A 57,671-nucleotide genomic window follows, 5' to 3' on the forward strand; every position below is an offset into this window, starting at 1 on the left:
GCAATTTTTGCGAGGTCTTCCACGTGATCTAGATGAATCGGCAGTTATGGACGGCTGCAATTCCTTCAAAATATTGACGCATATTTTATTGCCGTTGAGCAAGCCGGCGGTCGTGTCCGCTGCTGTATTCCAGTTTATCTGGACCTGGAACGATTTCTTCAACTCTCTGATTTTTATTAACAGTGTCAAAAAATATCCAGTGTCCCTTGGTTTGCGCATGTCGCTGGATACCTCTTCGATTTCGAACTGGGATCAGGTAATGGCTATGTCGGTTGTCTCCATTATTCCATGTTTGGTGGTGTTCTTTATGGCACAGCGTTATTTTGTGGAAGGTATTGCAACAACGGGTATTAAAGGATAACCCGCAACGGAGGGAACACAATGAATCATCACTCACCTGTATTTGTGGCAGCCTCGGTATACGGTACGCTGGCAGAGCGGCGTGGACAAGCTTATATTGCCGCCATGGCGGCGCGCTCCGGGGCAGCGGGTTTTGAAATTCGGCGGGAGCTGCTTGAGGGAGATGAGCCGCCGTATGAAGAATTGCGGGCCGCCGTTCAGGGCGGCGGTCTGCGCACCGCCTATTCCGTTCCCGTGGAGCTGTGGGGAAGCGACGGAAGCCTGAACCGCGAACAACTGCTTCGTGCATTGGAGGAAGGCAGGAAGCTGGGGGCAGAAATTCTGAAAACAACCTTGGGTGGCTATCGCCGTAGCTTGTCCGATCTGTCTGCACTGCGCGTCTGCTTGGAGGAGGCTGGGTACATGAAGCTGCCCATACAACTGACCGTAGAGAACGACCAGAGCGAGCATGGAGGACGTCCCGCTGAGCTGAAGTCCTTCCTGGATGCTTGCGCGGAGCTTCATATTCCGGTTCGAATGACCTTTGATGTTGGCAACTGGTTATGGCTCGGCGAGGATATTGTAGCGGCAGCGCAATTGCTCATGCCTTATATCGTATATGTTCATTTCAAGTGGTCGGCAACCTGCGACGGTGTTATGGCGGCTGCCCCGCTGCCCGCAGATGCCGATGCCCGCTGGAGAGACGTGTTGTCCTGCTTCTCCGCGGAGTTGCCGCGGGTAATTGAATTTCCGATAGCCGCGGAGGACCTGGAGCAGGCGACCCGCTATTACGTGGAGCTGTTGTCACAAGCCTAGATAATGAGAGGAGACGACCAATCATGTCGGTGCAGAATTATATCATCAAAAATGAACGGATCAGGAATGTATTTTTGGAGCTGAAGCAAAGCGGGAAATTCAATGGTCAGCAACGCCTGAATTTCTCATGGAGCAATTGGGGCTTTGGCTTAGAATCGCTGGAGGATACGGCGAAACGGTTACAGAAGGCCGGTATACGCTATATCGAGCTGCATGGTAATCATTACGGTGGCGATCTAGGCTACAAGGTAAAGGAAACGCTAGCGGTGCTGGATGAACATGATATCAAGGTGTCCGGTGTCTGCGGCATGTTCTCAGTGGACAATGATTTATCCAGCAACCGTGCCGTTCATCGACAGGCGGCGATTGATTACCTGAAGCGGGAAATCGAGTTTACCGAAGCGGTTGGAGGAAGCTATTTGCTCGTTGTACCGGGGGCTGTCGGACGTGCGGCCAGATATGACGATATGGAGTTTGATCGCAGCGTCGAGACGCTGCGCCTGGTGGCCGATTTATTCGTCAAGCATGGCGTGAAAGCGGCTATTGAGCCAATTCGCTCTGCGGAGGTTAGCTTCGTCCATTCGATCGCGGACGCCCAGAAATATATTCGCACTGTAGACCATCCCGGCATCAGACATATTAATGCCGATATCTATCATATGCAGGCGGAGGAAGCCCATATCGGAGAATCGCTGCTGGCTGCGGGTGAGCAACTCGTCAATCTCCATCTGGCGGACAGCAATCGCTGCGCACTTGGAGAGGGTTCGCTTGATCTGGATACCGTCATTATGGCGCTGTATGTGCTTGGCTACAATCGGGAGGGACGCTTCGTAACGCCGGAGCCGCTTGGTCCCGGAGGAGATCCCTATCCGGCAATGTACGGCAAGCCGGACAAGGCATTGCTGGATCACATGGTGATACAATCGGCAGCTTATTTCCGTGAGCGTGAGGAAGCGCTTCTGAGCCAGCCCGGACATAGCTAGGGCAAAGCCCCATAGGCGGCATTTAACGATAGGGAGTGAATCGAATGACACAGCAACTTTTTTTGCCATCATTGCTTATACCGGAAATCTATCATCCCGTTATGAATGACAAGGGACATACGGCAGGTCTGATCGAGGAGTTGGGCTCGGAGGGCTTCTACCGCTCCTTCGAAATTTGCGATGGCTTTGATGCGGAGGATCGGGGACGGATTCGGACGGCGGCACAGGCTAACGGACTTGTTATTACACAATGGTTGACGTTCTTTATTTACCGCCACAATCTGGATGTGTCTTCGCTGGACTCCTCCTTGCGGCTGGAGACGGTGCGACGGATCAAGGAAAATCTGTACCTGGCCGCTGAATGTGGCGCATCCAACGTTGCGTTTATCCCTGGCCCCGACCCGGGTATCGAGCGGCGCAAGGAAGGCTTCGAAGCCTTCTATGAGAGCTTGTGCGCCATTTGTGAGGAAGCAGCTTCGTACAATCTGACGATATTGGTGGAGCCGCTGGATCGGGATGCCCACAAGAAACGGCTTGTAGGCCCTACAGAGGACGCGGTTGCACTCCTGTCCATGGTGAGACAGCAATATCTCAATGTGGGTATCGCTTTTGATACTGCTCATGCGGCGCTAAACGGTGAAAATATCGAGCAGGCTATTGCTCTGGCTGGATCATGCTTGGAACAAATTCATTTCTCCAATGCCATTCTGGACAAGGAAAGCGAAGGATATGGCGATCATCATATGCCGATTGGCCTGCCAGGGTTTCTGACAACGGAAAAAATGGCTTCTATCCTGAGGGCGGTCGGACAGCCGAATGACCCGGAAGGGAAGGGAGTGCGCATTGCCATGGAAGTCAGAAGCAATGAACAAAGCGATATAGAGCAGAATGCCAGATCAGCCAGAACGATTCTGGAATCTGCGATTCAGATGGCAGGTAAGGAATCGGTATAACCGTTAGAGGCTTTCTCTCTAATCTTGTTCAAAATTACTCTCTTCTATTTGCGTTGTTTCGCAAATAGAAGAGAGTTTTTTGCATTTTGTGAGAGGACAAGTTGTCTAAGCGTTCAAGTTCATACCGCTTGTGACTTATTTCCCATGCCTTGTACAGAGATGCTGTATTTTAAACAGTTCAATTCAGAAGCGGAGATTCAGCAAGAGGTGGAAGATTACATTTACTATTACAACTACCAGTGCCTTGAAGTCACACTTAAACAACGCGCACCGATTGAATATCAATGCACGTTGACTGCTTAGCTTATTTAATCTGTCTGCTTGACGGAGGTATGACCAGAGAGTTTTTTAATTTTCAACCAATTAAACGCTCGTCACATGCTCCTCGCAATCGAGAGAACAGAAGCCGTGATGAGTCTCCTCACAGTCCGGGCATACAATATGCTGACGGTGGCAAGTATCATCCGCGCAGTTAATATACGTTTCCGCTGGAGCTTCGCAGTGATAGCATTTTCCGACGACGACAGCTTCATCTGTGCGGTTAATGGTCACCGAAATCCGCTCATCAAACACATAGCATTTGCCATCGAAAAGCCTGCCTTGAACTTCCTCATCCTTTCCGTAGGTGACAATGCCTCCATCAAGCTGATAAACATCCTTGAAGCCTTCGCTTAGCATGACGCCAGTCAGCTTCTCACAGCGGATACCGCCTGTGCAGTAAGTGATGATCGGCTTGTCCTTCATGTCCGCCATATTTTCGCGAAGCCATTCCGGAAATTCCTTGAAGGTTTTAAGATCAGGTCTAATAGCATTGCGGAAATGTCCAAGATCGTATTCGTAATCGCTGCGGCCGTCCAGCACAATAACATCTTCTCTTAGCAGATAGTCGTGGAACTCTTTGGGAGATAGATGTGTGCCAGTTAGCGTATTGGGATCAAGAGGCTTGTCGTAGCGAAGCGTAACGAGCTCTTTTTTGTAACGGACGAACATTTTTGGAAAAGCATGCGCATCGGCTTCATCGATTTTAATGACGATATCAGCAAATAACGGATTGGCGCGCAGGTCGCGCATATATTGCTCGGTTTGCTCAACCGTTCCCGATACGGTGCCGTTAATACCCTCGTCCGCAATAAGAATGCGGCCTCTTAAGTTTAACTCCTTGCAGTAAGCCAAATGCTCGGCCGCGAATTGCTCCGCATCCGGAATTGCAACAAATTTATAATACAGTAAAACCTGATAGTTGGAAGGGTTGTTCATTGCCAGATTCCTTTCTGTAACGAAGTTGAGAACATTATATATTGTAATAGACATAAGAGATGTTCACAACACCAACGGGGCGTATTATTTCGCTTTGGGGCTATCAATTTTAAATCCAAACGAGTTATTTTCTGCTATTTGATCACTTTACGACCTGCATCAATTGAACCTTTTTATCGGTTATCGCTTTGGCATAGGGTTAAACGAAGGTCGCGTTTATTATTTGACTTAATTATAGCTTAGTTATAAGATATATTTAAGGTAGCTGGAGTGTATGGAGAGGATGTTGTACGAAATGGACAGTTTGAAGCTTGAGTATTACGGCAAGCTGTTTCAAAGCTTCGAGATACTGGAGCGAAAATGGATGAAGGATTGGAATCAGAACAATCAAGTAGGGCTTTCCAAAAGCCATATTCGAATTCTCGGAATATTGCATGATAAAGGTCCGCAAAGACCCTCTAAGCTCGCGGATGATCTGAACATAACGACAGGCGGCATAACCCTGCTTACTAAAAAGATGCTTGATGATGGTTATATCATCCGCTCAGAGAGCCATCGCGACCGCAGAGTCGTGCAATTGGAAATTAGCGAAGCAGGCAAGGCTATTTTGTCCACCGCCCAAGAAGAAATTAATCGGCTCATGGAAAATATGTTTAATAAGATGACGTTGGAAGAAATGCAGACAATGGCTGTTCTTTTGAACAAGCTGCTATAACTATTAAAAAAGGAGTGCATATGCAATGAGCGCAGGTTGGACTAAAGACAGCATGACAGATGTGTCAGGGCAAGTCGTCATCGTTACAGGTGCGAATAGCGGATTAGGCTTTGAAACAGCAGCAGCTCTAGCGGAAAGAAAGGCTAAGGTTGTGCTTGCGGTTCGAAATATGGAGAAGGGACGAGAGGCGGCTGGCAAAATAAAGTCGGCCTATCCGGGGGCACATGTGGCACCGATGCAGCTTGATCTTGGTGATTTGAATAGCGTTAGAGCGTTCGCTGCGGATTTTATAAATCAATATGAGGCCTTGTCTATTCTTATTAATAATGCAGGCATTATGATTCCTCCGCATCGCTTGACCAAGGATGGCTTCGAATCACAGTTTGGCGGTAATCATTTGGGCCATTTTGCGCTGACGGGATTGCTCTTGCCAAAGCTTAAGGCTGCTCCAAATGCGAGAGTAGTTACAGTTAGCAGTATAGCTGCCCATAACGCGGCTATTGACTTCAACAATTTAGACGGAGCCAAAGGATACAGCGCCATTAAATTTTATGGGCAAAGCAAGCTGGCTAATCTCATGTTTGCGAGGGAGCTACACAACAGGCTGAATTCCAACCATATAGATGTGGCAAGCGTCGCTTGTCATCCGGGAATATCGAATACTAATTTGTTTTCCTTTGGTTCAGGAAAGCAAGCCAATGCATTCATGCGAATGCTTACCGGCCTATTAAGTCAGCCCGCACATATGGGGGCACTGCCGACGTTGTATGCTGCAACAGCACCGACCATTAAGGGCGGGGAGTATATTGGCCCTGATGGCAGAGGTGGCAGAAAGGGTTACCCGAAGAGTGCCGAAATTATTAATAAATTATACGATGCTGAAATTTCGAACCGGCTATGGAATATTTCTGAAAGCTTAACGGGCGTTTCTTATAAGTTCGACTAGCGCGTATAGACAAAGCAAAATCAGGCTGTTGAGGACTTTAGATGGATTTGTAGAACTTTGTAGGAATTTGGAGGACTGAGGAGCCGCTATATTTGCTTTTCAGCGGATTTGCGGTGCTAAGCGGACAGGAGAGCCGTTAAGGCACGCAATTACTTATCCAAATAAGGATTTGTCATGCGATAGCGTCTCCTGAGTCCGCATCCCCGGTCATATCCTGATATTTACTTGAAATAGCTGCCCCTGAGTCCGCGGAGACTGGCAAGCGATATAAGAAAACCCTTCTGTGTGCAAGATACCGCAGCCAGAAGGGATTTTTATAATATTTGCTATGAGACGAGCTTACTTTGGATATTGCAATGGGATGAAATTATTGAATATGCCCGCAGCCGTGATCTTCTCAGATTTACTGATTTCGGTTGTGCATACGTTCAAAAATACATAGCTTTGGCAAGTGCTGACCTTATCAATAATCGTTGTGCCAAGCAGGTCCACGCCAAGATTGATAATAAGGCTATCGCTTTCCTCTTTGATGTGTCCTTTCAGCCATTCGGCATATTGCTGCTTGCTAGGAACCGTTACAGCAGCTATTACAAGTAAGAATAGAACGATGATAACCGTATATTTTTTCATAACCAACCTTCCTTTATGTACATAATCATATTTCTGAATCACTAGCAGCTTGCCAAGCTGCTTTAAGCCAACAGATGCCTCAAATAAATGAATTGGAATATGTTAGTCTGTATATAGGCATTATAGCTAGTTCGCAGCATAAGAGGAATACATTTTTGACAGAACAAGACAAGATGGAATGGGAGTAGCATATGACTTTTATAGAAAAATGGCTGCACATCATTAGAAGTTGCAGCTTCGATAACACATACAAAATGGCATGGGCAAAAGCAATTACAGAAATAGCAGTAGAATATGAAGAACAGTCAAAAATGGAAGCGTCGAGGCATGTGGAAGTTCAATTAAGAGAAATTGCAAAGAAGGTACTGCGCTATTATTTTGAACAAACGATGTTTTTTAATCTTCAACAAAGCTCGAATCCAGTAAAGCCACCTGTTATGGTCAGCACTTCTAAAACGCTTATAGCGGCTTATCAGGCTCAATCAGGTACAATGAAGCCTATAAAATGGTTCAGATCGAAAATCGAATCCGTATGCAGCAAAGAGTATGAGAAAGCAGTTCGTGAAATTGTACGAGCACTAAAAACAGATGTAAGTTATCGTTTTTTGCGGGTTGAAGGTAAAGAAGTGGAAGGTGTCTACAAGTATGAGCAAAAAGCAGATAGCTTGTTCATTCAAAAAGAAAACTTGCTTGCATTAAAACAAAACCGATTAGTTGTTGTCGATGCTATTAACTATCGTTGGACGCAAATGCTAGAGAATTTTAATCACTCACCTAGGTTATCGAAAAAATTACGAATTATAGATGATGACGAGGTAAGTCGAAGGTCGTTAGGTAAGTTTGCATCCTATCTTTTCGTTGAAAATCCTGATTCTCATTGCTTCATATGTAACTTGAAAATTGAAGATGAAACGCCATCTATAGATCATGTTATTCCATGGTCCTATCTATATTCCGATGATTTATGGAATCTTGTGTTTGCCCATCAATCATGTAACAGCAGTAAATCAAATGTAGTGCCCAATGAGATGATGATTCAGCGGCTTGAGGAGAGGAATAAAACCCTGTTTCAACTTTTAGAGGAATTAGGAAAGCTTGATAAACATGTTTCAGAACTGGAATTTGCTATTGACAGTAATCTTGTCCGCAAGTTTTGGATTGCTTGTCAGGGCTAATTAATATGGGTGAGGGGAAGACGAGGGTGAAAACATACAACAAGCTTGTACGGGATAAAATACCTCAAATCATTGTTTTTCAGGTGCGAATGTGCAGCTGCGTAAAGTCTTCAACACATTCGCACCTTAAGAAAAGATAAAGATATACTTATCATTTAACTTTCATCATTTTGTTTGCTTTGCCAGCCATTCCATAAGAGTGACAGCTTTACCGTCCACCTTCACAGGTTTGCCATTATAGTCCTTGGACACTTCATTGTTCAGTACATAAATCCAGGACCAGTGGCCATTGTATTCATATGGACTATTGTTTCCATTACCTTTGACATACTGGCCGCTCAAATCGAGCACGGTATCAAAATAAGAATAATGCACATTAGAAGCACCGGCAGCAACGAGCCTCTTATAAGTAGGCGTAGTGTTTTTTGAGGTATCTACCGTTTGATCTGCCCCAGCAGCAGTAAACCAAATCGGAGTATTTTTAAGCTTGGCGATGTCTTTGTTCGTTAGCCATGAGTCTGAGTAGGCCTCTGCCGACGGATAAGCCGCTGCAAAATAATTAGGATTCGCAAGAAGCATATTCAGGGTCATAAATCCGCCGTTTGAGCAGCCGCCAATATAAATGCGCTTCGGATCAATATTCGCCTTATTGTCTTTAACATATTGCTTGATTAACGCCGTCAAGGCACCTGTATACATGCTGCCGCCATCCTGCGTATATTGCCCGGTTCCGTTATTCATCCAGAAGGTAGGCGTTTGAGGGACAAGGACGGCTGCTTTGCCAAAAAGCTTCTGTATAGAGTCTTCAACCAATGCGGTTACCCGGTTTCCCAATAAAGCGACCCGAGGATCGGTTCCCCCTTCGCCAGCGCCGTGCAGCCAAATGATGAGCGGGAGCTTCTTCTCGTCGGAATCAGGCAAATAGGAGGCATAGGTTAGCGCGATATCGCCATGCTTAGCGTCTTTATAATTGAATTTCCCTGTAATATCAAATTTGTCGACAGCCTCTTCCAATACCGTATGCGGAGTTTCCTTCGTCGTCGTCAAATCATTAATGGCGTTTCCTGCATTATCCTTGAGCACTTTCTGCTGTATGATTGTATATTGAAGATCCACATATTGATTCGTAAAGGTTTGCAGATCAAAGCTAAACGTGCTTGCCGTTGCAAGATCAGGATGAACGCTCATCTCAAGGGTAATGTACCGGCCGGTTTGCTGATCCAGCTTATTGCCTGACTCGTCGGAAAGGTAGGTGTTCGTTATTTTTCTGCTGCTGCTATCGAAGGCGTCATAGGAGCTTTGGGTTTCGAAGTTGAACATCGGATAATTGCGCTCTACGAGTACCTTGAAGCTGTCGGCAGCCAGCGAGCTTCCTTGAATCGTGCTCCCGGTGTTCAGGACGATTTTATGTACGCTTGGCCCCCAGTCAAAGCCCTTCACAATTAGAGAGTAGGAAGGCTGTACAGCTTTAGAATCAGAATTGTTTGCGCTTACATTTGAAAGCGCAAAGCTAGTTGAGGTAACCGCCAAAACAAGCAGGCTCGATAATAATCCTTTGTTCATCTTCATGATCATGCTCCTCCATTTCAATTTGCAGCTTTATGTAAGCGTATCACTTCAACCAAAAAATGACAACTTATATTGATGTACAAAGCGCCGCCCTCCATTTCCCTAAAAATATTTCCACAAAAATTCATATCCATTTAAGGTTGCTTGTCTATAATAGGAAATGTTCACATAAATATGGGACAGGAATGAGAGGTTACCATTATGAAAAAGACATTAGCGGCAAGTATGCTGATGATCAGTATTATGTTCAGCAGCACATTGGCGTCAGGCGCAGCAGCATCGGACAACTTAAATCGACTACAAGGCAACCCAAGCTCAATCGAGAGCGCACAACCAGATGGAGCGGACCAGTCTGCTTCCAAATAGGCGAGCACACCTTAACGATTGCAAAATAGCCAAAAAAGACTGATGAGCCGTCATCAGTCTTTTTTGTACGTATTTCGCATTTATACAGGTGTCGCACACAGGAGCCGCTTGTCGCTAGCCCCTTCCTAATCCCCGCGAGACAGATGAATATAAAAGCTCGTTGATTCGCCAACCGTACTTTTTGCGTAAATTTTCCCCTTATGCTGCTCGATAATGGATTTGGCAATCGCCAAACCAAGTCCGTAGCCGCCTTGCTTGCGCGCTCTGGAGGAATCGGTTCGGTAAAAGCGGTCAAATATGCGGGGCAGATGCTCAGCGGCAATTCCTTCACCGGTGTTGGTGACCGTAAGCACAACATCGTTTTGCTGCTTCTGGAGCGACAGCGTAACCTTCCCCTTGGCGCTTGTGTATTTGACCGCATTGTCCAGCAAAATCATGACGACTTGCTTGAGCTGCTCACTGCTGCCCTGCACCATTAAATCTGGTTCTATCTCATAATCCAGAGACACATTTTTTTCAAATATGACAGCTTCCATTGTTAAAATAATATTTTCAACCGCTTCACTCATATTGAGCTTTCTGTAGATCATGCCTGTTCGGGTATCATCCATTTCCGTTAAATACAGCAGGTCATTGGTCAGCTTCGTCATTCTTTCTGTTTCTGATTTGATGTAGTGCAGCCACTTCGCCTGATTGTGAATGGTATCTTCACTATTGGAAAGCAGCACATCTGTATTCGTGTTAATGATCGTAAGCGGTGTTTTCATTTCATGTGAGGCATCGGCGATAAATTGCTTCTGTTTATCGAAGGCTTCCTTCACGGGTCTGATCGACTGGTTTGCGAAGAAGCGGCTGGTGAAAAACAAGATGATCAGCATCGCGAGCCCAACGAAAGAAAACGTATAAATTAAATTGGTCAAAATCTCCTGCTGGGCGGTGACGTCAAGGAAGACCAGGCTATAGCCTTCATTGGTCTGCTGCTTGATAAAAGCCCAGTGGCTCCCATCCAAATTGAACTGTCCGGTGTTTTTATTTTCCTTAGACGCCTCCTGCACCGCAGCGATGCAAAATGCCTCGTCAACTGTAAATGGAGAGTTCGTGCTGGTAATATTCCAATCGGCATCCGTTTTCAACATAAAGGCAACCGAACGCTCCGGCCGTGAATCTTCATTATCCGTAGGCCCGCTATCTATGGGGCCACTATCTATAGCCCCATTTATAGGCGGAGAAGTAGAATCTCCCTTGTGCCTGCCGGAGGGGGAAGAATCAGAACCGCCAAAGGGCTTCTGATAAAAATCGGCTACGCGGTGAATCTCGTCGTTAATATCCGCCTTCACATTCCGGTACGTAATAACGTAGATAGAGGCGAAGGCGATCAGCATAACGACCGAAATAATGACCAGGTTAACGATAAGAAACCGATTTCTGAGCTTTGTGAACATTAGGCAGTCACCTCTAATACATACCCTACGTTACGAATCGTATTAATGCGTACCGTCGAATGCAGAAACGTAAACTTTTTCCTCAAAAAAGAGATGTATACCTCCACATTGTTGTGCTCCGCCTCGGAGTCAAAGCCCCATAGCTTCTCAATAATCAGCTCCTTGGAGGTAATCGCCTGCTTTCTGACGATCAGCAGCTCCAATAGGGCACTTTCCTTCAAATTGAGCTTTATTTCATTACCTTTAACGGAAAGCTTCAAATTCGTCGTGTTTAATTCAATATCTCCGAACTTTAACGCATCCTCCGGCACGACCTCGCCTTTGCGCCTTAGTGCAGCCCGTATACGGGCAAGCAGCTCCTCTGATGAAAAAGGCTTGGCAATATAGTCATCGGCTCCATGGTCAAGTCCGGCCACCATGTCGGTAATTTCCCCTTTTGCAGTAAGCAGAATGACAGGGGTAGATATGCCCTCTTTCCGCAGCTGGGTAAGCACGCTAATTCCATCCATCTCCGGCATCATAATATCAAGCAGCAGCAAATCATAGATGCCGCTTCGCGCGTAGTCGAGCCCGGAAACGCCATCATGGACGGCGTCAACGGCGTAATTATGCTTCTTTAATATTTGACTCAAAGCTTCAGCTAAATGAAGCTCATCTTCTACAATTAAAATTCTCATGGACAGTCATCCTTTATATAGAGGTTGTGAATATAGAGAAAGAACAATGAAATGATAGGCTTTCCTATATTTTTAATAAGGCCATTATACCAAGATTACCTTTAGTCAACCTTAATGTTTGCTGCGGTTCTTTTCATGCAGCGCAGTTTTATCCGCACCCTTCTTTTAAAATATTGTAAATTCATTTAAGTTTCGTTAAAGGTTTGGGAACTAAGATACGAATATAGCAAGCGACAACAAGACGCAAACCACAAACGAGATCGCCAAGAACATAACATACATAACCAAATAGAAAGGATTTGAACGATATGGCTATTGAGGTTTTCAACCGATATGAAAACAAATATTTGCTCGACAGTGCGGCCTACCGCCATTTCTACCTTCAACTGCTGGAATATATGGAGTTGGATGATTACAACAAGCAGCATGAATTTTACTCCATTACGAACCTGTATTATGACACCGAGCATGATGCCTTGATTCGCAACAGCTTGTCCAAGCCGAAATATAAGGAAAAGCTGCGCCTGAGGGCTTACGGTACGCCTAAAGAGGACGCGAAGGTTTATCTGGAAATTAAGAAAAAGGTGTTTGGGCTTGTTAATAAAAGAAGAACGGGACTGAAGCTGAACGAAGCCTATGAATTTGTCCGTACTGGACTTCAGCCAGAGCTGCAAGGGTACATGAACAAGCAGGTGTTGCAGGAAATTACCTATTTTCTACAGCAATATGAATTGCAGCCTAAATTATATTTAGGCTATGACCGCAAGGCGCTGTTCAGCAAAGAGAATCGCGACCTCCGCATTACCTTCGATACGAATATTAATTGCCGGCGATATGATCTGAGGCTTGAGAGCGGCAATTATGGCGAACCGCTGCTGGAGCCTGGACAATGGCTCATGGAAGTGAAGGCAGAGAAGACGATCCCAATGTGGCTGTCGAGAATGCTGTCTGAGCATCAGTTGTACCGCACAAGCTTTTCGAAATACGGCAATGAATATAAAAAAATGCTGAAAAACAGCAAGCTAGAAATGGAGAGTGTCCTTTATGCTTGATTCCTTATTTTCCACAACGCTCACGACAGAAAATTTGACCTTTAGCTCAGCCGTTATCACGATTTTGTTAGCCCTTGTTCTTGGGGGAATGATCAGCTACACCTATATGAAAACGAATCCGAATGGCTACTCGCAAAGCTTTACACTGACGATGGTGCTGCTGCCCGTCATAGTCGCTATTATCATTTTGCTTATCGGCAGCAACATTGCCAGGGCGTTCAGCCTTGCAGGAGCCTTCTCCATTATCCGGTTTAGAAGTGCGCCGGGCGACCCTAAAGACATCACCTTTGTATTATTCACTATGGCAGCAGGGCTTGCCTGCGGAGTCGGTTCATTCGGTTACGCGGTATTGTTCACGATTATCCTTTGTGTACTGATGGTTATTCTTAACCGCGTGAAATTTGGGGTAAGAAAGACGCTGCAAAAAGTGCTTAAAGTCACGATCCCGGAAAATCTCGGGTATGAAGAAGCATTTGCTGAGGTGTTTGCTGAGTTCAAAGTGGGCTACACGCTTAGCAAAATTCGGACGACTGAGCTAGGCAGCTTATATGAGCTGGTTTACACCGTTACTATTGATGAGCAGACGAACCAGAAGGAATTTATGGATGCTATTCGTTGCAGAAACGGAAATCTGGACATTTCATTAACGATGAGTCCAACTGCGAATGACTATTAAAAAATATTATAAAACCGAACCTGAGAGGATGATTCATATGAAAAAGAATAAATTTCGTGAGCTACTAAGTGCTTTGCTCATTTGCTCGGTCGTATTGTCGGCTTGCAGCACCTCATCGCAAGCATCAACAACAGCATCTGCGGTGACTACATCGGCTACTACCGCAGCAGCGGCGGCGAGTTCTCAAAGCAGTGAGACCACTGCTGCTGCCTTGCCAGCAAATGTTGCCGTATCGGACGTAGTGACGTTTGACGAGGCAGACAAGGCTGTAGAGTGGAGCGCCAAGACGTCGACGACGATCAAGCTGAATGGAACAAGCGCAACCGTTACTGGCTCAGGAGCAAAAGCTTCGGGCGGCTCCGTAACTATTTCCGCAGCTGGCACTTATGTTCTGAGCGGCAAGCTTAGCGACGGGCAGGTTATCATAGATGTTCAGGACAAAGGGGACGTTCATCTTGTGCTGAATGGCGTTGATATTCATGATAACGATAGCGCTGGAATCTACATCAAGGAAGCGGGCAATGTTGTCATGACGCTGGAGGAGGGTACAGAAAATTCAGTATCCGATGGTGAAACCTACGTATTCGCAGATGGTGAAACGGATGAGCCAAGCGCGGCTATTTTCAGCAAAGCAGATCTGGTGATTAATGGTACAGGCAAGCTGACGGTAGCGGCAAGCTACAATGATGGCATTACAAGCAAAGACGATTTGAAAATCGTCTCGGGAACCATCGACATTACGGCAGCGGATGACGGTATTGTCGGTAAGGATATGGTTGCGATAGCGGATGGCACAGTGACGATTAAAGTCGAAGGAGACGGCATTAAATCGACGAATGACACCGATGAGGGGCGTGGATTTATTGCCATTGCGGATGGCACATTTACGATTGAAGCTGGCAATGATGGCATTCAAGCTGAAACAGCGCTAATTGTGGATGGCGGCACCTTTAATCTCTTAACAGGTGGAGGCAGTGTGAACGGTGAGGTGAAGCAGGAGGAAGGACCAGGCGGAATGGGCATGCAACGAGGAGGAATGAATGCCACTTCGGCAACAGGCACGTCAACTGACGCTGGGGAGACAGCAACAGCGACAACTGAAACGGAAACGCCGAGCACGAAAGGTCTGAAGGCAGGCGGCGATGTGACCGTGAATGGAGGCACCTTTGACATTGACTCCGCAGACGATGCCCTGCACAGCAACAGCAATGTGACGGTAACAGGAGGCGAGCTGGAAATCGCGACTGGCGATGATGGCATTCACGCTGATGCTCTAGTTACCATTACGGGTGGAAGCATTAATATTACGAAAAGCTATGAAGGCATTGAAGGGGCGAATATTACAATCTCTGGCGGCGAAGCGCATGTGGTTGCTTCCGATGACGGCATTAACGTAGCGGGCGGCAGTGATGAGACGACAGCAGGTGGCCGAGCTGATCAGTTCAGCGTATCCTCAAGCAATCTGCTTACGATTAGCGGTGGGTATGTAAGTGTGGATGCAGCAGGCGATGGACTTGATTCGAACGGCTCGATTACGATGACGGGTGGCACGGTTATTGTGAACGGCCCAACGATGAACGGCAATGGTGCATTGGACTACGACGGCACCTTTAACATTAGCGGAGGAACGCTGGTGGCAGCAGGAAGCTCGGGAATGGCTCAGGCCACGACGGATACGTCAAGCCAATTCACCATTAGCATGACGTATTCCCAAACTCAGCAAGCTGGTACGCTCGTCCATTTGCAGGATAGCGAAGGCAACACGATTATGACCTTTGCGCCTTCGAAAAACTATCAATCTGTAGTGATTAGCTCACCTGAGCTTGCGAAGGGCGCTTCTTACACCCTCTACACAGGTGGAAGCTCGGCCGGCACGGATGCAGATGGCATGTATACTGATGGCGACTATACAGGCGGAACGAAAGTGACCGATTTTGAAATATCAAGCAGCGTCACTTGGTTGAATGAATCTGGCGTAACGACTGCCAGCAGCGGAGGCGGCTTTGGCGGTAGAGGCGGTGGTGGAAGACCCCAAGGCGGAGGCAGATAACCTCTAAATATACTAAAAAAATGCCCTTTCGGACATCCTATCCGAAGGGGCATTTTTGCCGTTATTCGCCTTTTCTCAAACGCTTTCATTTACGGAAAGGAGCGTTAAGTGGGAGGGAGGCAGAGCCTTTTTGGGATGGAATTGCAATGAAATCCGAATGATCTAAGAATCGTCATTATAAACGTTCGTTTTAAATCATTGACAAACAAGGAAGCAATTGATTAAAATGAGTTTCTAAAAATAATGCATCAGTGGGCAGTATAATAAGACTAAGGGAGGCTAGTGATTAGCGATGGAACAATTTTTTCGCTTGAAAGAGCATGGTACGAACATTCGTACGGAAATTATGGCAGGACTAACGACCTTCATGACGATGGCGTACATACTGGCTGTTAATCCGATTGTGCTCACACCAGCCGGATTTGACTGGGGAGCCGTGTTTTTGGCTACAGCGCTGTCAGCAGGTATTTTTACGATTGCGATGGGACTGTTCGTTAATTTCCCCGTAGCTCTCGCGCCCGGAATGGGACTCAATGCGTATTTCGCAGCTACGGTTATTTCTTCACAGGCGACTGGAAAGCCGATTTCCATCGCAATGGGACTTACAGCGGTATTTATTTCGGGTATTATCTTTATCATTTTGACCGTAACTCAAATTCGGCAAATGCTCATTACAGCTGTGCCGGACAGCCTTAAGCATGCGATCACCGTCGGTATCGGCTTGTTTATCGCGATTATCGGCCTTAAGGGCAGCGGCATTATGACGATTGCCGTATCCAGCTTCACAGATATTAAGCAGGGCGCTTATACCGACGTATCGGGATCGGAGACGGTCATTCATCTTGGCAGCCTGCACAATGGCACAGTAGCGCTTACGGTTATTGCCCTGTTCATTATCGGAATTATGATGGTGCTTCGCATTCCTGGCGCGATTTTGTGGGGTATTTTGCTCACGACGGCTGTTGCGATTGTAATTGGTCAAGTAAACATCAGCGAGACGCTTAGCGGACAAACATGGGTGCCTGATTTTTCAAAAATGAATTTGTTCCACTTTGATTTCCCTGGCGTGCTGGAAGTGGGCCTCGTGACCGTCATTTTGACGTTTACGTTCGTCGAGCTGTTCGATACGTTCGGAACGCTCGTCGGCACAGCGAACCGCGCTGGCTATATGAAAGATCCGGTAGAAGGCAAGAAGCGCATCGGTAAAGCGATGTTCGTGGATGCTATCGGCGTTAGCGGCGGGGCTATGCTCGGAACGAGCACAGTGACAGCTTATGTGGAAAGCTCCTCAGGCATCGCGCAGGGCGGACGTACAGGGCTAACTTCGGTTACGACGGGTATTTGCTTCCTGCTCGCGGTATTCCTGTCGCCGCTCGTTGCACTCGTGCCGCCAGCAGCTACGAATGCTGCTCTCATTATCGTCGGCGTGCTGATGATGCAGTCGATTAAGGAAATTGATTTTACGGATATGGTTTATGCGATTCCGTCCTTCCTGACGCTCGCTCTGATGCCATTTACGTACAATATCGCAAACGGCATTTCGTTCGGTATCGTATCGTATGTTGTATTGGCCTCGGTTGCTAACCTGTCTGGCAAAGCGAAAGAGAAATACCAAATTCACTGGCTCATGTGGATACTCGCGGTGCTCGTCATTTGTCGCTACGTATTTATGGGCGGCGAATAATAACGAAAAGCGTTCAACCTGCTCGTGCAGCAGGGTTGAACGCTTTTTTTTGCGATTATAAAGGCTAGAGAAATGCGCACGAGCCATTATTTGAAAAAGAGGAAGTTCGTTGGCAGCTTGCGAAGCTGGCGATCAGAAGGACTATTAATGACGCTGCCGTTCCAGATCAGCGACGAGGAGCCGCCGCCATCGAGATTAAAGCCATTAACGGCGCCGTAGCGCTTAAGTAAAATTTGCAGTTCCTCAAGCGTCGCGCCGGAGCTGCCATTCTCGTTATAGCCATCGGCGACGAGAAGGAGCAGTTGATTGTCCTTGTAGCTTGCGATGACCGTGCGCGGTGCGCGTTTCGGGCTGTTTTTCCACTTGTCGGGAATCGGCATGGCGGCACCATTTTGCAGCAGGACAGGCACGAATGAAGCGCCAAATTTCATATGCTCGCTGTCGAGCTGCGCCTTGCTGGTAAATTTTCCGCCTACGAGCTTGTTATCCTCATTCAAGCCGACAAAAAATAAATCGGCAAACGATGGCTCAAAGCCATTCACATATTCGCCGTCAATCATCGTCGTGCTCAGCGGGTAGCGAACGCCCTGAGCGTCTGCGAAGCCTCCGGCATTGATGCCGATATACGCGCCGAAACGCTTCACTGCTGCGAGCGTCGTCTCGGCACCGCCATATTTGTCGCCGCCGAGCGCCATTTTCATCGCATCGTCTGATTTCAGCTCGATTTTCACCGCGTAGCTTTGAAAGTTTTGCGTCTTGATACGGAAGAGCTGGGCGCGAAGCTTGTCCGTATTAACGGAAGCCGACGGTGCTCCAAGCTTGCTCGTAATGAGCTGGTCGTAAATATCAAGCGGAATGCGGGCTTGGGCGGCTGCGGTGCTGGCGATTTGCTTCATCTCTGCATTTGTTCGGTTATACAGCGCGATTTCCTTCTTTATCAACTTTCCTGTCGCCTCGGCTGTTGTTCGAGCCTGCTCCAGTCCCGCCGCTGTCTTCGAGGTGAAGGCTGCTGGCTCCTGCCGCTGTGCTTCGGCATCGTGAACGGGAAAAGCAGCTGTAGACAGCTCAACGACCACCTCCGACAGCAGCAGCCAAAGCAGCATGCCGAGAAAAGGGGTACACGCGAGCAGCATCGTCCTATTCAGTGCTTTTACGGATACATTCATTTCAACACATCCAAATTCTTTTGCAGTTCGTTCAGCTTCTTCTTCACTTCATTAAGCTGGGTATAAAGCTTGTTGCTGTTGTCGGTCTTGGAATCGGCATTGTCCTTCGTAAAGGTCAGCAGCTCATTCAAGGCATCCACCTTCGCATCAAGCTGGGCCAGCTCCTCCTTATAGGAGGCTTCCAGCTTGTCCATCCGCTGGGTGTAGTCCTGCTGCATCGCCGCGATCTGCGCCGACGTCTGGCGCTCCAGATCAGCGGCGACGCTGCGCTGGATCTTGTCGCTATACCATTTGGCGCCCATGACACCGCCGGAAATTAAAATGATCCAGACGATGACGAATACGAAAAAAGCGCGATTGCTACGTTTGCGCCGCCGCAGCGGCTCATGGTGGCTGGAAAGCTCAGCATCTTGCAAGTTGCTCATATTTTAACGTTCACCTCATTTTGAAAGTCTTATTGTGTGCTGCAACGAGGCTGAACGAACTGCAATTGTAACCTGACTTATACGGCTATAGTATTGGACGGGAAAAAAGCCATTTTGTTGCGCGTGTCACTACATTGTAACAAAGAATAGGGCGCAGGTGTTGATGTCCTTTTGCGGAGGCTGGCAGTTGAGGTATAATAAGGGTCAGGCGATTGTATAGCAGCAGCGGCTGCAGCAAGCCTGTAAAGGAGGCTGTATAGACATGTCAGTTGAGTTGAACGAAAACCAGAATGAGTCACCATCCTATGAAAAGGCGATATTCGCCGGGGGCTGCTTCTGGTGCATGGTTTCTCCATTCGAGGAGATGCCCGGCATTATTGAGGTAGTATCGGGCTATACAGGCGGCCATGTGCCCAATCCAACCTATGAGCAGGTCTGCTCGGAGACGACAGGCCATACCGAAGCGGTGCAAATTACATTTGATCCGGCGATTTTTCCCTATGAGAAGCTGCTTGAGGTTTTCTGGCAGCAGATCGACCCGACAGATCTGGCTGGCCAGTTCGCGGATCGCGGCAACTCGTATCGTCCCGGCATCTTTTATTATAGCGAGGAACAACGGGAGAAGGCGGAAGCCTCGAAGAAGGCGCTTGCTGCAAGCGGCCGGTTCGATAAGCCCATTGTAACGCCGATTGAACCGGCCGAGCCTTTTTATTTGGCGGAGGATTATCACCAGGGCTTCTATCGTTCCAATCCGCAGCGCTACAAATCTTACCGCAAAGGCTCTGGACGCGAGGATTTTCTCGCACACCATTGGCAATATAAGAAGAGTCTGAGTGAGCTGAAGGAACGTCTGACGCCGATTCAGTTCGAAGTAACACAAAACAGCGGTACCGAGCGGGCATTTACCGGTGAATACTGGGATCACAAGGAAGAAGGCATCTATGTAGATATCGTATCGGGAGAGCCGCTCTTCAGCTCGCGCGATAAATTCGATTCAGGCTGCGGCTGGCCTAGCTTTACGAAGCCGATTCAGGAATCGAAAGTTACGGAGCACCGCGATATTAGTCATTTTATGATCCGTACGGAAGTTCGCAGCAAGGCGGCTGATTCGCATCTGGGGCATGTTTTTAATGACGGCCCGGGACCAAACGGCTTGCGCTACTGCATTAATTCGGCAGCTCTTCGTTTTATTCCAAAGGATCAACTTGAGGCAGAGGGCTACAAGGAATATGCTTATATGCTGTAATTTAGTAACATGTGGTGCTCGTTATTAGGAAAGGAAATGAGCCTGGCAAATAATTGCTAGGCTCATTTTATATTCTCATATTATCATTAAGTTAGTTGTTATAAATTTCCAATTTTCGATTACGTATTTGGATAACATGATCACACAGTTGATCAATGTCATCTTGATTATGGCTTGTGAGAATAATAGTCTTTCCTTCTTGCTTGAAATGGAGCGTAATTGGCGAGTATTTTTTTCGCTATCGCTATTAAGGGCATTAAATGGTTCATCCAAAAGTGAATAATTTGTTTCCGCTGATTCAGGCCAAAAATAAACATGAAAATAAAAATGAAAGGCATTTCCAAGTTAGAAATTCATCAATAGGCTTTTTTAAATAGTTCATGTCATACTGTCTACTTTCGAAGTATTTCGCTTAACATATAACATTAATGCTATAAGCGTAGCAACAAGAATTGCAAATGGCACAATCGCAGTCCATATAGGATCTTGAGAACGGTCAAATGGGAAAATTAAATAATTAAGTCGGTAAGATTCCAACCCTAAAGCTGCAAGTGCATAACTAGAGATTACATAAAAAATGAAGGGGAGAGATAAAGCGAGAAAACGATTTCTAACAAGTAAGACCAAATAGAAACCAATTGCTGAATGTAAAGCTGCATTCAATCCTACCCAGAATGAGTAATGGAAACCGTATGTGAAAGTTCCGAATTTTAAAAGCTGTGTAAACGTACGACGAGTATAGGTTTCTGCTGCTAATGTATCTTTTATCAAACCATAACCTTCGGGGTCATACTTAGCAATCCCCAGATGTGGTTCAATGTAAAAAGCAAAAAGAAATAAAATGAAAATCAAAACAAAAAAGAATGAAAAAGTAAGAATGGAATTGGCCGTTAATTTAATGAATAACGTTTTGCTTATCTGTCTACGCATACGGGTATAGGTCAGAAAGCGATTCTTAACTTCTCCCGAAAAAGAAGCTACAAAATTAAAATAGCTAGGATGGGGAAATAATAGGAAGTCTACCATCAACCATGAATGTAAAATAGTCTAATGAGTCTCTCATCTCATAATTTTGGCTCCTTAAGACAACGAGAGAAACTAGAGCAATGATTATTAAAAAGAATAACAATAGAAACAATGGAGTCAATTTACTTCTGATTTCTTGAGCTAATTCTTTAATCATTCTTTACATCCTTTCATATTTCCTACATTTGTCCTACAACTCTCATCAATATCTTAAAATTAGGAAAATATAAATTTATATAATTAAATATAAACACAAGGATAAAACAAGGTTTACACTATGTTTAATTTAATACATAATAATGTACTTAAATGTAAAATATAATTCATTTGAATTAGCTAATGTTAAAAAGGGTGGTATTGATAGGAAGTCTGACTGCTGCTCTGATATTACTTGCGGTGTTACAATGGCAGGGACTTCTTACGAGGGTTATGAATTGAAATTTACTAGTAATAATGTTCATAATTGTTAAGTTGTAACTGGATCACAAACGAAGGTAACATCAGGTGCATTAGCAGGCTTGAAAATGGACTCTACTGGTGGAGCATCTTTAGATGTATGCACTGAATCTGCTGATAGAAGGAGGTCTAGTCCAAGCATCAACGGAGGGAGCACCGTAAGGGGGGCCACTGAGTCCATTATGATCTAATGTTGTCTTAGACGAATTAGACAAAGAACTGGAAAAGAGGAAACTTCGCTTCATGAGATATGCCGATGTCTGTAACATCTACGTGAAAACGTGTAAGGCAGGACAACGGGTGATGAAATCTATTACCGTATTCATCGAGGTGCGTCTGAAATTGAAGGTCAACCGAGAGAAGAGTGCGGTAAATCGCCTATGGAAACGAAAATTTCTAGGGTTCACCTTCAGTGTTTGGGATAAGAAGAACCTTCGCGTAAAGATCGCAAAACCATCTTTAGAGCGAGTGAAAGCAAAGATCAAAGCGATCCCAAACGAGAACAAATGGCTCGTCAATAATTAGTCCGTCTTCGATCTCCCTTATTGGCAGCCCGAGCCTATTGACAAATCGCTTCACCTTTCCGGTGAAACTATTAAAAACGATGAGCACTCCAACACCTCCATGTCATGCATTACACAAGCGCAACGGTAAGTTTCAATTTAGAATAGAAAGCAAGAATATTCAAGCTATTGACTATAATAATACCCCAACACTCAAGATGTTAGGGTAGTGGTTAAAATTCCTCTAAGTGTTCGTGTCAGCGATTTTCTCCAAGTCAATCGGAGTCGGATCTTCGTTGGCTCGCATTGGATCAAGTGTGAAAAAGCTGGATTTTGTTGAGCTGCAGTTGCCCCCCAGATGCTCAATTATGTTACGTTGCGATTATGAAAAACTTTGTTCTTGCAATTTCTATAGCGGAGCATCTCTGAAAAAGCTACTCCATCTAAATGTAAAAAAATGTTAACAAAATTGATGAAATGTGATATGTTATTAGTGAGGAGGTATATTATCCAAAAGAACCAAAAATTAGAAAATGTTACTTCATAGAGTATCCAGACGCCTAACGCAATATACTATATGGAGGTAATTATGAAAAAGTTTGCTTCTATTGTATTCACCTTAATGTTTCTCTTTTCCAGTGTTTCTGTCGCAAGTGCGCAAGAAGAAGCTAGTTCACAGCAAGATCTGATTAATTTACTTAATAAGTATGGTTTCGAAGCTATCCAAGACAGGTCGATTATTGCAACGGCGAATGAATTACTAAAGATAAGCAACCTTGAAGAATTGGAAATCCAACTTAAAGAATTTAAAAAATCCATTCAGATCGCAAAGTCTAATACTGAAGAGGAAATCCTTATTCCTGTAAGCCAACAAAGTAAATTGAACTCATTTAGCAATCTGGCTGCTATAACTTATAATAATTCTCGCGTGAATACATGGTGGTGTCCGGGTAATCCTGGATGGGGAGGCACTGCAATAACTATTACTTGCAATATTGCTTATAATTATAGTTATTCTTACGCTAACGGAAATCCCTACTTTACAAGTGCCTCCGATTTTACCTCTTACTTAGGCGGCATACACCTATATACGTGGGTCGGGACTAATCACTCATATAATTTTACTACTACAAATAACCCTGGCGACACGATTAAGATTAAAGCAATGGGCTATTATCTATTAGGTTTTACTTGGAACAACATACCTATTGGAGCTACGTTGAATGATGAATGGAATGCTAGTTTGCGTCTCTATTAAAAAGCTAAGACGATCACACCTCGATTTGAGGTGTGATCGTCTTTTATAGTTACCAATACCTAATGTAAATCATGTAGAGTGTGATTTGATTCGGTTCCTCATTTTAGTTAATACAATGAGGAAAAAGTAGGTGACTAACACACATAATGCATAGATATCTAATCTAAATGACGTTAAAGTAAAGAAATTTTTAAAAATGAGAATGTTGTAAGCGGGAGCCTCTAAACCATGATACGTAATAAAATTAAATGGAAACCCCAGTTTAAATACTCGATACCCATCTTGATAAAGCTGGCTCCAAAAAATTGAAGAAAGCGGGAAAATACAACTCCACAAAAATAGCTTGTTTTTGTTCAATTACCTTCCCTCCTTACATTTTTATGAAATTGTAACATAAAAGGGGTCTGAGTGGAATGTGATGAGCAATATTTGGACGGAGCGCAATAAAATCCCTCATTTCTTCAGCAGCTCGAGCAAGGAGTCGTTCACTAAGCGCTCATGCCGTTTCTGCTTCTATTAATATTGTATTCATGGTCTTCACCTCACATTGTCACTTCAATAAAGTCGAAATTCACAAGCTGATTGGCAAGAGCGATGATGAAACCGGGCTGGCCCATCTTCGGCTCCAGCGGCTTGGATGGCGACTTCGGACCTTCGTGGCCTTCGATCATTAGTATAAGCGCATCGACCATTTGTGAATTGATTCCGTCGCCGAATTGGCGCACCGCCGTGGCAGCGGCAATCGGATGCAGATACTTCATGTCATCCGGCAGCGAGTTAAGTGAGATATCCTGGAATAAGATCGCACACAGAATCATGTCACGGAATGGACCGCCAGTGCCTTCCTTGGCGAGCAGCATGTTCACGACTTTGAACACTTTTTTTATATAGGTCACGAGCTCCCCATCTTGATAAAAGGATTCCGGCACATTGCCGATGACGTTCTCAGCGAATACCGTGATGTCTGGGCTGATGATCAGCTCCAGTTCCGGACGAAATGTTAAGAGTGTTTCATTGACTTCGCTCATTGCGAATAAAGAAATTCAATCAATATCTGACAGAGTGATGTGGTTATTACTCCCTAACGGATACGAAAAGCGTATGCCAAGAGTTGGATGAATGGACAAGAAGAAGACTTCGGATGTGTGTTTGGAAGCAATGGGTCATCTCTTGGTCTAAGAAGTCTAGCGGACAGATACAACCAATTGCGGAATAGGACATGAACCGGCCGTATACCGAACGGTACGTAAGGTGGTGTGAGAGGTCGGGGGCTAGGCGCCCCCTCCTACTCGATTGACCTTTTCGCACTTCATTCGCTTGATCTCGTTAAGCTGCTCCATGAGGTTTGCGTTCTGCTGGCAGTAACTTTTTGGTTCGATCCCATTTATCGTCGCGTAGCAGCTACATATCATTTGATTGCATTCTTTCATAAATGGTAAACTACCATATATAATATGATTTTTTTGTACAAAGCTTAATTTGAGGATTGGGGGAATGGACATGCAAGTAGAAGAGGCTATACGGGGAAGACGTTCAATCGGAAGGGTCAAGCAGGACAAGGTTGATCGCCGGCTCATCGAAAAGCTGCTGGAGGCGGCCAGTTGGGCGCCGAGTCACCATAATACGCAGCCATGGAAATTTATCGTCATGACAGGAGAGGGACGCGCCAAGCTGGGCGAAGGGTATGCGCGTGTTGCGCTTGCTTCGCTTGAGACTGGCATCGGAACCGCTTTGGAGGATCGTCTGGCGAAGGAGCGTTCCAAAGCTTATCGCGCACCTGTCGTCATTGGCGTCGTATGCTCGCCAGCAGAGGACCCGCGTGCTGTCTATGCAGAAGAGCTGGCGGCGGCGCAGGCCGCTGTGCAAAACCTGCTGCTCGCTGCCCATGCGAATGGGCTGGGCGCCATCTGGCGCTCAGGCGAGCCCATGTACCATCCGCTGATGAAGGATACATTTGGTCTTGATGCGGAGGAGCAGTTTGTTGCCCTTATTTATCTCGGATATCCAGATATGCAGCCGCTGGAGGCGAAGCGGACATCCATTTCTGACAAAACGCTGTGGCTGGAGGGGTAAAGCCCCGCCATTACTTTGAGCAAAATGTGTTATCTTATCTACCAGAACCAGAATAGTTGAAGATGAAGCCTTCCTGAACCGCATTAGCATGCGGGTAGGGGAGGTTTTTTGATATAGATTAAGACATGCCTTAGTGCTCCCTAAGCAAAGAAAAAAACGATAAAAAGTCGTGAAAATGGCAGTAATAGGTCGTCCAAGCGGCGGCATCTCGTGGGTAGGAGAGACTACAATGAAGAAAAACAGTGGATAAGCAGTCAGGTGAATATACATCAGTGTAGTCACTACCCTTTAAGAGGAGGAACTAAATATGCTATTTTCAAATCCTATATTAAGCGGTTTTTATCCTGATCCGAGTGTGTGCCGTGTGGGGGACGATTATTACTTGGTAACGAGCTCATTTGAATATTTTCCGGGCGTCCCGATTTTTCATAGCACGGATTTGGTCATTTGGCGGCAAATCGGGCACTGCCTGACGAGAGAAAGTCAAGATTGGATGGGAAAAATCAGGTGATTTTTCGTTTCCGGATCGGAAGCCTTTGGAAAATGGAGCACTCGGCGGATTATAGCGACTCTATAATTAGACTCGGCATAGAAGCTAATGAGACGCATTATACGTTCAGCTACTCGCGACCAGACGGGCATACGCATGTATTAGGAACGGGAGAATGTGCCATGTTATCCAAAGAGGTAGCCGGCGGCTTTACAGGTGTATATGCCGGACTTTATGCAACGGGAAATGGGAAATTCAATACATCGCCAGCCTATTTCGACTGGTTCAAATATGAAATCGAGGCATAGCAGGAAGCGTATGGAAGCTGGGAGGAATTTTCGACAAGCATTTCGACAAATTTCCCGATAAAGATTGATCTTCCTTCCTAGAGCATGCTAAGTTTCATGATAATGGCGCAGCCGTTTTGCCTATTATCTAAGTAGTCGCCAAAGGACAGGGGGCTTTGTGGATGAACAGTCGTTTGAACATTTTATCGTGGAGCTCAATCCGAACGAGATTGATCACCAGCGTTTTACTATTTACACTGCCGCTCATTGTGTTGCTTCTATATAACAGCTTTTATTCGATTGATGTCGTGCGCAATCAAGTGGCCAGCTCAAACCGAAATATGATGACCTTGTATATGGATCAGATCGATCAGAGCCTTGAGGATGTAGATCAATACGTGAATAGCATCGCCGCTGTTGATCCGGATTTGCTGGTAATGGGCACGACAAGGCAGCCGGACGAATATTATATGGCGAAAATCAGCCTGTCCAACAAGCTGTCGCAGGCGCTGGCGATTTATAAAAGCATGGATGCTTTTTTCGTATATTCGGATCAGGAGAAGGAATTAATGCTTAGTCCGCAGGTGAGCAGACCTTTTGGGGAGCGGGAGAAAATGCGGGGGTTTTTGAATCAGCTCATGCTCGACAAGGACAGTAATGGAAGACTGCTGCATACCGCCGATTGGAAAATTACGCAGTTGGATAATCAATTTTATATTTATCATATCGTGGAATCGGGCGGCAGCTATATTGGTGCCTGGGTTAATGCCAATCGCTTAATTGGCGGGCTGGGATTGATTGATTTAGGTGAGAAGGGGCAGTCGCTGTTGACGACGAGCGATGGAATCCCGCTAACGACGTCTAGTCTATTTCAGGAGCTTGGCATTGAGCTTAATCACAGCTTGGCTAATTATTATATAACCGGGGATCAAACCCGGTTTCTTGTCGTCGGATCTCCCTCGCTTCGGGGGGATTTTAATCTGGTAGCCGTTATACCGGATGAAAAAATACTTGAAAATCTCCCTTATTTGCGTAGCCTGATTACCTTTGTAGCTCTAGGCTCGCTCATCATTTTACCGCTCGGACTGCTGATGCTGCGCCGAGAAATATTGCTCCCGCTGAACCGGATTTTGGCGGCGATGAAGCGGATACGTGAAGGCAATCTGGACGTTCGGATCAAGGCGGCTCCTAGCGCCGAGGAATTTCAGTTAGTTAACGAAACGTTTAATACGATGATGGCGGATATTCAGCAGCTGCGTATTGATGTATACGAGGAGCAGCTTAGTAAGCAAAAAGTGGAATTGCAGCATTTGCAGTTGCAAATCAATCCTCATTTTTTCATGAATTCCCTGAATATGATGTACAGCCTTGCTCAGGTGCGCAATTATGAGCTGATTCAAGAGCTGACGCTGTGTCTGGTGGGCTACTTCCGCTATATGTTCCGCAGCAACCTCAGCTTCGTTACGTTGAAGCAGGAGCTGGATCATGTAAGCAATTATATCCGCATTCAGGAGCTGCGTTACCCGGACAGCCTGACAAGCAGCATGGAGGCGCCTGATTATATGATGAACGCCAGTCTGCCGCCGCTCATTATTCAGTCCCTAGTTGAAAATGCTGTCAAATACGCTGTAACGCTGGATGAAGCGGTGCATATTCATATTCGTATAGAGCTTCTGGACACAACGGATGAACCGAAAATGCGAATGATCGTTCAGGACACGGGTAAAGGCTTTAATGAAGAGGTATTGAAGGAGCTTCAGGAGGGCCGAAAATTCATAAGGGAGCAAGGCGGGCAGGTTGGCATTTGGAACATTTGCGAGCGGCTGCGGCTGCTCTATGAAGGCCGAGCACAAATATCATTCGCCAATGCGCACGGCGGAGGGGCGATTGTTGAAATTATTTTGCCGATGAATGCGGAAACGGAACATAGCTAGCGAAGGGGGAGTTTACATGTATTCGGTACTCATTGTCGATGATGAGGTGCATGCGGTCAAGGCGATTGAATCGGCCATCGATTGGGACAAGCTTCAAGTAAGCGAAGTGTATACCGCCTATAATATCCGCCAAGCGAAGGAAATATTTGACCAGCAGGGCATTGATCTAATGCTGTGCGATATTGAAATGCCGCAGGGCAGCGGATTGGAGCTGCTGGAGTGGGTGCGTGAGAAATATCCGAAGACGGAGTCGGTGTTTCTGACCTGTCACGCGGACTTTGAATTCGCGAAGCAGGCGATGAAGCTCGGCAGCCTCGATTATATACTCAAGCCGATTCCCTATGCGGAGCTTGAGAAGGTGATTGTCAAAGCGACCGACAAAATTAATAAGGAGAGCGAGCTCGTCCAGTTCAGCGAATACGGACAATATTGGTTTAAGCAGCAGCCGATTTTGACGGAGCGGTTTTGGCTGGATATTCTGAACCAGACGATACCCACTTATGAAACCGCCATTAAAGAAGCGGCTAATGAGCGATATTTGCCTTATATGGAGCATTTGCGGCATTTGCCGATTCTGATCTCGGTTCAGCGCTGGCGCAAGAAGCTGTCGGTGCGCGATGAGAAAATTATGGAAATTGCCCTGCGCAATGCGGCAGAGGAGACGATTTTGAACCATGGCGCCAGCGGACATTTGGTGCAATGGGAAAAGGACAAGCTCGTTGCGCTGCTGCCGATGGAGAGCAATGAAGAGCCGGAGCTTGCCGCTTTGCGAGATGCCTGCTCCTTGTTTATTTCGGCCTCCAATGCCTACTTCTATTGCGATCTATCCTGTTACATTGGCGAGCCTGTGCCTAGCTACCAGCTGTCGGCGATGGCAAGGCGTCTAAGCGGCCTCGACCAGAACAATGTAGCGCTTAGTAATATCGTCTTGCATACTAGCGGCAGGTCGAGCCTGACGCCAGAGATGAAGCTGCCCGATTTAAGCCTGTGGGCGGTGCTGTTGAAGGAAGGCTCCAAGGACAAGCTGCTAGCGGCTATCGACGAGCACCTTAAGGAATGCATTCGGCTGGGAACGCTTGATGCGAAGCGGCTGCATACGTTCCACCAGGATTTTCTGCAAATGATGTATTATATGCTTCAGTTGAAGGGCATTGGGGCTCATCAATTGTTTGGCGATGACGAGTCTATTGAGCTGTCGGGACGGGCGAGCCGTTCGGTGACGGATATGTATGCTTGGATCGACCATATTGTGACCAAAGCGGCAGATTATGCGAGGTCGGTTGAAGAGACGCAGACGGTAGTCGAACGAGTCATTGCTTATATTAAGCTGAATCAGAGCAAGGAAATTACGCGCGAGGAGTTGGCGAACCATGTGTTCCTGAACCCGGACTATTTAACGCGTATTTTTAAAAAGAAAACGGGCTTGTCCATTTCCGATTATTTGCTCAACGAGCGTTTGCTTGCGGCGAAGGAGCTGCTGATGAAGACAGATATGCCGGTCAGCGCGATAGCGGTTCACGTAGGCTATGCGAACTTCTCGCATTTTTCAAGGATGTTTAAGAAGTATGCAGGCCTCAATCCGTTGGAATTCAGGCAAAACTATGAGCTTGAGCAGCAAGGTCGTTGAATTGGTCGGAAAACGCTTACCAAAAAGTCGTTTGCGGGGCAGTAGCAGGTATAGGGATTCTCTACAATGAGGATAGATTCACTCGCTTCAGGCGAGCAGAATCTCGATACTAAAGAGCATCGGGGGAATTACGAATGAGAAGGATAACAACGATGATTAGCTTGGTCCTCATCCTTGGCTTGGTGCTGAGCGCATGTGGCGGGGGCAACACGGGCAGCAATGGAGAAGCGGGCGCAGGCACAGCAGGCGCTACAAACGCAGGGGGCAATACAGATGCAGCGGCAGAGCTTACGGTGGCTTACGTAACGTTTGGCAATACGCCTACTGACCTGCAAGCGGTACAGGACGAGCTGAACAAGCTGACTAAAGAAAAAATTAATGCAACGGTGAAGCTGCTTCCAATCGGTATTGGCGCATGGAATCAGCAAATGAACCTCATGCTTACGAGCAATGAGAAGCTCGATCTCATTGTAACGGGCAGCAGCGCAACGTTTGGTTATGCACCGCAAGTGGCGAAGGGACAGCTGCTTCCGCTTGATGATCTGCTGGAGCAGTACGGACAGGGCATTAAATCGGCAGTTGGAGAGGATTTTATTAAAGCGAGCAGCATTGGCGGCAAAATATATGCTGTGCCCTCGATTCGCGATTTGGCGGTCAATTATGGCGTGCTGATCCGCAAGGATCTGGCTGATAAATACGGTATCGACGCTTCCAAGATTAACTCGCTGGACGCATTGGAAGGCATGATGAAGACGCTGAAAGAGAACGAGCCGAACATGGCCGCTATATCTCCGGGATCGGCTGGGCAATCCATTGCTGATTACCTGCAAAAGCTTGATAAATTAGGAGATGGCTACGGTGTTCTGCTTAACAATGGACAGAATGATTTAAAAGTCGTCAACTACTTCGAAACGCCAGAATATGCGGAGCTGCTTAAACGCATTCGCGGCTGGTATCAAGCGGGTTATATTTTGAAGGATGCAGCGACGAACAAGGAAGGCATCGCGGATTTGATTAAAGCAGGGCGTACAGCTGCGTATGTGGCGAACCTTAAGCCGGGCATCGAGATGCAGGAATCGCGTATTGTAGGTACGACCATCGTAAAAGGTGAAATCACGGCTCCGGTCGCCAAAACAGAAACGGTAACTAACATTATGTGGGGCATTCCGCGCAATGCGACGAGTCCTGAAGCCTCCATGAAGTTTCTGAACCTGATGTACAGCGACAAGGATGTTATTAACATGCTGGACTGGGGCATTGAAGGCAAGCATTATGTAAAAACGGATAAAGAAAACATCATTAAATATGCGGATGGCGTAGATGCCAACAATAGCGGCTACAACCCGAATACAGGCTGGTTGTTCGGTAATCAGTTCATGTCCTACTCCTTTGAAGGGGACAACCCGGATATTTGGAAAGAAACGGATGAATTCAATAAAAACGCAACGAAATCCAAAGCACTAGGCTTTACCTTCGATTCTGCGTCAGTGAAGACGGAATTTGCTTCGGTAACGAATGTTGTGAATCAATACAAGCTCGGTCTGGAAACAGGCACACTTGATCCGGAGAAAACACTGCCCGACTTTATCTCCAAGCTGAAGGCAGCGGGCATCGACAAAATCATTGCAGAAAAACAGAAGCAGCTTGATGCATGGGCGGCAGCGAAATAAAACAGTATAGCAGACTGCTGCTACAGAGCAGGCTGACGTAACGACAGCAACCGCCAATCCTCCTCGTGTGGGTTGGCGGTTGTTTGTATTTTTATGATGGCGCATGAGTAACGGGCTGGCGGTATATCCCCTGCCTTAGTCTTCGATTTCCAGACCGATCCCGAGCTCCCGAGCTTTTTGCACCCAATAGTCAGCTGTTGCAATATCAAAGACGGCCATTCCCATGGGGCAAAATAAAACAGGCTCAGCCGGATCGAAGCCAGCAAGCGCGCTTCGGCAAACGACATCGGCAAGCGAGCGGGTACCCTCTTTTACCAGCCCCCGCTCCTTATGCAGCAGCTCAATATCGGTATTTTCTCGGCATACCTCATCCCAGTCATCGACGACGATGGCGGTTACGCCGTTCAAGGCAGAGGAGGCATAGTCGCGCAGCGAGACGTCCAGCAGCAGGCTGCCCGGAAGCGGAGGCAGATGAATGTAGCGCCTGTCGCTTACCGTACAAGTAATAATGACGTTGCAGCGGCTGTACAACTGCTCCCAACTGTCTGCCACCTTCGTTCGTCCAAGCAATTCGACCTTTTTACGAGCGCCGATAGCATCGGTTGCGGCATCGGCAGTAGTATCGGTTGCGGTATCGGTTGCGACAGCTGCGGAGAGGTCGCTAGCCTCCAGCTCAACACCGCGAATATCATAAACATACGCTTCATCAATTGTTTCTCCGAACAACTGCGCGCACATGTCGTAATGCAGCTGTCCAACCGGGCCGAAGCCGATAATGCCCAGCCTTATGCGATGCGTACTGCTTGAATGCTGAACGCTGCGCGCATGTAAATAATGGCGAAGCAGCACGGCGCTAACCGCAGCTGTCCGTGCCGCGCTTGGCAGCGATGCATGGACAATCGCATAAGGCTTGCCTGTATCTGCATCATTCAGCACCAGCAGGCTGTGCGCTCTGGGCAGCCCGATTTGGAGGTTGCCGGGAAAGCTGGCAATCCATTTGATGCCTGCTGTGTGCATGCTGCCGCCTACATAGGCGGGCATAGCGATGATTCGGTTTGCCGCCTTGTTTGCCGCTTTGCCGCCGTATCGCAAATAAGGCTTTACCGGCTGGGCATAATCTCCGCTGTCCATCACATGCACCGCATTTTCAATGCGATCCGCCAGCTCCTGCCAATGGAGTCCAACGGCATGAATATGTTTTTCACCAAGGTAAATCACGCGCGTTCTCCTTCCCAACGGAGAAATTGCTGCTGCACCCAAGCATCATTGTAGACGGTGTCCATGTAACGCTCGCCGCGGTCATGCAAAATAACAGCACAGACAGAACTATCGGGCAGCTCATGCATCATCGACTGAAGGGCAAAAATAACGGCGCCGGACGATGGCCCGGCCAAAATCGCCTCTTGCTTCACCAGCATTCGGCAGCCTGCAACCATATCGGCATCGTTAACCTTTATCGCATAATCCATAAAGCGGCTTTGGCCGAATGGAGGAACGATGCCAGCCCCAAGGCCGGGAAACAGCCTGCTTCCGCTGACTCCGCCCAAAATAATGCTGCCCGCCGCATCAACCGCTACGATTTTCGTATCCAGCTTATGGTCGCGGGCATACAGCGCACAGCCGAGCATCGTGCCGCAGGTGCTGATACCGCCAATGACATAATCTACACGGCCAAGTGCGGCCGTGATTTCCTGCATGGTGCCTTCATAATGCGACAAGTAATTATGTTCATTGTTGTATTGATTCGGCCAGTAGCTGCCCGGAATGTCAGAAAGCAGCTGTTGAACGCGGTTCAGCCTGGCAGGCAGAAACTCGCCTGTATCCGGGTCTGGCTCCTCAACGAGCTCAATGTCGGCACCGTAAGCGCGCATAATGCGGATGTTTTGCTGCGTCGTTCTAGGGTCTACGACGCTAATAAACCGCATGCCGAGATAGGAGCAGATCGCAGCGAGGCTGATGGCCATATTGCCCGAGCTGGATTCAATGATGACAGAGCCGGGCCCGATGCGTCCCTGCTCCAACGCCGCAGTAATGATGCGGGCGGCGGAGCGATCCTTCGCGCTGCCATTCGGGTTAAGCATTTCCAGCTTGGCATGAACGGTTATGCCGCGATCATTCGCAAACAGCTTTGACAGCTGAACGAGCGGCGTCTGACCGATACAAGAAAGCCAATCTATTCCCATGGGCGATTAGCGCCTCCTAAAAATAAAGTTTTTTCGATTTGACCGCTCCCCGCTCGAGCGTCTCATCCTCCGCTGCGCGCGTCACCACGATGCCGGAAAGCATGCGACCCCGAATCATTTGGCCAATCGCTTCGATTTTTTGCTCAATGGCTTGCTGTATAACGGCAAGTCCGTCATCGTCCAATCTTTTGCTGCGAATGTGAATAGACAGCTTATTATGCTGCAGCCGGACGCGCAGCTCAGCGTCGCTGACGAATTGCTGGACGACGCTTTCGATGTCGTAGAGGCTTATTTTTTCCCCGTGCTTCAGGTCGGCTCCAATCCGTTTCGAGATACAGCTGAACGTTTGCCTTACCTGTCCATCAATGATGAGCGTGCCGAAATCCCTAACCACGTCGTAGGTGACATAACGCACGGCGGGAAACAGGGTACGCTTGAATGACGTAAGCACAAGCACGGCCTCATTGTCCTCCAGCGCATCGAAGCTTACATCTATTTCGTCAGCGCGGAGCGCTTCGGCATGGATGCCGTCATCTAGGACATAAACGCTATGCTCATGAGAGTAGGAAGCAATGGCGCCAATCTCGATGGAGCCGTAGGTGTCGAGAATATCATGAGTGCTGATGCCGAACCGCGCAGCCATGTTCGCCTGCCAGGCTGGCGGAGCAATTTCCCCGACTATAATTATTTTCTGTATGCCGAAGGCCCGCGGATCTGGAGCAGCGAAAGCAATGGCATCGAGAATAGAAGGCATCGTATACAGCAGCTGCGGGCGAAAAGCGGCGAGGCGCTGGATATGCTCCTCTATTGGCAGGGCGAAGGAAAGCGAGTCTGCTTGGAAGCCAAGCTGCTGAAAAATCGTAATGGCTGTGCTAGCCGCATGTCCTGTTCCCATATCGGCCAGCGCCCTTGTAACAACGGCTGGGCCCCTTGCCAGCCACTCTCGGAAGCAAGCCGCCTTGCTGGCGATGTATTGCTCATCATCCTCCGGCGAATAATAAATCGCTTTGCGTATGCCGGAGGATGTTCCCGACGTACGGTACACGGAAAGCCTGGCCTCTGTCCGCAGCTCCTGTGTGAAATAATGCTGCTCCAACCTGTCCGCGGTCATAAGCGGCAGCTCTGGCAGTACAGCGGCGTTCAGTTCAATGCCCCGCTCAGCAAGCAGCTCTCCATACCAAGGATGAAAATGGCAAACAAGAGCAAGCTGCTGCTGAAGCATCTGTCTAAGCTCCATGTATGTCTATGCCTCCTAACTAACGTACTTAACAAACATCCTGACAGGTTGCCTTAATTAAGCATATGAAGCCGCTGCATGATGGTTCGTTCTATGCCGACAGCGGCCTACAACCATTTTCAAAAAGGTTCGTATGCTAATAGGAGAATAGAATGGAGGGGTAAAGTGACGAGGAGCAGGAAGCTATCGAAGGGGCTGCGTGCGAGAAGTAGCGGCCGCAAAGGAAGCATCAGTGTGAAGAGCAAGCGGCGGATAATCGGAGATAAGTGGAGCAAAACGATCGCAATGCGGAAGGACCTGACGCTGAACAAGCACATCCCGCAGACGAAGCTGGCGACCAAGGACAGCCTGCGCAGCATGCTGAAGCAATATAGCATGGTCTATGTGAAGCCTTCGCGGGGCTCGCAGGGACGCGGGGTCATGAAGATGGAGAAGCTGGGGGCGAAGTATACGTATCAATTAGGCTCGAAAAAATCGACCTTTACCACGTACGCTGCAGCCTACCGTTCGATTCATAAGGAAATGAAGGGGAAGCGGTATTTGGTGCAAAAGGGCATTCGCTTGCTGAAGCATAAAGGGCGCCGCTTCGATATTCGGCTTATGGTGCAGCGCACGCCGCAGGGCGGCTGGGCCGCGACCGGGACGCTTGGCAGAGCGGCCAAGCCGGGCAAAATTGTAACCAATGGCAGCCAAGGCGGATCGATTTATTCGACTGAGCAAGTGCTTAAGTCACATGCTGGCCCAGCCGGGCGCCGGAAATTGCTGAAAAGCATGGATCGGCTTGGCCTTCGCACAGCGCGGCTGCTGCGAGGTATTTCTCCCGGCATTAAGGAGCTGGGCCTCGACTTTGCCATTGATGCGAAGCTGAAGCCATGGATTCTTGAGGTGAATACCGTGCCGGCCGTTTGCCCGTTCTCGCTGCTTGCCGATCAGTCCATGCTGCGCCGTATTGTCCGCTATGGCAAAGCCTACGGAAAAACCTACCAGCTGAAATGCACCAAGGCGAAGCGCGGTAAATAAGCGATGGGCGCTGCCTGTGTGCGAAGCGAAGAGTTTGCGCCGAAATAAAGTGCAGCTTATTTCCTCGCTGCTCCTAGGCTAAGGCCTTGCGCCAGAAAAGAGAAGGCGCAAGGCCAGCTTTTGAAGGGTTCGTCGCATTTTTCGCATGTATAAAGGTGGTTTACTTGAACGCATATTCATGCTCAAAACGATTGATAAAATAATCCATTACCGGAGCATTTGGACGGCTCTTAGCCCGAACCCAGCCAAAATGGACGGGCTGCTGAAAAAAATCTTCAATTTCCAGCATTGCAAATTGCCGGATCGTTTCGTTGGCATTTTGCCTAAAGGAATAGTCATGGCCGATTGAAACAGCCAGTCCCTCCAGCAATGCGCTTTGAATGGCAACATCGTAATCGGTTCGAAACAACACCTCCACGGGCCCGTGCTGCCTAGTGAAATCAAGGATAAACTGGTCGACATGATCATCCTTGTACAGGACGAAAGGGTATTGCCGCAATTCCTCCGGCGATATGGAAGCGCGTGAGGCAAGCGGAGATTGCGCGCCAACGAGCGCGACCATTTTGCCCTTGCATAGCGAATGAAACGAGAGACCCTCTATCGGCAGCTTGTCTTCCCGCATCGCAATCATGCCGAGATCAGCCAGCCCCTCCCGCACGCTGCCAAGCGTACTTAATGAGCCGTCCTCAGAGACCTCGATGTGAAGAGCGGGATGCTCCTTTTTTAGCCAAGCGATTACTTTAACCATCGTCTTCATTTGGGCGGGCATCGTGGACAGGCGCAGCTCGCCGCTTAGGCTGCTCAGTCTGCTCGCAGCTTCTAGTCGAATTTCCTCAATCATTTTGGCTGCTTCATGCACTTTTTTAATAATGGATGCTGCTTCTGCGGTAGGCAAAGTGCCGCTTCGTGCACGTTTGAACAGCTTTAGCCCCAGCTCCTTCTCCAGACTAGAGAGGGATTGGCTAAGCGCAGATTGGGAAATATGAAGATTCGCTGCTGCTTCAGACAACGATTTGGATTTGCTTAATTCGACGACATACATCAACTGCTCAAGGTTCATAGGTCGCTCCCTTTACATAAGTATCACTTAATTAAATGTAAGTATAATTAATTATATTTAATTATATAACAGGAGTACAATAACGGTAAGACAATATAAGCGCTATCATTTTATTGCTAAAGGAGATGTAGTTGTATGAAAGCTGCTGTTATTTATGGGGCTAAAGATGTCCGTATCGAAAATGTGAACGAGCCTGCGGCTGCTGCGGGCCAAGTGAAAATAAAGGTGGAATGGGCCGGAATTTGCGGAAGCGACCTGCATGCCTACCATTATGGGCTAGGCGTATCGGCTGAGCCTCATCCCGTAACAGGACGCGGTCTTCCGCTTGTGCTGGGCCATGAATTCGCTGGTGTTGTAACCGAGCTTGGCGAGGGTGTAACGAATTTGGCTGTTGGAGATCGCGTAGCTGTAGAGCCAATCGTGTATGCCGAGGATGATTATTATGTACAGCGCGGCAAGTATAACCTGGCTAGTCCGTTTGCTTTTCTTGGCTTGCAGGATGATGGCGGTTTTGCCCAATATGCAATCGCAAATGCGAGCAAAGCTCATAAGCTTCCAAGCAATGTTTCACTTGAAGAAGGGGCATTAATGGAGCCGACTGCTGTAACGGTTCATGCCGTTAAGGAAAGCCAGCTGAAAATAGGGGACTCGGTCGTCGTGTATGGCGCTGGCCCAATTGGTCTTCTAACGATTATGGCGGCCAAAGCTGCTGGAGCCGCAAGCGTTATTGCCGTTGATATTTCCCCTGAACGTCTCAGCAAAGCGCTTGAGGTCGGAGCGAGCTCGGTTGTGAACAGCTTGGAAGCAGATGCAACGACAGAGATTTTGGCAGAGCATGTAAATGGCGTTGATGTGGCCTTTGAGGCGGCAGGCGCTCAGGCTACATTCACAAGTGCGCTGGAAGTCATCAAAAAAGGCGGACAGCTGCTCATTATTGCCGGCTATGCCAGCCCCGTTACTTTAGATGTGAACAGCATTTTGGTGAAGGAGATATCAATTAAAACCTCGCTAGCCTACCATCATATTTTCCCAGAGGTCATCGCGATGGTGTCTTCGGGCCGCCTTGATGTGAAGAAGGTCATTACGAAAAAAATCAAGCTGGACAACCTCGTTGAGGAAGGTCTGGAGCTGCTCATCAAAGACAAAGCGCAGGCGAAAATTTTGATTGATACACAATCCTAATTCGATTATTGAAAACAAATAGGCTGTTCCACAGGTCATGCAAATGAACCTTGGAACAGCCTATTTGTTTTGGCTAGCATGAGGCTTTCAATGGCGGGGCACGCAGCAGGAGCGTCGTAATAGTGCAAATGAGAAGTCGTCTGAGCGGTAGAGGGCGCAATGGCGCATGCACTATCATCAAAGTATAAGACAGCGACAAGCTCATGCGGAAGAAAGAAGGGGTTCTCCTATGGAACAAACGACGGGAAATAAAGGGACAGCGTCTGCTCCCCAGCAGGCTAAGCAGGCTGCCAAATCTAATGTGAGAAAGAAACAGTTCAAGCGCTATTTGCCTTTGTTTTTAATGATGCTTCCGGGGCTGGCGTATTTGATCATTAACAATTATGCACCGATGTTTGGCCTCATTATCGCCTTCAAAAACATCAATTTTACCCAAGGAATTTGGGGCAGTGATTGGATTGGGCTGCAAAACTTCGAATATTTGTTCAAAACGACAGATGCCTACATCATTACGCGAAATACGATTTTGTATAACGGTGGATTTATTATTTTGAACTTGGTCATTGCGGTAGGGATAGCGATTTTGCTCAATGAAATTCGCAGTAAAATTATGGCCCGCTTTTATCAAAGCGTCGTGCTGCTGCCCTTTCTCATTTCCATGGTTATTGTCAGCTATTTGGTTTATGCGGTTCTCAGCATAGAAACGGGCTTTATGAACAAGACCGTGCTTCCGCTGCTGGGACTTGACGCCATTTCTTGGTACAGCGAGGCGCAATATTGGCCGTACATTTTGACAATTGTGCATATTTGGAAAAGCGTTGGCTTCTACTGCGTCGTGTATTTGGCAGCCATTATCGGAATTGATCAGGAATATTATGAGGCGGCAACGCTCGATGGCGCATCCAAATGGCAGCAAATTAAGTCGATTACGCTGCCGCTCATTTCGCCAGTCATTACGATGATGACCTTGCTTGCAATCGGCCGGATTTTTTACTCCGACTTCGGCTTGTTCTATCAGGTTCCGATGGATGCGGGCGCGCTTAGCGATACGACAAACGTTATTGACACTTACGTCTATCGCGGCTTGATGCAGCTTGGTGATATTGGGATGTCCTCTGCGGCAGGCTTATATCAATCCTTGGTCGGCTTCATTCTAGTTCTGCTCGCGAATTACATTGTACGCAAAATCAACAAAGACAACGCATTATTCTAAGGAGTGAATGAAATGACGCATGAAAATAAATTATGGCAGTGGTCAGCCAATATATTTATGATGGCCGTATCCATCGCTTGCCTGCTGCCCTTCGCTTTGCTGGTTATATCCTCTTTCACCGATGAGCAGGCGATTATCAGCAATGGCTATTCTTTTTTCCCAGAGCAGTTCAGCTTGAGTGCTTATCGTTATTTGCTTGATCAATCGCAGGAGCTGCTGCGGGCTTATGGCATTACGGTTTTGGTTACGGTTCTTGGTACGACGGTAAGCTTGGTCATTACATCCATGCTAGCTTATCCGCTGTCGAGAAGAGATATTCCGCTTCGCAACCCACTGGCGTTTTTCGTCTTTTTCACGATGCTGTTCAACGGTGGGCTTGTGCCAACCTACTTGATTTATACGCAATATCTCGATATTAAAAATACGATCTGGGCGCTTATTATTCCAGGTCTTCTGATGAACGGCTTTAACGTTATGCTTATGCGCACGTTTTTCATTACGTCCATTCCGGTTCCGATTTTGGAGTCGGCTTACATTGATGGGGCAACTGAATTTAGAACGTTCCGTTCAATCGTGCTGCCGCTGTCGCTGCCGATTTTGGCAACGATTGGCTTGTTTCAGACGATTGGCTATTGGAATGACTGGTTTAATGGGCTCGTTTATTTAACAGATCCGAAGCTGTTCAGCATCCAGAACATTTTGAACCGAATATTGACGGACATTCAGTTTCTGTCGAACAGCGGCCTTGGCTCGAATGCGGGTCAAAGCATGGCCAAAATGCCGAGCGGCACCGTACGGATGGCGATTGCAGTAGTCGGCGTTATCCCGATTCTAGTCGCTTATCCATTTTTCCAGAAATATTTCGTTAAAGGGATTACGATAGGTGCAGTAAAAGGATAGGAGGGCGAAGTTAATGGCTGAACGCTTACGTCAAGTACTGGCAGGCGAGGAAGAAAACTATATTATGCCGTTGCTATGGCAAAGGGGAGAAGAGGAAGGGCAGATTCGCGAGGAAATGGAGCGAATTTATGCTTCCGGCATCAAGGCGGTCATCGTGGAATCGCGTCCTCACCCGGATATGCTTGGCGCAGGCTGGTGGCGGGATATTGATATTATTATGGACGAGGCGCGTTGCCGCGGCATGAAGGTATGGTTTTTTGATGATGACCATTTTCCGACGGGACATGCGGCAGGCAAGCTGAAGGATGCTCCGTCCGAGCTGCGCCGAACCTATTTGGCGGAGCGGCACATTGATGCGGTCGGCCCGGCGCCGCAAGCCTCCTTTCTGCTGAATACGCTGCTCCAGGCGGGCGATAAGCTGGTTGCAGCTGTGGCGGTTAAGCGCGGAGGAAAGTCAGGGGTTGCTGGTGCTGAGCAGCTTAGCGGATTCATTGAGCTGACCGCAAGCGTGCAAAACAATGTGCTTTACTGGGATATTCCCGAGGGCTTCTGGCGCATCTTCGTCCTGATTGAGACGGCGGAGGGTGCGGAGGAAGCGAAACGGAACTATATTAATCCGATTGTGCCGGAATCCACACAGGTGTTAATCGACGCGATTTATGAGGGCTATTACGAGCGGTATCGGGATGACTTTGGCAAAACGCTGGCTGGTTTTTTCTCCGATGAGCCGGGCTTCTATAACGATAAAACGACGTTTGATTTCAATTCCAGACTAGGCAAAAAGGGCATCGTCCTGCCTTGGCGACACGATATGCTGGAGCTGCTGTCCGCCGAGTTCGGGCAGCCCGTTGCGGCATTGCTGCCGCTGCTGTGGTACGAGGGCGGCGAGCAGACGGAGGCGCTGCGCTATACGTTCATGAATATGGTCAGCAAGCTGTATGCCGAGCATTTCAGCGGCAAGCTGGGCGACTGGTGCCGCGAGCGCGGCGTGGAATATATCGGACATATCATTGAAGATAACAATGTGCATGCGCGGCTCGGCTGCGGGCCGGGACATTTTTTCCGTTCGATGTGGGGTCAGGACATGGCTGGCATTGATGTCGTGCTTCATCAAATTATGCCTGGCTTTGACGAGGTGCCGTTTACGTGGATTGCCGGAGAAACGGACAGCGAGTTTTTTCATTATGCCCTAGCGAAGCTTGGTTCATCTCTGGCTCATATCGATCCGAAGAAAAAGGGCCGGGCGATGTGCGAGGTATTCGGCGCTTACGGCTGGAGCGAAGGCCTCAAGCTTATGAAATGGTTGACCGACCATATGCTCGTTCGCGGCATTAACTATTTCGTCCCCCACGCCTTTTCGCAAAAACAATTCCCGGATGCCGACTGCCCGCCGCATTTGTATGCACGCGGCGAAAATCCGCAATACCGCTATTATCGCCAGCTTAATGATTACACGAACCGCATCAGCCATCTGCTGAATGGAGGGCGCCATTATGCAACGGCGGCGGTGCTTTACCATGCGGAGGCGGAGTGGTCAGGCGCCGAGGCGATGCTGATTCAGAAGCCGATTAAGGCGCTGATGCAGGCGCAAATTGATTGCGACGTTATACCGGCAGATGTTCTTCTGGCGGCTGGAGCGTACGCGGTGAAGGACGGTCAGCTGCTTGTGAGCAATGAGGCGTATCAATGCCTCATCGTACCCTATGCTGAGGCGCTGCCAGCAGTGCTCGTGGAGCAGCTTGCCGAGCTGGCGGAGGCAGGGCTGAAGGTGCTGTTTGTAGACGGGCTGCCTGCCCGCACGCTTGAGGGCGGCGAAGCGGTGGAGCTTAAGCGTCTGAAAGCGCTGGAGTATGTATGGTCTGTGCCGCTTGCTGAGCTTGCAGCGAAGCTGCGGGGAGCAGGCATGTATGATATTGAGACGGCGGATGCCGCGCCGTATTTGCGCTATTACCATTATGGGCATTCAGACAGCGATGTATATTTCTTTTTTAACGAGCATCCTTATGAGACGGTGGATACGGTTGTCAGCCTCCAAGCCTCCGCTCGGATGATGATTTATAACGCCTTTGACAATCAGCTGAGCGAGGCTAGCGTTGAGCAGGCTGATGGGGTGAGCCGCTTGAGGGTAAGGCTAAGCGCCTACGAAACTTTAATCGTGCTGTCGGGAGAAGCGCTGCCGCAACTGACGGTGCAGACGCTGCCCGGTTGTACAGCATGTGTGCCAGTAGAGCTATCTGGCGAATGGACGGTTTCAACCGCTGCGTCTCTGCAATATCCGGTATTTGAAAGCTATGGCAAGCTGAGCGAGCTGGAAAATATCAATGCCCCGCACCTGCTGCCCGATTTCACCGGAACGATTCGCTATGAGCTTGCCTTCGATTGGAAGGGAGTGGACGAGCCGTTGTACTTGGATTTGGGTGCTGCGTTTGAAACAGCCGAGGCATCGGTGAATGGCTTAAAGCTAGGTACGGCGATTGCGCCGCCTTATCGCTTTGCAGCTGGCGAGGCTATTCGGCCGGGAACGAACCAGCTCGTCGTTGAAGTGACCAATACGCTGGGCAAGCAGCAAAAGGATTTCTTCTCGCGTTACATGCAGCAGGAGCCAGGCGGTTTAATGGGGCCGGTGCGGCTGCTTGTAAAGTCGAAGGACTAAGGACTAAGGACTAAGGACTAAGTGCAAAGTGCAAAGTGCAAAGTGCAAAGTGCTAAGAACTATTAATAAAGGGAAAAGAAGCGGCTGAAAATAGAAAGCATTTAAATGGAAGCGTGGTGAAAATGGTGGAGTAAGGCTCCTTTTTTCTCCGCGCTTCTATACGTTGACGGTTGAAACGGAAGGGGGTAGACGCAATGAAGCAAATCCCTCATTTGGTGAGCGAGAATGGTATAGCCACCTTGTACGTAAATGGTGAGCCATACCTTGCGCTAGGCGGGGAAATTCATAATTCCAGCGCTTCAAATCTTGCTTATATGCAGGAGAAGGTGTGGCCGGAGGTTCGCAAGCTGAATTTAAATACAATTATTGCTCCAGTATATTGGGAATTAATCGAGCAAGAGCAGGGAGTGTTTGATTTTTCACTCGTAGAAGGTTTAATTGAGCAGGCTCGTGCAGAAAATATTCGTTTAGTGCTGCTTTGGTTCGGCTTATGGAAAAACGGTAAGTCCAGCTACGTGCCGAGCTGGGTAAAACGGGACTATGTGACGTATTTCCGTGCCACATATGCCGATGGTTCGCCCTCGGATACGATTTCTCCGCTATGTGAAGCGGCGGTAACGGCGGATGCGGCAGCCTTCGAACGCTTGATGGCGTTTCTTAAAGTGTTTGATGAGGGAAATCACACCGTTATTATGCTGCAGGTGGAAAACGAAATCGGCTTTCTAGGCAGTGATCGGGATTATTCAGCAGCGGCGAATGCTGTATTCGAAGCAGCAGTACCTCAGCAGGTAGCTGACGCTTATGGCGTACAAGGCTGCTGGGTGCAGGCCTTTGGAATGGATGCGGGCGAATGGTTCATGGCTTACCATTATGCGCTGGCGGTTGAACGTATTGCGAGCACTGGCAGTAAGTCCTATCCGCTGCCGATGTTCGTCAATGCATGGCTGGAGCAATATCCATGGCGTGCAGGCACGTATCCGAGCGGCGGGCCAATTGCCAAGGTGCTGAAAATGTGGAAGCTTGCAGCACCGACCCTATGCCTATATGCTCCTGATATTTATTTGCCTAGCTTCGCGGACGTTTGTATGGAATACACGCAGGATGGCAACCCGCTGTTTATTCCTGAGGCGCGGCGAGACGTCTCATCGGCGGCCAATGTGTTTTACGCCATGGGCAAGCATGATGCATTAGGCTTTGCGCCGTTCGGTATAGAAGGATTTTTTCCTGAGGAAGCTGAAGGCGGCGGGCCAGATTTCAGTATTATGATGGCGCTGAATATTGATTTTTCCGGGTTTATCGTAAATGGAACAGGCCCGTACCTTGCAGCAAGCTATAAGCTGCTCGGAGGAATGCTGGGGCTGATCGGGCAAAAACGCGGTACGGGAAAAATGACCGGTTTTCTCCAGCAAAACGATGGCGGCTGTATTCTCCCCTTCCCGCATTACGATGTGAAGCTATCTTATAAACGGGCAGTGGAAGGGACGCCTCCGGCAGGCGGGCTCGTCATTGAGCTGTCCGATGACCGATTTATTTTCGCCGGAATCGGCTTTTCGGTGGAACTGCTGCCCAAGCAGGGTGAACGCGCTAAGGTCGGCTTGATCCGCGTGGAGGAAGGAGCATTCGAGCAAAATGTGTGGGTGCGGGGACGAGTGCTAAACGGCGATGAGTCTGCGTATCGCATTGCGGTGGGCGATTACGCCTCTGCTCTTTATATTGAGGCTTACAAATACGAATAATAGTCGCGGCTGTGTCTACAAGCTGGGGTTTACACGTAGTACCTTATACTTTGTACCTTACACGTAGAACCTTGCACAAAGCCAGACTTTGTGGACACAGCAGCAGCTATTACTTCCCGAACAAGGGTTGTGGCATCGGCTGCGGACTCAGAAGCCGCTAATGTGCTGGAAATAGCCATTTTGACAGGATAAATACGGTCATAACGGATCTCCTGTCCGCGTGCGACCTAAAAGCGGGTCAAGAGTCAAAATAGCGGAAACTCAGTCCTCCAAAAAAGAGGGGCGACCCGAGTACCCCGAGTACCCCGAGTGCCCAGAGTGCTTCGTGTGCTCCGTTTACACAAGGCAGCGCGGTCACCGTAATCATCCTAAAATAGCCCCTCCTGGCTCTCGCTTTGTGCAGTCCTGGAAGGGCTATTCGTCATTGATTAGCTGGTGCGCTGGATGAGTGGCGGACGATAAACTGCGTGTCGACGGCTATTTTGGTTTTGACCTCATGGTCCTGCTCAATGGCCTCAATCGCTAAATCAACGGCTAGATGGGCCATGCGTTCTTTCTCAACATGAACGGTCGTGAGCTCCGGTGAAACAATACGCGCCTCCGAAATGTTGTCGAAGCCAACGACGGAGGTGTCCTCGGGAACGCTGAACCCAAGGTCGGTCAGCGTCTTAATGGCGCTGATTGCGATATAGTCGCATTCGCAGAAAAAGGCGGTCGGCAGCTTGCGTCCGGCAGCTTGATTGGCGGCGAGCTGATGCTTCAGCTCCTCCTGAAATGACGTTATCGTCGGGGCTACCGAGAAAATATCCTCCTCGTCGATTGACAGTCCCCGCTCCTCTAAGGCGGCCATAAACCCTTTGCGCCGATCCTCAAAATTGCTGATCCGCACATTGGAGGCCAAATAGCCGATATGCTTATGGCCAAGCTCGCATAAATGCTCGCCCGCCTGATAACCGCCCATCACATTGTTGATCGCAATGAAATGGACGGGAAGCGTTTCAAAGCATGTATCGAGCACAACGAGCTGTGCCGGCAAGCTTTCAGCCAAGCTTGCAATTTGCGCCCTATCAAGGTTTGTACCGAGCAAAATGACGCCATCACTGCGGATATCCTCCGCCAAGGCATGGCTGTCACTGGAAAAAGCGTTTACGTCAATCGACGTAAACAGCAGCGAATACCCCTTGGCCCGGCAACGCACCTCTATATAATGAATAAGCTCGCGGAAAAAAGGCTGTTGATAATATTGTTCCAGCACGATGCCGGAATTGGCTAATACGAGAAAGGTCAGCGATCTGCTGGCGGCTTCCGGCTGGGCGGCACGCGTTTTGGGCAAGTAACCATTGTCCTTGGCCACCTGCAAAATACGCTCGCGGGTTTCTTGTCCAATGCCCGGCTTGCCGCTGAAGGCAAGCGAAACGGCTGATTTAGATACGCCAGCAAGGGCAGCGATGTCTTCCATTTTCACAATAAGTGTTTCTCCCTTCGAGCTTGCAGCCAAATGTTTAGTAAGTTTAGTGTATATCCAGCAGACATTAAAAGCAATGGACAATCGTAGTTTAGCTAAATAATTTAGTTAATATACTAAATTGAAGCGTTTTATTTATATAAACTTATTGACTCAAAGCCTTTTTACTGCTAAATTAGGGGTATGAATGCAGGGAAAGTCCATCAATAGTTTAGTGATTAGTTTAGTTGATTCAACTAAACTTTTATTAGACAAAAGCAGCAGCCAATAGGAGGATGCGAAGATGATTTTTAGCGAAGAAACGAAGATCGGATATATTTGGGCAAGCCCGGAGGGGCGAAAGGTTCTGTTAAAGCATGCGCCCGAGCTTGAGCATTCCCCTTATCTTTCTTTTATAAAAATGAATACGCTGCCGCGCTTCGCCACCTCAAACCAAGCCTTAATCCGCTCGCCGGAATGGGTAGCAGAGGTGTTGGCTGAGCTTGCTGGCATTGAATACGTAATCGAGGATGGAACGGAGCAGAAGGCCGCTTCTGCTTTAGAGAATGAGAGCAACGAAGCTTCAGCAGCGCAGCTACAGCACTCGGCAGGTGTAACGTTGGAGGCACAGGCAAGGGCGCAGGCCGATGCTGAGGGGTCAGCGAAGCTGCTTGCGCAGGGCGAAGTCGCGCGCTGGGACGTCTATGAGCTGGAACTGCATGGCCCCGCTCATGGCAATCCTTTCACGGATGCGGCGATCAGCGCCGTGTTCAGCCAAGGAGAGCGAAGCCTCACCGTCCAAGGCTTCTATGATGGCGACGGCATCTACCGCGTGCGATTTATGCCCGATGCCGAAGGCGAATGGCGCTATCGCACGAGCAGCAGCGTCGGCGCCATGAACGGCATTACCGGCAGCTTTGTCTGCCATAGCGCTGAAGCAGGAAACAACGGTCCGGTTCGGGTAGCGGACACGTTTCATTTTGCCTACGAGGACGGCAGCCGTTACTTGCCTGTAGGAACGACCTGTTATGCGTGGACGCATCAGGGTCAGGAGCTGGAGGAGCAGACGCTCGCCACGCTCGCGCAGACGCCCTTCAACAAGCTGCGGATGTGCGTCTTCCCCAAAGCTTACCTTTTCAATGAAAATGAACCGCCGCTGTACCCGTATGAGCGCTCCGCAGATGGACAATGGGATTTTACGCGCTTTAATCCCGCGTTTTTCCGCCATTTGGAGCAGCGGATTGCCGAGCTAGGCAGGCTGGGCATTGAGGCGGACTTGATTTTATTCCATGCCTACGACCGCTGGGGCTTCTCGGAAATGCCGAAGTCGGCGGATGACCGCTACCTCCGCTACATTACAGCGCGTCTGGCTGCATACCGCAACGTCTGGTGGTCGCTTGCCAATGAATATGACCTGATGTGGGCGAAGGAGGAGGCGGATTGGGAGCGTTTTGCCCAGATCGTCACGGATAATGATCCTTACGGTCATCTCATTTCCATTCATAATTGCTTCGGTTTTTATGACTATACCCGCCCTTGGATCACCCATTGCAGCGTTCAGCGGGTGGATGTATACCGGACGGCAGAGAACACCGACCAGTGGCGCAAGGACTGGAACAAGCCGATTGTCATTGACGAATGCGCTTATGAAGGCGATATCGACATGGGCTGGGGCAATATTTCGGGCGAGGAAATGGTGCGCCGCTTCTGGGAAGGTGCAATTCGCGGCGGTTACGTCGGCCATGGGGAAACCTATTTGCACCCCGAGGACATTTTGTGGTGGTCGAAGGGCGGCAAGCTGCATGGCACAAGCCCAGAGCGTATTGCTTTTCTGAGAAAGGTGATGGAGGAAGGGCCGGAGCAGGGCTTAAATCCATTGCGGTCTGAGTGGGACGCTCCATCGGCTGGCATTGCCGATACGTATTATTTGTTTTATTACGGCTTCAATCAGCCGCGCTACCGAAATTTTACGATGAAGCCGGGCATTGCGTATGAGGTCGAGGTGCTGGATACGTGGAATATGACGGTGACCAAGCAGACTGGCACGTATGAAGGGACGTTCCGCATTGAGCTGCCGGGCAAGCCTTACATGGCGATTCAAATGCGGCGCGCAAATACGAATTTTTAGCAGATACGAAATCTTAATAGTTTAGCGGCTTATTAGCTTGGCCTAATCCATCATTATGAGTCAACAAGGGGGAGTCAACGGTGAAAAAGTTGAAGCTTGGCTACGCGCCGACAAGACGGTTTGTTTTTAGTGCAGAGGATGCATTTCGGTATAAGGTGCTCATCAAGGAAAAAATCGAAAGCTTCGGCATGGATATAGACATTGTCGATCTGGAGGGCCTTAACAGCGAGGGGCTGCTCTATGATGATCACATTAACGCGGATGAAATTGCGGAGCATTTCCGTCGTGAAAATGTCGATGCGGTTTTTTTCCCGCATTGCAACTTCGGTACTGAAGACACTGTTGCCCGTGTAGGCAAGGCGCTCGGTAAGCCGGTGCTGCTGTGGGGCCCGCGCGATGAGTCGCCGCTTGAGGACGGCATGAGGCTGCGCGATACGCAGTGCGGCTTATTCGCTTCGGGCAAGGTGCTGCGCCGCTTCAACGTTCCATTCACCTATGTCACGAACACAAGGGTCGATGATCCGGTATTCGAGCGCGGCTTCACGAACTTTATCGCCGCGGCGAATGTCGTTCGTAAATTCCGTTCTTTAAGAATTTTGCAAATCGGGCCGCGCCCGGCTTCCTTTTGGACGATGATGTGCAATGAAGGCGAGCTGCTTGAGCGCTTCGGCATAGAAATTCATCCGATTACGCTAGTCGATATTCAGCGCGCCTCGCAGCGCATTGAGAAGGGCAACAGCTCGGAGCTGGCGCAAGCGATTGACTACATTAAAGAGAAGCTCGACTGGTCGGAGGTGACGGAAGCCGATGTGCGCCGCATTGCTGCGCTTAAGGTAGCGATGAAGCAATATGCCGTGCAGACAGGCAGCACAGCGATTGCGATTCAATGCTGGTCTTCCTTGCAGGATGCCATGGGCATTATGCCATGTCTCGCCAATGCGATTCTCACCGATGAGCAGATTCCTGTGACCTGCGAGACGGATATTCACGGCGCTATTACGTCGGTCATGGTTCAAGCGGCGACGATGAATCAGCATCCAACGTTCTTCGCAGATTTAACCGTACGCCATCCAGAAAACGCCAATGGCGAGCTGCTTTTTCACTGCGGAAACTTCCCGGTTTCCTTGTCTGTCGAGAATAAGCCGCGGCTGCGCAAGCATTTCCTGTTCGACGATCATTCACCGGGTACACATGAAGGTGAAATTAAGGGCGGAGGCATGACGCTGGCCCGCTTCGACGGCGACCACGGCGAATACCAGCTGTTTTTGGGCAAAGCCCGCGGCATTCAAGGGCCGTACACACGCGGCTCGTATGTGTGGGTTGAGGTTAATGATTGGCCGTTATGGGAAGAAAAGCTGGTCAAAGGCCCCTATGTTCACCACTCCGTTGGCATTCATGCCAATGCGATTCCGGCGCTGTATGAAGCATGCCAATATATTCCTGGCTTGAAGCCAGATCCGGTTGATCCGACAGAACGTGAAATTCAGGCATGGCTGCGCGGAGCAGGCTTGTAAGCGGAATAATGGTGATAGCTGAAGCAGAGGAAAATGCCGAAGCATGCAACGCCGAGGCAAACAACGAGGAGGGCTAACGATGGGGAGCAAGGTAAGCTTGGGCTTGAGCAGCACGGAGCTCAAAAGCAAGGCGGCACAAATCCGAATGGATTTGCTTCGCATGATCCATGGCGCAAAAACAGGACATACAGGCGGCTCATTGAGCAATACGGATATTTTAACGGCCTTATATTATAAAATTATGACGATTGATCCAGCTCGGCCAAAATGGCAGGAGCGCGACCGTTTTATTGCAAGCAAAGGGCATTCCGTTGAATCATTATGGTGCATATTGGCCGATCTCGGTTTTTTCCCGAGGGAGGAGCTTGCGACGTTCAGTCAGTTCGGAACGAGGCTCATCGGCCATCCGAATAATAAGGTGCCAGGCATAGAGATGAATACAGGGGCACTTGGACATGGGCTTGCTATATCGGTAGGCATGGCGCTTGCTGCGAAGAAGGATGCGAGGGCGAGCCGCGTATTTTGCCTAATGGGCGACGGAGAGCAGGCAGAAGGCTCGGTTTGGGAAGCGGCGATGGCTGGCGCTCATTACAAGCTTGACAATTTGGTTGGCATTATCGACCGCAACCGGCTGCAAATTAGCGGTACGACGGAAGAGGTTATGGGGCTGGAGCCATTGGAGGAAAAATGGGCGGCCTTCGGCTGGCATGTCGTCTCCATTGATGGCAATGATATCGACGCTCTTGTAGAAGCTTTCGAGGCTGCACCAGCTCTGGCAGGCAAGCCAACGCTCGTTATGGCGAATACGGTGAAGGGCAAGGGAGTGTCTTTTGCTGAAAATGTTCCGCATTGGCATCATCATGTGCCTAATGACGAGGAGCTGGCAAAGGCGCTTGCCGAGCTTGAGGCCGTCATCGGCAGCTATACACAGGAAGGGCAGGTGCAATAAGCGATGGCGAACAAAATACCGAATCGGCAAGTGATTTGCGAGACGCTGGTGACGCTGGCGCAGGAGGATAAAGATATTATGGTGCTGGCCAGCGACTCGCGCGGCTCTGCGGCAATGGCGCCTTTCGCGAATGCTTATCCCGAGCAGTTTGTAGAGGTCGGCATCGCGGAGCAAAATATTGTCGGCATCTCGGCAGGTCTTGCCCATAGCGGCAAAAAGCCATTCGTAACGTCACCGGCCTGCTTCCTTAGCATGCGCAGCATTGAGCAAATTAAAGTCGATGTCGCTTATTCCGGCACGAATGTGAAGCTGGTTGGCATTAGCGGCGGAGTCAGCTACGGCGCGCTCGGCATGTCGCATCATTCGGTGCAGGATATTGCGGTAGCGCGGGCAATTCCGGGGCTGGCGATTATTTTGCCGGCGGACCGCCATGAGACGAAGCGGATGACCGAAGCGCTGGTCCAGCATGAGGGTGGCGTGTACGTCCGTATCGGCCGCAATCCAGTTGAAGACAGCTACGAGTCGGATGACTATGAATTTGTTATCGGCAAGGCCGTGACGATGCGCGAGGGCACGGATATTACGATTATTGCGACGGGAGAAACGGTCAGAACCGCTTTGGATGCGCAGGCAGAGCTTGCGGAAGCTGGCGTATCGGCACGCGTATTGAACATGCATACGATTAAGCCGCTTGATGAGGAAGCCATCGTACGTGCTGCGCAGGAAACAGGCGGCATCATTACCGTTGAGGAGCACAGCATACATGGGGGGCTTGGCGCGGCGGTTGCTGAGGTGGTTGTGCAGCAGCATCCGGTGCCGATGCGGATTTTGGGTATTCCCGATGAGCCGGCGATTGCAGGCAAAACATCAGAGGTGTTTGAGCATTATGGCATCAGCAGCAGCAATATTAAGAAGATTGCGCTTGGCATGCTGGGAAGGTAGAGGGCATCGGCAATGGACAAAAGCTATCTGCTGACGATTGACCAAAGCACCTCTGGCACGAAGGCGCTCGTTATAAATCGCGCGGGGGAGGTTGTATCGCGCAGCTCTGCGGAGCATACACAGTATTATCCGCAGGCAGGCTGGGTGGAGCATGATCCGCTGGAAATTTATGAGCAGGTGAAGCAGGCAGCGAAGGAAGCGCTGCAAGCGGCAGGCGTAGCGGCGACCGAGCTGGCGGCACTTACCATTACGAATCAGCGGGAAACCGCTGTAATGTGGGATAAGGAGACGGGCGAGCCTGTCCATCGCGCGATTGTATGGCAATGCCAGCGCACAGCTGAGCGCTGCGATGCCATGAAAGCAGATGGCTTCGAACCATTGGTGCAAGCGAAGACAGGCCTGCTGCTTGATCCATATTTCTCGGCGGCAAAATGGGGCTGGCTGCTGGAGCATGCCGCTGGCGCTAAAGAACTGCTCGCAGCAGGGAGGCTGCGCGTCGGTACAATCGACAGCTGGCTGCTGTGGAAGCTGACGGGCGGGGAAGTGCATGCGACCGACTATACGAATGCAAGTCGGACGTCCTTGTTGAATATCCACACGATGCAATGGGATGCGGAATTATGCGAGCTGTTCGGCATTCCGCTGGCTGTGCTGCCCGAGGTGAAATGCTCGGATGAGCGGTTCGGTTATACGAACGACTCGGATTTATTCGCTGAGCGAGTGCCTATTACGGGCATCGTAGGGGATTCACAGGCGGCGCTGTACGGGCAGCTGTGTCTGGAGCCGGGCATGGCGAAGGCGACCTATGGCACCGGAACGTCGGTGCTGATGAATGTGGGCAGCAAGCCAGTCTCCTCCGGCAATGGGCTGGTGCTCGCTATTGCCTGGGGACTCAGCGGCAAAATGACCTATGCGCTGGAAGCGGTTATTCGCACCTCCGGCGACAGCATGCGCTGGGTGCGGGATAATCTGGGGCTGTTCAGCTCATTTGGCGAGCTTGAGCAGCTGCTTGAGGAGACGCCGGATAATGACGGCGTCTATCTTGTCCCAGCCTTCGTCGGGCTGGGAGCGCCGTATTGGAAGCCGCATGCCCGGGCGGCGATTACCGGCTTGAGCCGGGGCACGGGCAAGGCGCATATTGTGCGCGCCGCCCTGGAGAGCATCGCGTATCAGGTACGCGATGCGGCCGAGCTGATGCAGGCGGAGACCGGCATCGCGTTGAAAGGTTTGCGGGCCGATGGCGGAGCATCGGACAATGCTGTTCTGATGCAGTTTCAGGCGGATATGCTAAGGCAAACCGTCGCTAAATCCGGCGTAGCGGAGCTTTCCGCTATGGGCTCCGCCTACATGGGCGGCGTAGGTACAGGCTTTTGGAAGAATGAGCAGCAATTGGTCCAGCTATTGGGCGCTAAGGCGAGCGCTTATCGCTCGTATTCGCCTGCGATGGCGCAAGAGGAGAGCGACCGCTTGTATAAAGGCTGGAAGCAAGCTGTTGCTTCCGTATTGCATGATGGCTAGATAAAAAGTCAACATAATAGATGACTTTTACATGACTAGAGGCTTTGATACGTGTTATAATGCGTATAGAAAATGCGTACAATGCAAAGAGAGCCGTGCGTCAACACGGCCCTCTGCGCACTAGCCGCTTTTAAGGGCGGTAGGCTTCAGTATAGGATGACGATAAATAGACCGCTACCTTTGACCGAGGGCGGTCTATTTGTTTGTATTGAACAGTAGTGCGATTAGCGCCACGAGAAGCGTACCAAAGGTAAGCATAAGCATGAGTGCTTCAAATACTGTCACAAGGCATCCCTCCCTTCTATAAGGAGGTAGCCGACCGCCCTTGTAAGCCTTTTCTATTGCTTTACAATTATAACATGGCAAAGGTTTGAATGGATAGATATGTATATTTAGAGTAAGCTTCTGTTGCGCAAAATATTGGACAAACCAACATTGACGCTGGTACAAGCTTTAAGGTATAAACAAAATGTAAACGTTTTTATGCTCATATGCTCACATCGAGAGGGGAAACACTTTATGACATTGGAAATTGGCTTGCAGTTGTTTTCTGCCAAAACTGAATTCGCACGTGACCGCGCTGGCACTTTGAATAAAATTGCGGAAATTGGCTACCGAAACATCGAAATTCCACTTGATTTTACAGGCCAGGATTTGTTCAAGCTCGGCGATCTCAAGGCTGCTGAATTGAAGCAGCTTGTAGATCAAGCGGGCCTGAACGTCATCGCCACGCATATATTCGTCTCGGACGATGCTCAAATCGCAGATGTCATTGCCTTCAATAAAGAGCTGGGCTGTACGAAAACGATTATTCCGATCTCCTTTTTCACCAATTACGAGGACGTCCTTGCATTCAGCGAGAAGCTGAACCGCTACGGCAGCCAAATGCGCGAGCAGGGCATCAGCCTGCTTTATCATAACCATTTCCATGAGTTCCAGAAGTTCAATGGAAGCTATGCGCTCGACATTATTTTGGAGCATACCTCTCCTGAAAATGTTAGCTTCGAGCTTGATACCTATTGGGCGCTGCGTGGAGGCGTTGATGTTACAAGCTATATGGAGAAGCTGGGCAGCCGCTGCGAATTTATTCATCAGAAGGATTTGCCGGCAAGCGTTAATCCGGTTAACCTTTTTGAAACGCTTGATGAGAATGAGCCCGTTACGATGGGGACGTTCATGTCGATCGGAAGCCCGGATGCGTTTACTGAAATTGGAGAAGGCACAATTGATATTGCGGGCATTTTGCAGGCGACCCAGAAGTATACAAGCGCGAAATACATTATTGTAGAGCAGGACGCAACAAATAAAGGCGAGCTGGAAAGCATTGAGATCAGCTTTAAAGCTTTGACTAAGCTGTTGGCTGAGCTGTAGAACACAAACGTCATTAACACAACTCATATAGTTAAAATAGTAAGAGCCGGAATCTGTATGGCAGATTTCGGCTTTTTTTAATTGGCTAAGTGACCCGGCGGCCATCCCGAATTCAAATGGGCGAAAGCATTGACTAATTCCTCGAAAAGATTTATAGTGATAAATAGTTTAGTGATGAAATATTTATTAATTGCGCTTTATGTCGAAGCGATGGAATGATTGGACGATGAACGCAAGCAGGGAAGGGGTGAGTGCATGCCAAGCAAGGAAGACGTTGTCGAGCTCTCGACCATGTTCAAATTAATTATGAAAAATGCGAACTCGGAGTGGAACAAACGGATGCAAGGGAATATGTCATTGTCCCAGTTCAAGCTGCTTTATTGGCTCAAGCAAGATGGGCAGCAAAGAGTGTCCGATCTGGCAGAGAAGCTTTGCATTTCCGCTGCTGCCATAACGGGACTAGCTGATAAGCTATCTGCGGAAGGTAATATTGATCGGGTTAGGGATGAGGAGGATCGCCGCGTCGTATACATTGATATTACCGAGAAAGGGAAAGCTACTCTCGACCAAATATCGGATGATCAAAAAGAGACGCTGGGCATGATGTTAAACTGTCTGGACCCAGAGGACATCGCACATTTAAAACGGATTTTCAAAAAGCTAAACGATCATATGGCTATTTAATTCATACCGAATGAGGGGAAGAGATTTAATCTATGGAGCATTTATCACAAAAAAGAAAGCTGACCATTATGGTTGCTATTATGTTCGCTATGTTTTTTGCAGCGATCAACCAAACCATCGTCAGTACGGCGATGCCGAGAATTATTGCCGAGCTGCACGGGATGGAGCTATATACATGGTCGATTTCAATCTACATGTTGACTTCAACCATCGCAACCGTTCTAGTTGGCAAGCTGTCGGATATTTACGGACGTAAGCCATTTATATTGGCCGGTATTTTATTTTTTATCGTCGGTGCTTTTCTTGCCGGAACGTCAACTGATGTGTATCAAATGATTTTCTACCGTGCGATTCAAGGTGTAGGCGCGGGTATTATTATGGCGACGGCCTTTACCGCAGTCGGTGATTTATTCCCGCCACGGGAGCGCGGCAAATGGACGGGCATAATGACAGCCGTTTTTGGCTTTTCCAGCGTCATTGGCCCTACGTTTGGCGGTTACATTGTTGACCACATGGCATGGCACTGGGTGTTCTGGATTTTCCTGCCGATTGGTATCATCGCCTTCATTATGATTTTGACGCTGTTTCCGAAGACGCAGCGCAAGCAATCCGAGTCAATTGACTACTTGGGCTCGTTATTTCTGACGACGACGCTTGTGCCTTTGCTGCTTGCTTTCACATGGGCGGGTACGAAATATGCTTGGGGCTCCGCCCAAACGATTGGCTTATTCGCGGCAACGCTTGTATCGGCGCTGATTTTCGTGTACGTGGAGTCCAAGGCGAAAAGCCCGGTGCTGCCGCTTCATTTTTTCAAAAACGGGATTGTCACGCTCTCTAATGTGATCGGCTTCCTGATGAACTTCGGGATGATGGGCGCTTTGATTTATCTCAGCTTCTTCGTGCAAGGCGTGCTGGCGATTTCGCCAACCTATGCGGGTTATGTCACGATGCCAATGTCGATTGGGATGGTAATTACGAGCGCGATTGGCGGTCAATTGATTAGTAAATCAGGCAAATACAAAAAATTCGCCTTAATCGGCATGCCGCTCATGGTAGCGGGCATGGTGCTGATGGTGTTTATGAACAGCGTCTGGATGGCGGTATTGGCGATGATCGTCTTCGGCCTTGGTCTTGGTCTAGGAATGCCGGTATTTTCGCTGGCCATTCAAAATGCGGTTCCATTCAAGGAGCTTGGCGCCGTAACGGCGGCTATGCAGCTGTTCCGTAATATGGGCGGCACCATCGGTATTGCTGTAATGGGAACCGTGCTGTCTACCAGCTTGAAAAGCAATTTGACCGAGCTTGCCCAGTCGGGAGATGCTGTTGATCTCAGCAAGCTTGATCCGAAGGTGGCTCAAGAGTTCGCTGTGTTTGCCAATCCGCAAATGCTGACGAACCAGCCGGAGCTAGAAAAGCTGCACCAAAGCCTGCCTGCCGACCTTCAACCGTTGTTTACAAAAATGGTGGAAATGCTTCGCGAAGCGCTTGCTTCGTCGCTTTCAACCGTGTTTCTTGCAGGTACGCTCATTTTGGTTGGTGCGGTCATTTTGACCTTTTTCCTGAAGGAAATCCCGCTCCGTACGTCAAATGCAGCACCACAGCCAGCAAACACGGATGCAGCAGCGGATAAGGATACAGATACAGGCAGCAAGCTGCATGGCAAGCTGGTCAGTCAGCCGACGGAATAAGCGAATTTGAATAGAGGGCAGCTCATACGAATGAATGTTGCTGCAAGCGATGAAACGAACGTTGAAACAAACAATGTTGCGAACGATGGACATAACAACAAGCAAAAGCCTTCCGGCAGCGGAGGGCTTTTGCTTGTTGGCGGGCAGCAGCGCTGCTACACGAGCTTGCGGATGGTGAAGTTTTGCTGCAGGACGTACCAGTTTTGCGGGAAAGGCACGCCGAGCACCCAATAGCTGACCCCCCTGAGCTTATAATTTTTCACAATATTGAATTTAGCTTGTACGCTGCGCGCATCCTCATACCAGACCGTATGCTGCGCGCCTTGTTCATCATAATAAGTATAATGAGGCGATTCGGCTATTGGATCATACTCAATGGTAGCGCCATATTTGGCAGCCCGTGCAACAGCTTGCGGCGGATTAACCGTTGGCGCCCATTTGCCGCCTTTCACATAAGGCAGCGTCCAGTCATAGCCATAGAGCGGCATGCCCATAACAATTTTGGAGGCGGGGATGACGGAAAGCGCATAATTTAGCACCTTAACGACTTCGTTGAGTGGAGCGACGGCGAGCGGAGGGCCGCCGGACCAGCCCCATTCATACGTCATCAAAATAACGAAGTCGACAATTCGCCCATGGGCGGCATAATCATGACCTTCGTATAGCGTGCCCTTCTGCTCCGCGCTTTGCTTGGGAGCAAGACAGGTGGAGACGAGCAGATGATGAGGATGCAGCGCATCGACCAGCCTTTGCAGAAA

At 48.8% G+C, this 57,671-nt stretch carries 50 protein-coding genes and 1 pseudogene (2 of these 51 running past the window's edge); 36 read left to right on the forward strand and 15 right to left on the reverse strand.

All coding sequences use genetic code 11. The features are described from left to right. The 4 genes in view from V5J77_RS04040 to V5J77_RS04055 are tightly spaced (at most 44 nt apart) and all read left to right on the forward strand, a layout consistent with a single transcriptional unit that may run on beyond the window. Positions 1-361 carry the 3' portion of a carbohydrate ABC transporter permease gene (locus V5J77_RS04040; protein ID WP_338554513.1) on the forward strand. 482 nt of this gene lie to the left of the window's left edge, so only the last 361 of its 843 coding nucleotides appear in the window; its start codon lies off the left edge, out of view; the stop codon is at positions 359-361. Between the two features lie 20 nt (positions 362-381). After that, positions 382-1,155: a TIM barrel protein gene (locus V5J77_RS04045; RefSeq protein WP_338554514.1), complete on the forward strand. Its 774-nt coding sequence runs from the start codon at positions 382-384 to the stop codon at positions 1,153-1,155. 23 nt (positions 1,156-1,178) lie between these two features. Beyond that, a complete protein-coding gene (locus V5J77_RS04050; RefSeq protein WP_338554515.1) occupies positions 1,179-2,138 on the forward strand; it encodes a sugar phosphate isomerase/epimerase family protein in 960 nt (319 codons plus the stop codon). 44 nt (positions 2,139-2,182) lie between these two features. After that, positions 2,183-3,091: a sugar phosphate isomerase/epimerase family protein gene (locus V5J77_RS04055; protein WP_338554516.1), complete on the forward strand. Its 909-nt coding sequence runs from the start codon at positions 2,183-2,185 to the stop codon at positions 3,089-3,091. A gap of 363 nt (positions 3,092-3,454) precedes the next feature. Here V5J77_RS04055 and V5J77_RS04060 read toward each other — a convergent pair whose 3' ends face one another. Continuing rightward, a complete protein-coding gene (locus V5J77_RS04060; protein WP_338554517.1) occupies positions 3,455-4,348 on the reverse strand; it encodes a rhodanese-related sulfurtransferase in 894 nt (297 codons plus the stop codon). Between the two features lie 295 nt (positions 4,349-4,643). Here V5J77_RS04060 and V5J77_RS04065 point away from each other — a divergent pair, with 295 nt between their 5' ends. Together V5J77_RS04065 and V5J77_RS04070 are read left to right on the forward strand one after the other, a co-directional pair. Then, on the forward strand, positions 4,644-5,063 hold the full coding sequence (locus V5J77_RS04065; protein ID WP_338554518.1) for a MarR family transcriptional regulator: 420 nt from the start codon (positions 4,644-4,646) through the stop codon (positions 5,061-5,063). Between the two features lie 25 nt (positions 5,064-5,088). Then, positions 5,089-6,009, forward strand: coding sequence for an oxidoreductase (locus tag V5J77_RS04070; protein WP_338554519.1), 921 nt, complete (start codon positions 5,089-5,091; stop codon positions 6,007-6,009). Positions 6,010-6,348: 339 nt separating this feature from the next. Here V5J77_RS04070 and V5J77_RS04075 read toward each other — a convergent pair whose 3' ends face one another. Further along, complete coding sequence (locus V5J77_RS04075; RefSeq protein WP_338554520.1) at positions 6,349-6,639, reverse strand: hypothetical protein; 291 nt, start codon at positions 6,637-6,639, stop codon at positions 6,349-6,351. A 191-nt stretch (positions 6,640-6,830) separates the two neighbouring features. Between V5J77_RS04075 and V5J77_RS04080 the strand changes: the two genes are divergently transcribed. Further along, positions 6,831-7,814, forward strand: a complete 984-nt coding sequence (locus tag V5J77_RS04080) for an HNH endonuclease signature motif containing protein (RefSeq protein WP_338554521.1) — start codon at positions 6,831-6,833, stop codon at positions 7,812-7,814. 165 nt (positions 7,815-7,979) lie between these two features. On the opposite strand, the gene V5J77_RS04085 is transcribed toward V5J77_RS04080, so the two are convergent. After that, a complete protein-coding gene (locus V5J77_RS04085; protein WP_338554522.1) occupies positions 7,980-9,383 on the reverse strand; it encodes a prolyl oligopeptidase family serine peptidase in 1,404 nt (467 codons plus the stop codon). A 201-nt stretch (positions 9,384-9,584) separates the two neighbouring features. Between V5J77_RS04085 and V5J77_RS04090 the strand changes: the two genes are divergently transcribed. Then, positions 9,585-9,749, forward strand: coding sequence for a hypothetical protein (locus V5J77_RS04090; protein WP_338554523.1), 165 nt, complete (start codon positions 9,585-9,587; stop codon positions 9,747-9,749). Between the two features lie 125 nt (positions 9,750-9,874). On the opposite strand, the gene V5J77_RS04095 is transcribed toward V5J77_RS04090, so the two are convergent. Next, positions 9,875-11,191: a HAMP domain-containing sensor histidine kinase gene (locus tag V5J77_RS04095; RefSeq protein WP_338554524.1), complete on the reverse strand. Its 1,317-nt coding sequence runs from the start codon at positions 11,189-11,191 to the stop codon at positions 9,875-9,877. Continuing rightward, positions 11,191-11,868: a response regulator transcription factor gene (locus V5J77_RS04100; RefSeq protein WP_338554525.1), complete on the reverse strand. Its 678-nt coding sequence runs from the start codon at positions 11,866-11,868 to the stop codon at positions 11,191-11,193. Before V5J77_RS04100 ends, V5J77_RS04095 begins: the two co-directional genes overlap by 1 nt. A 308-nt stretch (positions 11,869-12,176) precedes the next feature. Between V5J77_RS04100 and V5J77_RS04105 the strand changes: the two genes are divergently transcribed. The 4 genes from V5J77_RS04105 to V5J77_RS04120 all read left to right on the forward strand — a co-directional run bounded on the left by V5J77_RS04105 (position 12,177) and on the right by V5J77_RS04120 (position 17,330). Beyond that, positions 12,177-12,920: a polyphosphate polymerase domain-containing protein gene (locus tag V5J77_RS04105; protein ID WP_338554526.1), complete on the forward strand. Its 744-nt coding sequence runs from the start codon at positions 12,177-12,179 to the stop codon at positions 12,918-12,920. Then, positions 12,913-13,596: a DUF4956 domain-containing protein gene (locus tag V5J77_RS04110; RefSeq protein WP_338554527.1), complete on the forward strand. Its 684-nt coding sequence runs from the start codon at positions 12,913-12,915 to the stop codon at positions 13,594-13,596. The genes V5J77_RS04105 and V5J77_RS04110 overlap by 8 nt, the downstream gene beginning before the upstream one ends. A 37-nt stretch (positions 13,597-13,633) precedes the next feature. Next, entirely contained in the window at positions 13,634-15,646 is a 2,013-nt protein-coding gene (locus V5J77_RS04115; RefSeq protein ID WP_338554528.1) for a carbohydrate-binding domain-containing protein, read from the forward strand. A 292-nt stretch (positions 15,647-15,938) separates the two neighbouring features. Continuing rightward, complete coding sequence (locus tag V5J77_RS04120) at positions 15,939-17,330, forward strand: NCS2 family permease (RefSeq protein ID WP_338554530.1); 1,392 nt, start codon at positions 15,939-15,941, stop codon at positions 17,328-17,330. Positions 17,331-17,416: 86 nt separating this feature from the next. Here V5J77_RS04120 and V5J77_RS04125 read toward each other — a convergent pair whose 3' ends face one another. Together V5J77_RS04125 and V5J77_RS04130 are read right to left on the reverse strand one after the other, a co-directional pair. Beyond that, the gene (locus tag V5J77_RS04125) at positions 17,417-18,496 is read right to left on the reverse strand and encodes a phosphodiester glycosidase family protein (RefSeq protein ID WP_338554531.1); all 1,080 of its coding nucleotides are present in this window, start codon (positions 18,494-18,496) and stop codon (positions 17,417-17,419) included. After that, entirely contained in the window at positions 18,493-18,921 is a 429-nt protein-coding gene (locus tag V5J77_RS04130) for a hypothetical protein (protein ID WP_338554532.1), read from the reverse strand. The genes V5J77_RS04125 and V5J77_RS04130 overlap by 4 nt, the downstream gene beginning before the upstream one ends. Before the next feature lie 262 nt (positions 18,922-19,183). Between V5J77_RS04130 and msrB the strand changes: the two genes are divergently transcribed. Next, positions 19,184-20,167 (forward strand): peptide-methionine (R)-S-oxide reductase MsrB, encoded by a 984-nt coding sequence (gene msrB, locus V5J77_RS04135; protein WP_338554533.1) that lies wholly within the window; start codon positions 19,184-19,186, stop codon positions 20,165-20,167. A gap of 378 nt (positions 20,168-20,545) precedes the next feature. Here the strand turns inward: msrB and V5J77_RS04140 are convergent, their stop codons facing one another. Beyond that, entirely contained in the window at positions 20,546-21,193 is a 648-nt protein-coding gene (locus tag V5J77_RS04140) for an ABC transporter permease (protein ID WP_338554534.1), read from the reverse strand. 699 nt (positions 21,194-21,892) lie between these two features. On the opposite strand from V5J77_RS04140, the gene V5J77_RS04145 reads away from it, so the two are divergent. Then, positions 21,893-22,174 carry a hypothetical protein gene (locus V5J77_RS04145; protein ID WP_338554535.1) on the forward strand — a complete coding sequence of 94 codons (282 nt, stop codon included), beginning with the start codon at positions 21,893-21,895 and terminating at the stop codon, positions 22,172-22,174. 567 nt (positions 22,175-22,741) lie between these two features. Continuing rightward, entirely contained in the window at positions 22,742-23,410 is a 669-nt protein-coding gene (locus V5J77_RS04150; protein WP_338554536.1) for a hypothetical protein, read from the forward strand. 542 nt (positions 23,411-23,952) lie between these two features. Here the strand turns inward: V5J77_RS04150 and V5J77_RS04155 are convergent. Beyond that, the gene (locus tag V5J77_RS04155; RefSeq protein WP_338554537.1) at positions 23,953-24,438 is read right to left on the reverse strand and encodes a hypothetical protein; all 486 of its coding nucleotides are present in this window, start codon (positions 24,436-24,438) and stop codon (positions 23,953-23,955) included. 83 nt (positions 24,439-24,521) lie between these two features. Between V5J77_RS04155 and V5J77_RS04160 the strand changes: the two genes are divergently transcribed. The 7 genes and pseudogenes from V5J77_RS04160 (at position 24,522) to V5J77_RS04190 (ending at position 31,491) form a co-directional block, all read left to right on the forward strand. After that, the gene (locus V5J77_RS04160; RefSeq protein ID WP_338554538.1) at positions 24,522-24,626 is read left to right on the forward strand and encodes a hypothetical protein; all 105 of its coding nucleotides are present in this window, start codon (positions 24,522-24,524) and stop codon (positions 24,624-24,626) included. A gap of 284 nt (positions 24,627-24,910) precedes the next feature. After that, entirely contained in the window at positions 24,911-25,483 is a 573-nt protein-coding gene (locus V5J77_RS04165; RefSeq protein WP_338556538.1) for a nitroreductase, read from the forward strand. 307 nt (positions 25,484-25,790) lie between these two features. Then, positions 25,791-25,958 (forward strand): annotated as a pseudogene (locus tag V5J77_RS04170) (family 43 glycosylhydrolase); the annotation flags it as partial. Between the two features lie 32 nt (positions 25,959-25,990). Next, positions 25,991-26,281 carry a hypothetical protein gene (locus tag V5J77_RS04175; RefSeq protein WP_338554539.1) on the forward strand — a complete coding sequence of 97 codons (291 nt, stop codon included), beginning with the start codon at positions 25,991-25,993 and terminating at the stop codon, positions 26,279-26,281. Positions 26,282-26,442: 161 nt separating this feature from the next. After that, on the forward strand, positions 26,443-28,194 hold the full coding sequence (locus V5J77_RS04180) for a histidine kinase (protein WP_338554540.1): 1,752 nt from the start codon (positions 26,443-26,445) through the stop codon (positions 28,192-28,194). Positions 28,195-28,210: 16 nt separating this feature from the next. Beyond that, on the forward strand, positions 28,211-29,821 hold the full coding sequence (locus V5J77_RS04185) for a response regulator (RefSeq protein WP_338554541.1): 1,611 nt from the start codon (positions 28,211-28,213) through the stop codon (positions 29,819-29,821). A 152-nt stretch (positions 29,822-29,973) separates the two neighbouring features. Further along, entirely contained in the window at positions 29,974-31,491 is a 1,518-nt protein-coding gene (locus V5J77_RS04190) for an ABC transporter substrate-binding protein (RefSeq protein ID WP_338554542.1), read from the forward strand. Between the two features lie 135 nt (positions 31,492-31,626). On the opposite strand, the gene V5J77_RS04195 is transcribed toward V5J77_RS04190, so the two are convergent. From V5J77_RS04195 to V5J77_RS04205, 3 genes are read right to left on the reverse strand one after another with little or no spacing between them, the layout of a single operon-like run. Next, entirely contained in the window at positions 31,627-32,709 is a 1,083-nt protein-coding gene (locus tag V5J77_RS04195; protein WP_338554543.1) for a 2,3-diaminopropionate biosynthesis protein SbnB, read from the reverse strand. Next, positions 32,706-33,674 (reverse strand): 2,3-diaminopropionate biosynthesis protein SbnA, encoded by a 969-nt coding sequence (gene sbnA / locus V5J77_RS04200; protein ID WP_338554544.1) that lies wholly within the window; start codon positions 33,672-33,674, stop codon positions 32,706-32,708. The genes V5J77_RS04195 and sbnA overlap by 4 nt, the downstream gene beginning before the upstream one ends. 16 nt (positions 33,675-33,690) lie before the next feature. Further along, a complete protein-coding gene (locus tag V5J77_RS04205) occupies positions 33,691-34,911 on the reverse strand; it encodes a hypothetical protein (protein WP_338554545.1) in 1,221 nt (406 codons plus the stop codon). A gap of 165 nt (positions 34,912-35,076) precedes the next feature. On the opposite strand from V5J77_RS04205, the gene V5J77_RS04210 reads away from it, so the two are divergent. Beyond that, entirely contained in the window at positions 35,077-35,931 is an 855-nt protein-coding gene (locus tag V5J77_RS04210) for a YheC/YheD family protein (RefSeq protein WP_338554546.1), read from the forward strand. 160 nt (positions 35,932-36,091) lie between these two features. Here V5J77_RS04210 and V5J77_RS04215 read toward each other — a convergent pair whose 3' ends face one another. Next, positions 36,092-36,991 carry a LysR family transcriptional regulator gene (locus V5J77_RS04215; protein ID WP_338554547.1) on the reverse strand — a complete coding sequence of 300 codons (900 nt, stop codon included), beginning with the start codon at positions 36,989-36,991 and terminating at the stop codon, positions 36,092-36,094. 135 nt (positions 36,992-37,126) lie between these two features. Here V5J77_RS04215 and V5J77_RS04220 point away from each other — a divergent pair, with 135 nt between their 5' ends. The 5 genes from V5J77_RS04220 (at position 37,127) to V5J77_RS04240 (ending at position 44,675) form a co-directional block, all read left to right on the forward strand. Next, a complete protein-coding gene (locus V5J77_RS04220) occupies positions 37,127-38,173 on the forward strand; it encodes a 2,3-butanediol dehydrogenase (protein WP_338554548.1) in 1,047 nt (348 codons plus the stop codon). A gap of 343 nt (positions 38,174-38,516) precedes the next feature. Further along, the gene (locus V5J77_RS04225) at positions 38,517-39,386 is read left to right on the forward strand and encodes an ABC transporter permease subunit (RefSeq protein WP_338556540.1); all 870 of its coding nucleotides are present in this window, start codon (positions 38,517-38,519) and stop codon (positions 39,384-39,386) included. A gap of 12 nt (positions 39,387-39,398) precedes the next feature. Next, the gene (locus V5J77_RS04230; protein WP_338554549.1) at positions 39,399-40,286 is read left to right on the forward strand and encodes a carbohydrate ABC transporter permease; all 888 of its coding nucleotides are present in this window, start codon (positions 39,399-39,401) and stop codon (positions 40,284-40,286) included. A 13-nt stretch (positions 40,287-40,299) separates the two neighbouring features. Then, positions 40,300-42,939 (forward strand): glycosyl hydrolase, encoded by a 2,640-nt coding sequence (locus V5J77_RS04235; protein WP_338554550.1) that lies wholly within the window; start codon positions 40,300-40,302, stop codon positions 42,937-42,939. 194 nt (positions 42,940-43,133) lie between these two features. Further along, complete coding sequence (locus V5J77_RS04240) at positions 43,134-44,675, forward strand: DUF5597 domain-containing protein (protein ID WP_338554551.1); 1,542 nt, start codon at positions 43,134-43,136, stop codon at positions 44,673-44,675. 421 nt (positions 44,676-45,096) lie between these two features. Here the strand turns inward: V5J77_RS04240 and V5J77_RS04245 are convergent, their stop codons facing one another. Beyond that, the gene (locus tag V5J77_RS04245; RefSeq protein ID WP_338554552.1) at positions 45,097-46,140 is read right to left on the reverse strand and encodes a LacI family DNA-binding transcriptional regulator; all 1,044 of its coding nucleotides are present in this window, start codon (positions 46,138-46,140) and stop codon (positions 45,097-45,099) included. Between the two features lie 283 nt (positions 46,141-46,423). Between V5J77_RS04245 and V5J77_RS04250 the strand changes: the two genes are divergently transcribed. The 8 genes from V5J77_RS04250 (at position 46,424) to V5J77_RS04285 (ending at position 56,913) form a co-directional block, all read left to right on the forward strand. Beyond that, on the forward strand, positions 46,424-48,247 hold the full coding sequence (locus V5J77_RS04250) for a DUF5605 domain-containing protein (protein WP_338554553.1): 1,824 nt from the start codon (positions 46,424-46,426) through the stop codon (positions 48,245-48,247). Between the two features lie 80 nt (positions 48,248-48,327). Then, positions 48,328-49,761 carry an L-fucose/L-arabinose isomerase family protein gene (locus tag V5J77_RS04255; protein WP_338554554.1) on the forward strand — a complete coding sequence of 478 codons (1,434 nt, stop codon included), beginning with the start codon at positions 48,328-48,330 and terminating at the stop codon, positions 49,759-49,761. 103 nt (positions 49,762-49,864) lie between these two features. Then, on the forward strand, positions 49,865-50,710 hold the full coding sequence (locus tag V5J77_RS04260; protein WP_338556542.1) for a transketolase: 846 nt from the start codon (positions 49,865-49,867) through the stop codon (positions 50,708-50,710). Between the two features lie 3 nt (positions 50,711-50,713). Next, complete coding sequence (locus tag V5J77_RS04265) at positions 50,714-51,652, forward strand: transketolase C-terminal domain-containing protein (RefSeq protein WP_338554555.1); 939 nt, start codon at positions 50,714-50,716, stop codon at positions 51,650-51,652. A gap of 12 nt (positions 51,653-51,664) precedes the next feature. Continuing rightward, positions 51,665-53,170 carry a glycerol kinase GlpK gene (gene glpK / locus V5J77_RS04270; RefSeq protein WP_338554556.1) on the forward strand — a complete coding sequence of 502 codons (1,506 nt, stop codon included), beginning with the start codon at positions 51,665-51,667 and terminating at the stop codon, positions 53,168-53,170. 519 nt (positions 53,171-53,689) lie between these two features. Beyond that, entirely contained in the window at positions 53,690-54,541 is an 852-nt protein-coding gene (locus V5J77_RS04275) for a sugar phosphate isomerase/epimerase (protein ID WP_338554557.1), read from the forward strand. A 255-nt stretch (positions 54,542-54,796) separates the two neighbouring features. Continuing rightward, positions 54,797-55,225, forward strand: a complete 429-nt coding sequence (locus V5J77_RS04280) for a MarR family transcriptional regulator (RefSeq protein ID WP_338554558.1) — start codon at positions 54,797-54,799, stop codon at positions 55,223-55,225. Positions 55,226-55,257: 32 nt separating this feature from the next. Next, positions 55,258-56,913 carry an MDR family MFS transporter gene (locus V5J77_RS04285; protein ID WP_338554559.1) on the forward strand — a complete coding sequence of 552 codons (1,656 nt, stop codon included), beginning with the start codon at positions 55,258-55,260 and terminating at the stop codon, positions 56,911-56,913. A gap of 155 nt (positions 56,914-57,068) precedes the next feature. Here V5J77_RS04285 and V5J77_RS04290 read toward each other — a convergent pair whose 3' ends face one another. Then, a protein-coding gene (locus tag V5J77_RS04290) for a LysM peptidoglycan-binding domain-containing protein (protein WP_338554560.1) crosses the window boundary here: on the reverse strand, positions 57,069-57,671 show its 3' end. The gene runs 675 nt beyond the window's last position; 603 of the gene's 1,278 nt are visible here — the last part of the coding sequence; its start codon lies beyond the right edge, outside the window — the gene reads right to left on this strand; it ends in the stop codon at positions 57,069-57,071.

The organism is Paenibacillus sp. KS-LC4 (assembly GCF_036894955.1).
GTDB lineage: Bacteria > Bacillota > Bacilli > Paenibacillales > Paenibacillaceae > Pristimantibacillus.

Bases quoted from the DNA above. Each gene is read 5' to 3' on its own strand.
- V5J77_RS04140 (WP_338554534.1), bottom strand. From the start codon at position 21,193: ATGGTAGACTTCCTATTATTTCCCCATCCTAGCTATTTTAATTTTGTA.
- V5J77_RS04280 (WP_338554558.1), top strand. From the start codon at position 54,797: ATGCCAAGCAAGGAAGACGTTGTCGAGCTCTCGACCATGTTCAAATTA.
- V5J77_RS04275 (WP_338554557.1), top strand. From the start codon at position 53,690: ATGACATTGGAAATTGGCTTGCAGTTGTTTTCTGCCAAAACTGAATTC.
- V5J77_RS04150 (WP_338554536.1), top strand. From the start codon at position 22,742: ATGAAAAAGTTTGCTTCTATTGTATTCACCTTAATGTTTCTCTTTTCC.
- V5J77_RS04075 (WP_338554520.1), bottom strand. From the start codon at position 6,639: ATGAAAAAATATACGGTTATCATCGTTCTATTCTTACTTGTAATAGCT.
- V5J77_RS04165 (WP_338556538.1), top strand. From the start codon at position 24,911: ATGCAAGTAGAAGAGGCTATACGGGGAAGACGTTCAATCGGAAGGGTC.
- V5J77_RS04125 (WP_338554531.1), bottom strand. From the start codon at position 18,496: ATGAATGTATCCGTAAAAGCACTGAATAGGACGATGCTGCTCGCGTGT.
- V5J77_RS04060 (WP_338554517.1), bottom strand. From the start codon at position 4,348: ATGAACAACCCTTCCAACTATCAGGTTTTACTGTATTATAAATTTGTT.
- V5J77_RS04225 (WP_338556540.1), top strand. From the start codon at position 38,517: ATGATGCTTCCGGGGCTGGCGTATTTGATCATTAACAATTATGCACCG.
- V5J77_RS04050 (WP_338554515.1), top strand. From the start codon at position 1,179: ATGTCGGTGCAGAATTATATCATCAAAAATGAACGGATCAGGAATGTA.
- V5J77_RS04100 (WP_338554525.1), bottom strand. From the start codon at position 11,868: ATGAGAATTTTAATTGTAGAAGATGAGCTTCATTTAGCTGAAGCTTTG.
- V5J77_RS04070 (WP_338554519.1), top strand. From the start codon at position 5,089: ATGAGCGCAGGTTGGACTAAAGACAGCATGACAGATGTGTCAGGGCAA.
- V5J77_RS04095 (WP_338554524.1), bottom strand. From the start codon at position 11,191: ATGTTCACAAAGCTCAGAAATCGGTTTCTTATCGTTAACCTGGTCATT.
- V5J77_RS04145 (WP_338554535.1), top strand. From the start codon at position 21,893: ATGAGATATGCCGATGTCTGTAACATCTACGTGAAAACGTGTAAGGCA.
- V5J77_RS04265 (WP_338554555.1), top strand. From the start codon at position 50,714: ATGGCGAACAAAATACCGAATCGGCAAGTGATTTGCGAGACGCTGGTG.
- V5J77_RS04080 (WP_338554521.1), top strand. From the start codon at position 6,831: ATGACTTTTATAGAAAAATGGCTGCACATCATTAGAAGTTGCAGCTTC.
- V5J77_RS04045 (WP_338554514.1), top strand. From the start codon at position 382: ATGAATCATCACTCACCTGTATTTGTGGCAGCCTCGGTATACGGTACG.
- V5J77_RS04090 (WP_338554523.1), top strand. From the start codon at position 9,585: ATGAAAAAGACATTAGCGGCAAGTATGCTGATGATCAGTATTATGTTC.
- V5J77_RS04250 (WP_338554553.1), top strand. From the start codon at position 46,424: ATGATTTTTAGCGAAGAAACGAAGATCGGATATATTTGGGCAAGCCCG.
- V5J77_RS04130 (WP_338554532.1), bottom strand. From the start codon at position 18,921: ATGAGCAACTTGCAAGATGCTGAGCTTTCCAGCCACCATGAGCCGCTG.
- glpK (WP_338554556.1), top strand. From the start codon at position 51,665: ATGGACAAAAGCTATCTGCTGACGATTGACCAAAGCACCTCTGGCACG.
- V5J77_RS04220 (WP_338554548.1), top strand. From the start codon at position 37,127: ATGAAAGCTGCTGTTATTTATGGGGCTAAAGATGTCCGTATCGAAAAT.
- sbnA (WP_338554544.1), bottom strand. From the start codon at position 33,674: ATGGGAATAGATTGGCTTTCTTGTATCGGTCAGACGCCGCTCGTTCAG.
- V5J77_RS04240 (WP_338554551.1), top strand. From the start codon at position 43,134: ATGAAGCAAATCCCTCATTTGGTGAGCGAGAATGGTATAGCCACCTTG.
- V5J77_RS04110 (WP_338554527.1), top strand. From the start codon at position 12,913: ATGCTTGATTCCTTATTTTCCACAACGCTCACGACAGAAAATTTGACC.
- V5J77_RS04085 (WP_338554522.1), bottom strand. From the start codon at position 9,383: ATGAAGATGAACAAAGGATTATTATCGAGCCTGCTTGTTTTGGCGGTT.
- V5J77_RS04120 (WP_338554530.1), top strand. From the start codon at position 15,939: ATGGAACAATTTTTTCGCTTGAAAGAGCATGGTACGAACATTCGTACG.
- V5J77_RS04235 (WP_338554550.1), top strand. From the start codon at position 40,300: ATGGCTGAACGCTTACGTCAAGTACTGGCAGGCGAGGAAGAAAACTAT.
- V5J77_RS04155 (WP_338554537.1), bottom strand. From the start codon at position 24,438: ATGAGCGAAGTCAATGAAACACTCTTAACATTTCGTCCGGAACTGGAG.
- V5J77_RS04065 (WP_338554518.1), top strand. From the start codon at position 4,644: ATGGACAGTTTGAAGCTTGAGTATTACGGCAAGCTGTTTCAAAGCTTC.
- V5J77_RS04115 (WP_338554528.1), top strand. From the start codon at position 13,634: ATGAAAAAGAATAAATTTCGTGAGCTACTAAGTGCTTTGCTCATTTGC.
- V5J77_RS04190 (WP_338554542.1), top strand. From the start codon at position 29,974: ATGATTAGCTTGGTCCTCATCCTTGGCTTGGTGCTGAGCGCATGTGGC.
- V5J77_RS04205 (WP_338554545.1), bottom strand. From the start codon at position 34,911: ATGGAGCTTAGACAGATGCTTCAGCAGCAGCTTGCTCTTGTTTGCCAT.
- V5J77_RS04055 (WP_338554516.1), top strand. From the start codon at position 2,183: ATGACACAGCAACTTTTTTTGCCATCATTGCTTATACCGGAAATCTAT.
- msrB (WP_338554533.1), top strand. From the start codon at position 19,184: ATGTCAGTTGAGTTGAACGAAAACCAGAATGAGTCACCATCCTATGAA.
- V5J77_RS04285 (WP_338554559.1), top strand. From the start codon at position 55,258: ATGGAGCATTTATCACAAAAAAGAAAGCTGACCATTATGGTTGCTATT.
- V5J77_RS04215 (WP_338554547.1), bottom strand. From the start codon at position 36,991: ATGAACCTTGAGCAGTTGATGTATGTCGTCGAATTAAGCAAATCCAAA.
- V5J77_RS04105 (WP_338554526.1), top strand. From the start codon at position 12,177: ATGGCTATTGAGGTTTTCAACCGATATGAAAACAAATATTTGCTCGAC.
- V5J77_RS04185 (WP_338554541.1), top strand. From the start codon at position 28,211: ATGTATTCGGTACTCATTGTCGATGATGAGGTGCATGCGGTCAAGGCG.
- V5J77_RS04230 (WP_338554549.1), top strand. From the start codon at position 39,399: ATGACGCATGAAAATAAATTATGGCAGTGGTCAGCCAATATATTTATG.
- V5J77_RS04180 (WP_338554540.1), top strand. From the start codon at position 26,443: ATGAACAGTCGTTTGAACATTTTATCGTGGAGCTCAATCCGAACGAGA.